Raw genomic sequence first — 56,579 nt, forward strand, 5'->3', positions numbered from 1 at the left:
TCGAGTTTCGTCTTCAGATCGGTCTCGTAGAAGAATTTCGCATCCGACAGGCGCGGACGGATCACGCGCTCGTTGCCTGATACGATGACCTTGCCGCCGTCAGTCGCCTCGATATTGGCGGTGAGGACGAACTTGTTGGTCAGCTTTCCGGTCTTGGGATCCTTGACCACAAAGCACTTCTGGTTGTTGCGGATGGTGGCGCGGATCACCTCGTCGGGGATCGCCAGATATTCCGCCTCGAACGATCCCATCATGACAACGGGCCATTCGACGAGGCCCGAGACCTCGTCCAAAAGCACCTGATCCTCGACGAGCTCGAAGCCTTGCGCGAAGGTCAGTTCCTTGGCGTCGGCAAAGATGATGTCCTTGCGCGCCTGCGGATCGAGGATGACCTTTGCGGCCTTCAGCTTGGCTTCGTAGTCCTCGAAGCGGCGCACGCTGATCGCGGCAGGCGCCATGAAGCGATGGCCGTAGGTGGTCTGGCCGGTCTCGATGCCGTCGACCGAGAATTTCACGACATCGGGCTCTTCCGTCTCGGGCCCGAAGGTCGCGGTGATCGCGTGCAGCGGACGCACCCAGCTCAGCGAGCCCGGCTTGCCGGAGCGCGCGCCCCAGCGCATCGATTTCGGCCACGGGAAGGTGCGGATGATCACGGGCAGGATTTCCGCGAGCACGTCGATCGCGTCGCGGCCCGGTTTCTCGATCAGCCCGATGTAGAAGTCACCCTTCGGGTCGCGCTGGATCTTGGCCTCGTCCAGCGACTTCAGACCTGTCGCTTTCAGAAAGCCCTGCACGGCCGCATCGGGCGCGCCGACTTTCGGGCCGCGGCGTTCGGTCTTGAGATCAGGCTGGCGCGCAGGAATGCCGTGCACGGTGAGCGCAAGGCGGCGCGGCGTCGCGAACGCTTTCGCGCCCTCATAGACGAGGCCTTCGGCGACGAGCTTGTCGGTGACGAGGCGGCGCAGATCGTCGGCCGCCTTGGCCTGCATGCGCGCGGGAATCTCTTCCGAGAACAGTTCAAGCAAAAGTTCGGGCATCAGGCCGCTCCGCCCGCTTCAGTGTGAATCCAGGCCTCGCCGCAGGCTTTTGCCAATTCGCGGACACGCAAAATGTAGCTCTGCCGCTCCGTCACCGAGATCACGCCGCGCGCGTCCAACAGGTTAAAGACGTGACTGGCCTTGATGCACTGGTCATAGGCCGGCAGCGCCATCAGATGCGCCTCGCGCTTGCCGTCTTTCCATCCGGCGTCGAGATATTTTCGGCACGCCGCTTCCGCCATCTTGAACTGCTCGAACAGCATGGCGGTGTCGGCGACTTCAAAGTTGTGCTTCGAATATTCCCGCTCGGCCTGCAGGAACACGTCGCCATAGGTGACCTTGGCATCGCCCTCGCGGCCGTTGAAGTTGAGGTCATAGACGCGGTCGACGCCCTGGACATACATCGCGAGGCGCTCGAGCCCGTAGGTGAGCTCGCCCGCGACCGGCGCGCATTCGAAGCCGGCGACCTGCTGGAAATAGGTGAACTGGCTGACCTCCATGCCGTCGCACCAGCATTCCCAGCCAAGGCCCCAGGCGCCCAGCGTCGGGCTCTCCCAGTCGTCCTCGACGAAGCGGATGTCGTGCACGGCGGAATCGATGCCGATCGCGGCAAGCGACTTCAGGTACAGTTCCTGAAGGTTCGGCGGCGACGGCTTCATGATCACCTGGAACTGGTAGTAGTGCTGCATCCGGTTCGGATTCTCGCCGTAGCGGCCATCCTTGGGCCGGCGCGAGGGCTGCACATAGGCGGCGTTCCAGGGTTTTGGCCCGAGCGCGCGCAGCGTCGTCGCCGGATGGAAGGTACCCGCGCCCATCTCCATGTCGTAGGGCTGCAGGATCACGCAGCCCTGCTCGGCCCAGAATCGCTGGAGCGCGAGGATAAAGCCCTGGAACGAGCGTTCCGGGCGCATATGGGCGGGCAATGAGGCGTCCATCGTCAGATCAGGCTCTCGCGGGGGTTTTGAATCGCGCGGGACCGTATCGACGGCGGGGGTGGGAATCAAGGCAAAGGGGACGGATTCGGGCCGATCGGTGGATCGTCCGCGGACGGTGCCTTGGGGTGGGCAAAGCGACGCGTGCCCACCGCCGACATCATCGTCCTGGAAAGATGGTGGGCACGGCGTAAGAGCGCCTTTGCCCACCCTACGGCACCTCTCGTGTTGAGAGCGCTAGCCCGGGCGATAAGCTCCGGTCACCGGGTCACGCTTCAACGTCTGGATATTCCCCATGCGGGCGGCCTCGGCGACGCGCGACAGGCGCATCTCCTCCAGCTCCTGATTGATCCGGACAGCGGTCTTGTAGGCCCAGCGGACCACGGCAAGCCCGCCCAGAACGCCCGCGAAAGCGACGAACGGCGGCATCGGTCGATCCTTGTCTAGTGCTCAGCCCCCACACGCATATTCGCGCACTCCGGGCTGCGCCGCAATTGGCTCAGTCCGGACCAAATGGCGCGGGATGCGCTTCGCCTAGAACCCGAATTTCGCCCAAATCGCCCGCGTCTCGACCGCCGAGATCAGATCGTCCGGCAGGCCGGCCATTGATTCCATGGCCGAAAGCTGCCCCGCGCCGGGCGCTTTCCGGCCCAACAGGCCGGAGAGCAGACCGGTCGGCTGGGCGATCACAGGGGTGAGAACCTTCTCGCCATAGCGGGCACGAAGAGTTGAGCGGAGATCGCCGATGCTGTCGGCGAGCCCCAGCGCGATCGAGCTTTCGCCGGCCCAATATTCTCCCGTGAACAGCGTGTCGTCGCTGCCCTTCAATCGCGCGCCGCGGCTCTCCTTCACCAGCGAAATGAAGATCTGGTGGATCTCACGCTGGATCGTCTTGAGCTTGGCCACATCGTCCGGATTTTCCGGGAGGAACGGGTCGAGCATCGCCTTGTGAGTGCCGGCGGTGTAGAGGCGCCGCTCGATGCCGAGCCGCTTGATCGCCTCCTGGAAACCGAAGCTGCCGCCGACGACACCGATCGAGCCGAGGATCGAAGAGGGATCGCAGATGATCTCGTCGCCGGCGCAGGCGATCATGTAGCCACCGGAGGCCGCGACGTCCTCGACGAACACCAGCACCGGCAGCTTCTTCTCCGCCGCGAGCTGCTTGATGCGTAGATAGATCTGGCGCGACTGCACCGGCGAGCCGCCGGGCGAGTTGATCACCAGCGCCACCGCCTTGGCGTTCCGATACGAAAACGCCCGCTCCAGCACCCGTGCGACACCGGCCAGCGACATGCCCGGGCGCAGCGGCGTCACCGCGCCGATCACACCCGACAGCCGGACCACCGGCACCACCGCCGCACCGGGACGGAAGCGCGCCGGCAGATAGCCCATGAGCTTGTCGGCCAGGCCGGAACTCTCTCGATCATTCAATTGTGCGGCCATGCCGTTACCTCTGGTTAACCATTTCTTATCACGCGAGTGTCATTGAAAGTGCCTGGAACGTGTTTTGCAGTCTGCCCGTTGGGAAGCTGCAATAAGGCAGCGGAGGAAACGCGATGAAGATCTACCTGCTGATGCTGCTGATGTGCGCGCTTTTCACGGCGATTCGCTTCACACCCGCGCAAGAGCAGCAGTCGGAATCGCTTCCGCAGTAAGCCATCACGGCTCAGCCAGCGGCAACACCGCCCTCCCCTCCAGAATCTCTCTCACCTCTTTTTTAGGCACACGTGACTCCTCGTTGAGCATGAGGCCCGGCAGTAATCGAGTCGGCGCCCGGCCGCCCTTGACCGCGCGCACCAGCACGCGGATCGCGGGCCGTCCCGTTTCTCCATGAACCGGCAGGATGACAAGGCTGCCGAAGCCGCGTGACAGCGCTGCCAGAACGTCCGTGATTCCATCTGCACGCCAGATCAAGGTCAGCGCGCCATTCGATCGGAGGATGCGCCGCGCTGCATGCACCCAGGCATGCAGAGTCTCTTCCGTCGCCACATGCGCGGTGTGGCGGGACTGATCCGGCGAGCCGCGATGGCGGGCGGGGTCGTTGAAGGGCGGGTTCGTTAGCACCACGTCGACGCTGTCAGCCATAAGTCCACAGGCCGCGAACGCCTGCGCATCGGCGGTGACGTCGAGCACGATCGCCTCGGCCGCGATTCCATTCGCCGCCGCGTTGGCGCGCGCGAGCTCCGCCAGTTCCGGATCGATCTCGACCAGGCTCAGCCCGATACCGGCGACGCGGCGGGCAAGCGCGAGCCCGGCCGTGCCGATGCCGGCACCGAGATCGACCACCCGATCGCCCGCCTGCGCGTGCGTCGCCGCCGCCAGCAAAATGGCATCATGCCCGGCGCGATGGCCGGTGCGCCGCTGCTTCAGCCGCAATTGTCCGCCGAGAAAGGCGTCCTCGGTGAGGTCGGCCTCAATCATCGCCGCGCAGTTCGTGGCTGAGGCCGGCCTCGGTGAGGAGCGCCCGCGCCTCCTGGGCATCGTCCTCATGGACCAGGATTCGCCGCGGCAGGATCCCCAGCGAGCCCTCGATGATGCTCATGTTCTGGTCCAGCACCAGATGATGGATGTTGGCGCCGTCGAGCAACGCGCCGATCGCCGACACCAGCACCATATCGTTGGTCCGAACCAGTTCACGCAAAACGCAGATCTCCTGCCTGAAGGGGGCTAAAGCGGCAAATGTCAATGGTTCCGCGGGCCTTGCCGCATGCGCCGCCAGTTTCTATTGTATTTCCATCAGAATAGCCCTTCCGGGGCAAATATTGGAGACCGGCGTGGCCGTCATCGTACCTTTCGAAACTCCCGGCGCGTCGATCGAAGAGCTGGTTGCCCTTGTCGCCCCTGACATGGAGCGCGTCAACGCCACGATCTTGTCACGGACCGGCTCCGACGTGACCATGATCCCTGAAGTCGCCAACCATCTGATCTCCTCCGGCGGCAAGCGCCTGCGGCCGATGCTGACGCTGGCGATGGCCAACCTCGCCGGCTACGCCGGCGACGGCCACATCAAGCTCGCCGCGTCCGTCGAGTTCATGCACACCGCCACGCTGCTTCACGACGACGTCGTCGACGAGAGCGAGATGCGCCGCGGAAAACTGTCGGCGCGCATGCTCTGGGGCAACGAGGCAAGCGTACTGGTCGGCGACTTCCTGCTCGGCCAGGCGTTCCGCATGATGGTCGAGGTCGGCTCGCTGCGCGCGCTCGACATCCTGTCTGCTGCCGCCGCCACCATCGCCGAGGGCGAGGTGATGCAGCTGGCCGCCGCCAAGAACACTGCGACCACCGAGGACGAATATCTCGCCGTGATCCGCGGCAAGACCGCCGAGCTGTTCGCCGCGGCCTGCGAGGTCGGCCCCGTGATCGCCAACCGCCCCAAGGCCGAGCAGACCGCCTGCCGCTCGGTCGGCATGAATCTCGGCATCGCCTTCCAGCTCGTCGACGACGTGCTCGATTACGGCGGCAAGAGCGCCAAGCTCGGCAAGAACACCGGCGACGATTTCCGCGAGGGCAAGATCACCCTGCCCGTCGTGCTCGCCTTCCGCCGCGGCAACGACACCGAGCGCGCGTTCTGGATCAAGGCGCTGGAGCGCGGCGAGATCGGCGACACCGATCTCGACCATGCCATCGGGCTGATGAACAAGCACCGCGCGCTGGAAGACACGCTCAGCCGCGCCCAGCACTACGGCGCCATGGCGGTGGATGCGCTGGCGCTGTTCCCGCCCTCGCCGATGAAGAGCGCACTGGAGCAGGTGGTGGCGTTCTGTCTGGCACGGTCGCACTGAGCTCGGCCGCCTGACGTCACTTTCGATTTCTGGACTGCCATTAGTCCCGTCATCCTGAGGCGCGAGGCATGGGACGCAACGCGTCCCATGGGGAGCCTCGAAGGATGTACGGCCGAGCTGCAGCCAGGCCGTTCGCCCTTCGAGGCTCGCTGCGCTCGCACCTCCAGCGACAACGGCTTCGCCGTTGCGCGGGGGTGACGGCGATAGATTGTGTGTTCTGCTGCCACACCGTCATTGCGAGCGCAGCGAAGCGACGAAGCAATCCAGGCTGCCTACGCGGAGGGCTTCTGGATTGCTTCGCTTCGCTCGCAATGACGGAGCAGGGTGCGCGAGCACTGTCCACCAACTCACATTAACGCTCGTAGCCACAATTCCTGCCGTCGCCTGACACGCTCCACGTCCGAAGTACCACCCAGTCACTTGCATTTTGCAAGCCACTCCCCTACCTTCCGCCGCATGCAGCCCAAATCCCCCTCCATCCTGGAATGCCCGGTCGGCCGCGCCGTGGAGACGGTCGGGGAATGGTGGAGCATTTTGATCCTGCGGGATGCGTTTCAGGGCGCAACCAAGTTCGACGAGTTCCAGCAAAGCCTCGGCATTGCGCCGAACATCCTGTCGCGGCGGCTTGCCCATCTGACCGAGAGCGGCATGTTCGTCCGTCGCCGCTATCATGAGCGGCCGCCGCGCTACGAATATGTGCTGACGGACAAGGCGCGCGATTTCTTTCCCGTAGTTGCGGCGCTGCTGGCCTGGGGCAACAAGCATCTCGCCCCCAAAGGCGAATCCATCATTCTGGCGAACCGCAAAGATAGTCGTCCGTTCGACCCGATCGTCGTCGATGCCGCCGATATGCAACCGATCACGCTCGCCAATGCGGTCGTCATCGCAGGCCCCCGCGCCAGCCGCGGCATGCGCGCGCGGCTCACCTCGCTCAAAGCCATGAACCCGGCCGTCGCGCCGGCTGGAGACTGACATGCGTCGTATCGTCGTGACAGGCATGGGCGCGGTGTCGCCGCTCGGCTGCGGTGTCGAATTGTCGTGGCGCCGGCTGCTTGCCGGCCAGAGCGGGCTGCGCCCCCTGCCTGAATGGGCGCAGGCGCTTCCGGCGCGCATCGCCGGCCTCGTGCCCGACAAGGCCGATGACGCCGAAGGCGGCTTCGATCCCGCACACGCCGCAGCGCCAAAAGACCAGCGTAAGATGGATCGCTTCATCCTGTTCGCGCTGCTCGCCACCGCCGAAGCGGTCGCGCAGGCCAAATGGATGCCGCAGGACGCTGCGGCATTGGAGCGAACAGCAACGATCATCGCGTCCGGCGTCGGCGGCTTCCCGGCGATGGCGGAAGCGGTGCGCATCACCGAGCAGCGCGGCGCGCGCCGGCTCTCGCCATTCACGATTCCCTCGTTCCTCGCTAATCTCGCCGCCGGCCATGTCTCGATCAAATATGGCTACAAGGGCGCGCTCGGCACGCCGGTCACGGCCTGCGCCGCCGGCGTGCAGGCGATCGGCGATGCCGCACGCATGATCCGCGGCGGCGAGGCCGATGTCGCAATCTGCGGCGGCGCGGAAGCCTGCATCGACATCGTCAGCCTCGGCGGCTTTGCCGCGGCGCGCGCACTGTCGAGCTCCTTCAACGACGAACCCACACGCGCCTCGCGCCCGTTCGATCGCGACCGCGAGGGATTTGTCATGGGCGAAGGCGCCGGCATCCTCGTGATCGAGGATCTCGAGCATGCGCTGGCGCGCGGCGCGACGCCGATCGCGGAGATCATCGGCTACGGCACGACCGCGGACGCTTATCACATGACGTCGGGTCCGCCCGACGGCGACGGCGCCCGCCGCGCCATGGAGATCGCGCTCCGGCAGGCCAATCTTGCGCCCGCGGATCTGCAGCACCTGAACGCGCATGCGACCTCGACGCCGGCCGGCGACGAGAGCGAGCTCGGCGCCCTCGCCGCGCTGTTCGGCCGCAATCGCGGCATTGCTGTCAGCGCGACCAAATCGGCCACCGGCCATCTGCTCGGCGCCGCCGGCGGGCTGGAGGCGATCTTCACCATCCTCGCCTTGCGCGACCAGATCGCGCCGCCGACGCTCAATCTCGAAAACCCCGATCCGGGCGCCGACGGCATCGACATCGTCGCAGGTCGCGCGCGGCCGATGCCGATGCTCAACGCCATCTCCAACGGCTTTGGCTTCGGCGGGGTGAATGCCAGCGCGATCTTCCGCCGCATGGGCTGAACGACGGGCCTTGCAATCGCGGCACGCTGCGCTACGAAAACAGCATGATCGACACGAATTTCTGGCTGTTCCTGGCAGCCGCCTGTCTCATCGCCGCCGTTCCCGGCCCCGGTATTTTCTACGTCGCGGCACGCACCTTGTCGGAGGGGCGCACCAGCGGCTTCGCCTCGACCGCCGGCACGGCGCTGGGCGGGCTGGTTCACGTCGTTGCGGGCAGCCTCGGCATCTCCGCGATCATCCTGGCCAGCGCGGAGCTGTTCGCTTCCGTGAAATTCGTCGGCGCGCTCTATCTGGTCTGGCTCGGTATCAAGACCTTCCGCAGCGCCGGCCGCGCGCTGTCGCTGGAAAGCGAAGCAATCGGCGACAAGCGCGCGTTTCGTGACGGCGTGCTGGTCGAGGCGCTGAACCCGAAAACGGCGGCGTTCTTCCTCGCTTTCATTCCGCAGTTCCTCGATCCCGCGGGATCGAACCCGACGCTGCAGTTCATCATGCTGGGCGCGATCTCGGTGACGCTGAACACGCTCGCCGATGTCGTCGTGGTGCTGATGGCCTCCGCGACGCGCACGCAACTGATCGGACGGCCGCATCTGATGCGGCGTCTCACGCAGGGCTCCGGCGTCTTCATCGCCGGCCTCGGCCTCTCGCTCGCACTGGCGCGGCGGCCGGCCAATGGCTAGCCCCCCGCAAGACCGCTTCTACGAATCGCACGGCCTGCGGCTGCATTACGCCGATTGGGGCAACGAGAGCGCGCCGCCTCTCATCCTGGTTCATGGCGGCCGCGATCATTGCCGGAGCTGGGATTTCATCGCGCGGTCGCTGCAGTCGCATTTCCACGTGGTCGCGCCCGATCTGCGCGGCCACGGCGATTCCGACTGGACCAAGGGCGGCAGCTACGCGCTGACCGAATATGTCTACGATCTCGTCCAGCTTGTCCGCAGTCTCGGCGCGCCAGAGATCACGCTCATCGGCCATTCCATGGGCGGCATGGTGAGCCTGATCTTCACGGGATCGTTCCCCGAGCTCGTCACGAAGCTGGTCGTGCTCGACGGCGTGACCATGCTGCCGGATTCACCGAAGCCGCCGGTGCATGAGCGCATCGGCAAATGGGTCGGCCAGCTCGACAAACTGCAGGACCGCACCCCGCGCCGCTATGCGACCCTCGATGCTGCGGCCGCGCAGATGGTGCTGCACAACAAGCGCCTGTCCCGCGACCTCGCACTGCATCTCGCCACCCACGGCGCACGGCAGAACGAGGACGGCACCTATAGCTGGAAGTTCGATCCCTATCAGCGCACCAGTGCACCGCACCGGCTCTGGCCGGACGATCACCTCGCGCTGTGGTCGCGCATCGCCTGCCCGATGCTGCTGCTCAATGCCGGCGAAAGTTTTCTGGCCGGCGCGAGGGGGGCAAGCCTGGAGCGCTATTTCCCGCAGGCGCGCATCGAGACCATCGCCGGGGCCGGACACTGGCTGCAGCATGACAAGCCGCAAGAGGTGTTGGGTGAGATCCGATCGTTTCTCGGGTTGGCCGAAGAAAGCAACGGCTAGCTCAACTGCCGTAGCCCGCATGAGCGTAGCGATATGCGGGACGGCGCGAGGAAGAATCCCGGATATCGCTTCGCTCATCCGGGCTACGGATCGTCGCTAACGTCGCTGCGCGCTTCCGCCAGAAATGGCGCCAACGCCGGATTGAGATTGCCCGGCCGCCAGGCGACCACGTGCTCGATGATTGGCGCGTCTTCGAGGTCGCAGAACGCCAGGTTCGCAATTCCGAGCTTTGCCATCGACTGCGGCACCAGAGCGATCCCGAGATTCTCCGTCACGAGGCTGACGATGGTCTGCTGCAGCTCGACCTCGAGCCTGAACGTCGGCTCGAACCCGCCCGAACGGCAATAGCTCACGATCGACTGACGTAGTTTCGGTGCCACTTCGGCTGGTGCTGCAATGAAGGCTTCGCCATTGAGCTGTTCCGCCGCGATCGTCGTCTTCGAGGCGAGCGGATGGCTGGCGTAGACGGCAAGGCTGAGCGGTTCGCGAAAGATGACATGGGTCGCCAGACCGCGCACGGGACCGGGATCGAACAGAATCGCCGCATCGAAGCGCCCGGTCAGTACCGCGTCGCCCAGGATTGCGGGGATCACCTCGCGCAGCTCGACGCGCACGCCCGGATGGTTCGCCATGTAGCGCCGCATCAGGCCCGGCAGGACCGTATAGGCCGCGTGCATCATGAAGCCGACGGAGAGTTCGCCGAGCTCGCCGCGCTCGGCCATGCGCGCGTTCTGGCACGCCTGGTCGAAACTGATCAGCACCGCCCGTGCGTCCTCCAGGAAGCGCCGGCCGGCGGGGGTCAGCGTCGTGCGCCGCGATTGACGGTCGAACAGGCGGACCCCGAGGTCCTTCTCCAGGGTCGCGATCTGCCGGCTGAGAGGGGGCTGGCTGATGTGGAGGCGCTCGGCGGCGCGGCCGAAATGCAGCGTCTCGGCCACAGCCACGAAATAGCGCATCTGTCTGATGTCGATCATATTTATACCGAAAAGGTATGAAGCAGCGCAACAATCAGTATTGGATGATATCAATCCGGTTGGATAGGCCTAATTGGACCTTCCAAAACCAGGCATCCCCAATGCTCTCCACCCTCGCGGCCGTTCTCCCTATTTTCGCGCTCATCTTCGCCGGCTGGCTCGCCCGGCGGATCGGCGTCCTCGGTCCGCACGCGTCCGGCGAGCTGAACCGCTTCGTCGTGTATCTCGCGCTTCCGGCCCTGCTGTTCGATATCGTCGCGCATGCGCGATGGGCCGAGGTCTGGCATCCGCGCTTCATCGCCGCCTTCGGCATCGGCGCGGCGCTGGTGTTCTGTCTGACCATCACCGTTCGCCTGCGCCGCCCGCGACATCTCGCCGACGCCGCGATCGACGCCCTGAATGCAGGCTATGCCAATACCGGCTTCGTCGGCTTCCCCCTGGCGCTCGCCGCACTCGGTCGCGAGGCTCTGGCGCCGACGCTGATCGCTACGATCATCACGGTCTGTGTGCTGTTCGCGATCGCCATCGTCCTGATCGAGACCGGGCTGCAAACCGAGAAGCGGCGCCGGCATCTCTTCGCCAAGGTCGGCGGCTCGCTGATCCGCAATCCGCTGCTCGTCGCTCCCGCTGTAGCTGCGATCGTACCGGTCGCCGGTCTCAGCGTGCCCGATGCCGCCGAGAGTTTTCTCAAGCTCCTCGGTGGCGCAGCTTCACCATGCGCGTTGGTCGCGCTCGGCCTGTTCCTCGCGACCAGGCGCGACAGCTCCGAAACGAATGTCGGGTCGGCGGCGCTGCTCGTGAGCTTCAAGCTCGTGCTCCAGCCAACTGTCACCTGGGTGATGGCAACCGCCGTGTTCGGCCTCTCACCGCTGCTCACGCACACGGCGGTGCTGCTGGCGGCGCTTCCGACCGGCACGGGTCCGTTCATGCTGGCGGAGTTTTACAAGCGCGAGGCGGCGATGACGTCGAATGTCATTCTGGCGTCAACGGTCACGTCGATCCTGACCATTAGCGGATATCTCGCGCTGGTAAAGTGATCAAAAACCGTAGGGTGGGTAAAGCGAAGCGTGCCCACCACTTTGCATGACGTCGACACATGGTGGGCACGGCGCTATCGCGCCTTTGCCCACCCTACGGCAGCCACGCTTAGCTCAACGTCCCCGAATGCACCCACCAGCCGGGGTGGTCGCGCCGGATCTTTTCGGCGGCGGCATGGGCTTCGGTCGGCGCGCCGTAGATCGCAAAGCAGGTCGCGCCGGAGCCGGACATGCGCGCGAGCTTGACGCCGGCGGAGTCGCGAAGAGCGTCCAGCACCTCGCCGATCACGGGCTCGATGCGCAGCGCAGGCGCTTCGAGATCATTGGCGACGGTTTCGAGAACGTCGACCCAGTCGGCAATCGAGCCGCCCTCCTCCGGCCAGGCCGGCGCGTCGAGGACGGCGGTGGCGCCGACCAGAAGCTCGCCGTTGCGTAGGCCGAGTTCCTGGAACACGTCCTTGGTGGCGACAGGCACGCGCGGATTGACCATCACGCAGGGCATGCTCGGCAGTGCGAGCGGCAGCAATTGCTCGCCGACACCGGTCATGTCGCAGGCGCGCGAGAACAGGCACACCGGCACGTCGGCGCCGGTCGCGAGCGCAACCTTCTGGAGCCTGGGATCATCGAGCGAGAGATTGTTGAGACGCGCCAGCAGCCGCAGCGCCGCCGCGGCATCCGCCGAACCGCCGCCGATGCCGGCGGCAACCGGAAGCACCTTGTCGAGCGCGAAGGCGCCCAGCTTCAGATTCGGCACGGCTTCGGCCAGAAGCTTGGCCGCCTTGAACACGAGATTGTCGGACGTCTCGCCGCAGGCCGCGGCGAGCGGCCCCGTGGTGGCGAGCTTCAGCTCGCCGCCCGGCTCCAGCGTGAGCCGGTCGGCGCAGTCGGCAAACGCGACCACGCTCTCGAGATCATGATAGCCGTCGGCACGACGGCCAACCACGCGAAGGCTCAGATTGACCTTCGCGCGCCCTTCCTCAATCAACGTCGGCATTGGCGATCTACCCCCAAACGCACTCTCAACCGCCCTTGCCGTCGTCCTTCTTCTTGTCCGCCTGCGCGGCCGAAGAGTTCGAATTGTCGTCGGTCATGCCGTTGGCGATCTTGCCCTCGATCTTCGGAAGCTCCTCCGGCTCGGGCTTGAGATCGCGCGCATGCGCCCACTGGAATTTGGCTTCCAGCGTGCGGCCGACGCGCCAATAGGCATCGCCGAGATGGTCGTTGATGGTGGGATCCTCGGGCTTGAGGTCGATCGCGCGCTCGAGATTCTTCACCGCTTCTTCGTAATTGCCGATGCGGTAATAGGCCCAGCCGAGGGAATCGACGATGTAGCCGTCGTCGGGACGCTGCTCGACGGCGCGCTTGATCATCTTCATGCCTTCGTCGAGGTTCACGCCCTGGTCGATCCAGGAATAGCCGAGATAGTTGAGGACATGCGGCTGGTCGGGCTGAAGCTCGAGCGCTTTCTTCATGTCGGCTTCGGCCTTGCCCCACTGCTTGGAGCGCTCCTCGCAGATGCCGCGATAGTAGTACCAGACGCTGTTGGCCTTGTCGTTGCCGGCCGGCAGCACCTCGATGCCCTGCGAATAGGTCGCGCCGCAGTCGCCGAACCGCTTGCGGCCGCGCTCGATATTGCCGAGCGCCATGATGGCTTCGAGATCCTTGGAATCCTCGGTGGTCACGCCCTTGAGGATCTTGATCGCCTCGTCGGTGCGGTCGGCGGAGTCGAGGTCGATTGCGAGCTGGATCTGCGCGTTGCGCTTCAGCGGCGAGGTCGCCGGCACGCGCTCGTAGATCTTGATCGCCATCTGCGGGCGCTTCACCGATTCATAGAGATCGGCGAGCGAGAGCAGCGCCAGCGGGTGGGTCGGCTGCAAATAGAGCGAGAGCTGCAGATAGACCAGCGCCAGATCCTCGCCGCCGCGGCGGGTCAGCGTGGCGCCGATGCCGTAGAGCGCTTCGGCCGCGCCGGCTTGCGCGGAATCGACCAGCGGCGGCAGCTTCTTGCCGGCCTTGGTGTCGCGCAGGCCTTCCACGATCAACGGATGACGGGCGAGCTTCTTGTCGAACGCCTGGTAGACGGTGGTCGCCGCCGCCGCATCCTTGTTGCGCGACAGCCAGCGCGCATAGGCCTCGGTGACGCGCAGCATGGAATCGTCGAGCTTGTAGGCGCGTTCGAAGCGGGTGCCGGCGTCCTTCTCCTTGCCGGAGAGCTCGAGGATCATGCCGGCATGGAGATCCTTGAACAGCGGATACCATTCCGGACCTGCCAGTTTGTCGATGGTGGCGACGCCGCCCTTGGCATCGCCGGCGCCATAGGCGGCCCAGCCCGACAGCAGCGTGGCGACGAGATCGGTGATCGGACCGCGGATCGACTGGTTGATGTTGGTCTGCGCGGTCGCGTACTTCTTCATCTTGAGATCGTGCACGCCGACGACGAGGCGCGCGACGCGGTTGGTCTTGTCGATGGTGAGAATGCGCTCGGCGAGCTTGACCGCCTCGTCGATGTCACCGTCGGCGACCGAGGAGATGAAGGCGCGGTCGAGCAGCTCGTTGTTCTTGGGGTCGGTGCGCAGGGCCGAGCGGTAGAATGCGGCGGCCGAGGCCGCGTCGCGCTCGACGCTGGCGTGGCGGGCGGCGAGATAGCTGCCGGCGGTGGTGAGCGACTTCAGATCGTTTCGGGTCGGAAACTGCGCCGCCGTGTCGGACGGATGGTCCGGCGTCTGCGCCAGGACCGCGCCGGGGACCGTCGCGATCGCGGTGCCCATCAGGGCGATGGCGGCAACAGTCCAGCGGTTGAAACGATTTGAGAACATCAGGGCTCGCCTTGAGTTGGTAGTGCCTGGGTTTGCTGCAGAAAGCCGTCTCGCATGCGAACGCGACCGGTGGCATCGGGACCCGGAACCGTCGGGCCGACAATGCCGGTTTTGGCGCTTCACCGCAAGGATTCGGGCACGCGATCCCCTCCGCACGCCCCAAATCGGCCGACAACGCCCCAAGACGCTGCCAGTATGGCCTTATCGTGGCCGGGGCCCCTCACCGCAGCCGGGTTCTCACGCGAACGTGCGTCACAATGCCGGGGCACGTCACATTCGCCCCGGATCGATCGCCCTGATCCAACTTCCGGCTTACATCGCCTCGTAGTTCGGGCCGCCGCCGCCTTCCGGGGGAACCCAGGTGATGTTGCCGTTGGGGTCCTTCACGTCGCAGGTTTTGCAATGGACGCAGTTCTGGGCGTTGATCTGGTAGCGCGGGGTCGTGCCCTCCTCGACCCACTCATAGACGCCGGCCGGGCAATAGCGATTCGAGGGACCGGCGAACACGTCGTGCTCGGAGGTCTTCTGCAGGTTCATGTCGGCCACCTTCAGATGGACCGGCTGGTCCTCTTCGTGGTTGGTGTTGGACAGGAACACCGAGGACAGCTTGTCGAAGGAAATTTTTCCGTCCGGCTTCGGATAGTTCTTCGGCGCGTGGCTCTTGGCCGCATCGAGCGTCGACCGGTCGGGCTTGGCGTGCGACAGCGTGCCGAACAGCGAAACGCCGAACAGCTGGTTGGTCCACATGTCGATTGCGCCGAGGGGCACGCCGAGCAAGGTGCCGAACTTCGACCACAGCGGCTTGACGTTGCGGATCCTGAAGAGGTCCTTGCCGACCGCGGAATCGCGCCAGGCGTTCTCGTAGGCGACGACCTCGTCATTGGCGCGGCCTTCAGCGAGCGCGGCGGCGACATGCTCGGCGGCGAGCATGCCGGTGCCCATCGCGTTGTGCACGCCCTTGATGCGGGGCACGTTGACGAAGCCCGCAGCGCAGCCGACCAGCGCGCCGCCCGGGAAGGTCAGACGCGGCACCGACTGGTAGCCGCCTTCGGTGATGGCGCGTGCGCCATAGGCGAGCCGCTTGCCACCTTCGAACACGTCGCGGATCGAGGGATGGGTCTTGAAGCGCTGGAATTCATCGAACGGGGACAGATAGGGATCGTTGTAGTTCAGATGCACGACGAAGCCGACCGCGACGCGGTTGTCGTCGTAGTGATAGAGGAACGAGCCGCCGCCGGTGGAATTATTGAGCGGCCAGCCGAAGGAGTGCTGGATCAGACCCTTCTTGTGCTTGGCCGGATCGATCTGCCAGACTTCCTTCAGGCCGATGCCGAACTTCGGCGGTTCGCTGTTGGCGTCCAGTGCGAACTTCGCGATCAACTGCTTCGACAGCGAGCCGCGCGCGCCTTCGGCAAACAGCGTGTACTTGCCGAGCAGCTCCATGCCGCGGGTGTAGGAATCCTTGTGCGTGCCGTCCTTGGCGATGCCCATGTCGCCGGTCGCGATGCCCCGCACCGCGCCATTCTCGTCATAGAGCACTTCGGTCGCCGCGAAGCCCGGATAGATCTCGACGCCAAGCGCCTCCGCCTTCGGCGCAAGCCAGCGGCAGACATTGCCGAGCGAGCCGATGTAGCAGTGATGATTGTCCATCAACGGCGGCATCGCGAAATTCGGCAGCTTGATGCGGTTGTCGCCGAACATCCAGTAGAAGTGATCGTCCTTGACCTGAGTCTTCAGCGGACAGTCGGGATCCTCGCGCCAATCCGGGATCAGCTTGTCGAGCGAGATCGGATCGATCACCGCACCGGAGAGGATGTGCGCACCGACCTCGGAGCCCTTCTCCACGACGACGATGTTGAGATCGGCGTTGATCTGCTTCAGCCGGATCGCCGCGGCCAGGCCCGAGGGGCCGGCGCCGACGATGACGACGTCGAATTCCATGGATTCGCGCGGGGGAAGTTCTTCGGTGCTCATCTGATCTCAGCCCTTGAGACGGTTCCTTGTCATTTGCGCTCCCTTGTTTCCGATTTTTCCGGGTAGGACAACCACGGAAATGCGTTCCGGTGGGATGCAAGGCGCCTTAAGATGAACTAATAGTCTGACTTTCCAAATGATCCCAGAGCCCGCACCCACCGTCCGAGAGCTTCTCGCCTTCTATCTGGAGGCCGGCGTCGACTGCGCGCTCGCGGAGGAACCGATCGACCGCCTGGCGGAATTGGACACGCCGCCGCCGGCCCCGCGCGCGGCTCCGCCGGTCGAGGCACCGCGGCCGGTCGCCGCCCCCGCCGTGATGCGCGGCGAGGCCGCACCGGCACCCGACATCGCCATCGCCTCCGCGCGCGAGGCGGCGCGCACCGCGCCGACGCTCGAGGCGCTGCGCGAGCTGATGCATAGCTTTGAAGGCTGCGCGCTGAAGCACACCGCGACGCGGCTGGTGTTCGCCGACGGCAATCCGCAGGCGCGCATCATGTTCGTCGGCGAAGCGCCGGGGCGCGACGAGGACATCGAAGGGCTGCCGTTCGTCGGCCGCAGCGGCAAGCTGCTCGACCTCATGATCGGCGCGATCGGGCTCAACCGCACCACGGCTTACATCGCCAACGTCATTCCGTGGCGCCCGCCCGGCAACCGCACGCCGACGCCGCAGGAAACGCAGATCTGCCTGCCCTTCATCCAGCGCCAGATTGAGCTGGTGAATCCCGACGTGCTGGTGACGCTCGGCAATCCCTCGACGCAGACGCTGCTCTCGACCCGCGAAGGCATCATGCGCACGCGCGGCCGCTGGTTCGAGTACGAGACCGGCCAGCGCACCATCCGCGCGCTGCCGACGTTCCATCCGGCCTACCTGTTGCGCTCGCCGTCGTACAAGCGCCTGGCCTGGCAGGATCTGCGCGCGATCGCGAAGGTGCTGGCGGGCGCGTGAGGCGCTGGACGCTCCCTCCCCGTCATTGCGAGGAGCGAAGTGACGAAGCAATCCAGAACTGTTTCCGCGGACGGATTCTGGATTGCTTCGCGGAGCCTGTCATCGGGCCGCGCTTCGCGCGGACCCGTTGGCTCGCAATGACGACGGAGAGAGCGTGCACGCGGCTCAACTCCCCTTCGGCCGCACGATGGCCCAGCCGATGCGCAGGAGTTGCTGACGTCCCGTCACCAGCCATTCGAAGGCGCGCGGCACTTCGGGCACGATGCCGGGGAAGCGCGCGAGGATTTCCGGCGGCGGCGTGCCGGCGGTATCGGACGCGCGCCAGACCACGACGCCGCCAGTCTCGCTGAACCTGGCCTGGCTCATCCATGGGGTGCGCGCGGGCTGGGCATCGATGAAGAGATGCGGCCGGCCGGAATGCAGCGTGATCAGGCTCGCAAGCTGGGTCTCGCCGGCGACCGCGCGCAGGCGATGATTGGTGCGGCGGGCAAAGCTCTCGTCGAAGAAATCCGAGATCGCACGCGCCGGCATCGAGGTCGCGATCTCGTTGGCGCCGGTCCAGGGCAGGAACAGCACGGCAAGCACGACACCGGCGGCTGGTGCCACCACGGCCGCCGCCCACACCGTCCGCAGCATGCGCGCGCGGCGCATCGCGATGAGGTCGCCGGCCGTCACCACCACGGCAAGTCCGGACAACACCAGCACGACACCGGCACCGCCAACGACGGCATCGAGCCCGAGCACGCCCGCGATCAGCACCGCACCGAGCGCCGGCGCCAGCGCAAAGAAATAGACGAAGTTGCGCGCCAGCGGCTCGACCGGCGGGCGGTAGATGATCGGCGCCTCCTCGCCCTTGGCGACGAACACCCCGGTGTTGAGGAAGGTCAGCGCGGGAATCGCGGCTGCGCCGAGCACGAGCCCGCCGAGCAGCCAGGCCGCATGGATGGCGCGGGCGTTCAGCTCCTCGACCTGCGGCAAGGTCGGCAGCACCAGCGTCTCGGCGCGCATCAGCCAGACCGCATAGGGCATCGCCAGCACTGCGACGACGATCAGCGCGAACAGCGGATCGAGCGCGAGCAGCGTGCGGCGGCCGCCGGCGGTGGAGACCGCGAAGATGACGAGCAGGAGCAGCAGGAAGATCGCCGCCGGCGTGGTGAGCAGCAAGAGACCCGCCTCGATCGACCAGGCGAACCAGGCATTGCCGCGGCGCTGGCCGATGATCTGCCAGGAGTGCAGCAGCAGCAGCGCCCAGAGCGGGCGCGCCAGCACCAGCGGGCCGAAGTCGAGCGCGGGCGAAGAGAACGCCAGCACCGTCATGGTCAGGAGCACGGCGAGCACCGCCTGCTGCGAGCCGACCACGGCGCGGGAGAGATGGTAGAGCGCGATGAAGGTCGCGATCTCGCAGAGCTGGGCGAGCACATAGACGCCGAACATATGGCCGCCGGCGGCGCGGTAGGCGATGTCGGCGAGCCAGATCGGCAAGGGCGGGCCGAGATCAGTCCCGACCTGGTATTCCCGGCCGAAGGCCAGCAGGGTCGCCAGCGTGCCGGGCGGGCTGCGGTAGAACACCAGCGCCACGAACAGCCACATCGCCGCCTGCAGCAGCACGACGATCCACACGATCAGCCGCGGCCGGGCGCGAATGAGCTCGATGACCAGGGAGGTAAACCGCATGCAACGCCCGAAAGATGCAGCCAACCCGTCCAGCCGGCCCTATTCGCTCAAGACTGTTTTGATAAAGGGCGCTGCGCGTCGTGGCAACGACCGTCTACGCTAGAGGCCTGCTGAAGCATCGATTTCGACGGCCGCGTCCACCTGCACCTCGACCTCGGCAACTTCGAACAGATCCTGCACCGGCTCGACTGTCCAGGGCATGTGCTTGGCGCGCGCAGCCGCAACGGGGGCGAAGAAGCTGCGGTGATGGATCGTGGGGCCGAGGCGGTCGAGCGCGGCGAGATGCTCGGGGACGGCGTAGCCCTTGTGCTGCTCGAAGCCGTAGCCGGGGCAGTCCTGCGCCAGCGCGCACATCAGGCGGTCGCGCGTCACCTTGGCGACGATGGAGGCAGCCGCAATCGACAGCACGATACCGTCGCCGCCGATCACCGCCTCGCAGTCGCACGCCGTGTCGAGCCGGTCGCGGCCGTCGACGAAGACGTGGCGGGGCGCCTCGGGCAGCGCCACCACCGCGCGCTTCAGCGCCCAGAGCGAGGCCCGCAGGATGTTGTCGCGGTCGATTCGCGCCGTGGATGCGACGGCAACCGAGACCTGTGCGGTGGCGCAGATCCTGTCGAACAGCTTTTCGCGCTCCTCGGCGGTCAGCCGCTTGGAATCGTCGATGCCGCGCGGGATGCGGTCGGGATCGAGAATCACTGCGGCCGCGACCACGGGACCGGCCAGCGGTCCTCGGCCGGCCTCGTCACAGCCCGCAACCGGCCAGACGCCGCGCTTGATCAGCGCGCGCTCGCGGCGGAAACTTGGCGATGTAACCGCGATGATGGCTTTCTTGCCGACCGCGGCCTTGGCAGGCGCAGCCTTCTTCTCGGCAGCCTTCGCATCCTCGGTAGGCTTTGGGGCGGACTTGTCTCGAATCATGGCCGGGATCGTGCGCAAGCAGCCTCACTCGCGCAACCGGGAACCCCTGACAATTCCCGTTATTCAGGCCGCCCTATTCCGCCAGGTGCACCCGCCGGTCGTCGCCGACCTCGATACCGGGCGCGACCACGACCTCCCAGGGATGGCCGTCGGGATCGGCGAAATAGCCGGAATAGCCGCCGTAATCGGTCTCGTGCGCGGCCTTCAGCAACTTCGCGCCCTTGCCGAGCACGAAGGCCAGCACCGCATCGACCTCCTCGCGGGTCCGGCAGTTCCAGGCGAGCGTGATGCCGCGGAAGGCCGATGGCCGGGGATCGTCGGGCAACTTGGCGTCGGCTGCGAGCAGATCCCAGGGATACAGTGCGAGCACCGGACCGCCGGTGTCATAAAACGCAACCGCCTCCCCGGTCGCCTTCAGCCGGCGCGAGAAGCCGAGCGCGTCGTAAAAGGCGATGCTGGCCCGGATGTCGCTGACGCCGAGCGTGATAACGGTGAGCCTTGGCATAAGCTCTGGCACCGGAGCCGGCAATTCCTTACTCATGTGACGCCTCTTCCACTTCGTCTCTCAGAACAGGCTTAGCTGCTCGCCGTTCTGCTTCGGCCGCGCAAAGTGATCCGTGGTCAGCTTCGAGCGCCGTTTGTTGAGGCCGAGCCTGTCGCAGGCGATCTCGAAGCGGCGGCCGATGGTCCAGGCCATCGGGCCCGTGCCCTTCATGCGCTCGCCCCATTTGGCGTCGTAGTCGCGGCCGCCGCGCATGTCGCGGATCAGCGTGAAGACGTGGCGATAGCGGTCCGGATAGTTCGCCATCAGCCACTCGCGGAAGAGATCGCGCACCTCCAGCGGCAGCCGCAGCAGCACGTAGGAGGCTTCCTTGACGCCGGCATGGGCGGCGGCATCCAGAATGCGCTCGATCTCGGAATCGTTCAGCGCCGGAATGACGGGCGCGACCATCACGGTGGTCGGAATACCGGCCTCCGAGAGCTGCTTCAACGCCTCGAGCCGCTTCGGCGGTGTCGAGGCCCGCGGCTCCATGGTGCGCGCGAGTTTTGAGTCGAGCGAGGTCACGGAGATCGCGACCTTGGCAAGGTTCCGCTTGGCCATGCGCGCGAGAATGTCGATGTCGCGCACCACCAGCGCCGACTTGGTGACGATGCCGACGGGATGGCCGGTACGCTCCAGCACCTCCAGAATGCCGCGCATGATTTTGCGCTCGCGCTCGATCGGCTGATAGGGATCGGTGTTGGTGCCGATCGCGATCATCCGCGGCTCGTAGCCGGCGGCCGCGAGCTCCTTCTCGAGCAGCGCAGGCGCCTCGGGCTTCACGAACAGCTTCGACTCGAAATCGAGCCCCGGCGACAGACCGAGATAGGCATGGGTCGGCCGCGCGAAGCAGTAGACGCAACCGTGCTCGCAGCCGCGATAGGGATTGATCGAGCGGTCGAAGCCGATGTCGGGGGAATCGTTGCGTGTGATCACCTTGCGCGAGGTGTCGACCGCGACCGTCGTCTTGAACGGCGGCAGCTCTTCCAGGCTCTGCCAGCCATCGTCGAAGGCGACGCGCGCCTCGGCCTCATAGCGGCCGCTGGCGTTGGACTGCGCGCCCCGGCCGCGCCTGCGGGCGCGGTCGATGGCGACGCCAAGCTCGGGAAAGTCAGAGTCCGCACCCGCCGGCTCGGAGGGCGCCTTGACCGGCGGGTGCTTGAGAGCATGAGAGGATGCTGCTGGACTCATGCAGCCAAGATAGCACGCAAAAGGAACAAATCAAGAACGCAAACAAAAAACGTGAAAACAACCCCATGCACAGTAGAGCTGCCCAAACTTCGCGCGCTGACTTTTGACCTCACGCAACACTGCGTGAGCCTGATCCCGTTTGATGCGGGCAAGTATCAATCTTGGGATCGATCTCGCCGGAACTCGGTTGATGACGATCCCGGGTGAAGGTCGGCAGGAACATGACAAATCAACAACAATCGCGCGCGGCGAGCAACGACCTCGATCTCCTCGATCGCTACTGGCGCGCCGCGAACTATCTCTCCGTCGGGCAGATTTATCTCCTGGACAATCCGCTGCTGCGCGAGCCGTTGCGGCCGGAGCACATCAAGCCGCGCTTGCTCGGTCATTGGGGCACGACGCCCGGCCTGAACTTCATTTATGCCCACCTCAACCGCGTCATCCGCGCGCTGGACGTCAGTGTGCTCTATGTCTGCGGTCCCGGCCATGGCGGCCCCGGCATGGTCGCCAACACCTATCTGGAAGGCAGCTACAGCGAGATCTATCCGGACATCGCGCGCGATGCGGACGGATTGCGAAAGCTTTTCAGACAGTTCTCCTTTCCCGGCGGCATTCCGAGCCATGCGGCGCCGGAAACGCCGGGCTCGATCCACGAGGGCGGCGAGCTCGGCTACGCGCTGGTGCACGCCTATGGCGCAGCGTTCGACAATCCCGATCTGATCGTTGCCTGCGTCGTCGGCGACGGCGAGGCCGAGACCGGCCCGCTGGCAGCGTCCTGGCACTCCAACAAGTTCATCAATCCCGCCCATGACGGCGCGGTTCTGCCGATCCTGCATCTCAACGGCTACAAGATCGCCAACCCGACCGTGCTCGGGCGAATGCCCGACAGCGAGATCCGCGATCTCTTCCGTGGGTTCGGCCACGAGCCGCTGTTTGTGGAAGGCGACGATCCCAAATTGATGCACCAGGCCATGGCCGATGCGTTCGATGTCGCGTTCGCCAGCATCCGCTCGATCCAGCAGCACGCCCGGGACGGCAAGAAGAGCGTCGAGCGGCCGCGCTGGCCGATGATCGTGCTGCGCAGCCCGAAGGGCTGGACCGGCCCGAAGGAGGTCGACGGCAAGAAGGTCGAAGGCTTCTGGCGCGCGCATCAGGTTCCCGTTGCGAGCTGCCGCGAGAACCCGGCGCACTTGAAGATCCTCGAAGACTGGATGCGCAGCTACGAGCCGGAAAAACTGTTCGACACGAGCGGCGCGCTCATTCCCGAGCTTCAGGCGCTCGCACCCGACGGCATCCGCCGTATGGGCGCCAATCCGCATGCCAATGGCGGCCTGCTGAAGAAGGAGCTGAAGCTGCCGGACTTCCGCAGCTTTGCACTCGACGTGCCACAGCCCGGCAGCGTCACGGGAGAGGCAACACGCGAGCTCGGCAAATTCCTGCGCGACGTCATCCGCCTCAACGCCGGGGAGCGCAACTTCCGTATCATGGGCCCGGACGAGACCGCCTCAAACCGGCTGGACGCCGTATTCGAGGCGACCGAACGGGCCTGGATGGAGCCGATCGAAGCCTACGACGTGCATCTCGCGCAGGACGGCCGCGTGATGGAGGTCTTGAGCGAGCATCTCTGCCAGGGCTGGCTGGAGGGTTATCTGCTCACCGGACGGCACGGCTTCTTCTCCTGCTACGAGGCCTTCATCCACATTGTCGATTCCATGTTCAACCAGCACGCCAAATGGCTGAAGGTGACGCGACATCTGCCATGGCGGCGTCCGATCGCCTCGCTCAATTATCTCCTGACCTCGCATGTCTGGCGTCAGGACCATAATGGCTTCAGCCATCAGGATCCGGGCTTCGTCGATCTCGTCGCCAACAAGAAGGCCGACATCGTCCGCATCTATTTCCCGCCGGATGCCAACACCCTGCTGTGGATCGCCGACCACTGCCTGCGAACCTACAACCGCATCAACGTCATCGTTGCCGGCAAGCAGCCCGCGCCGCAATGGCTATCGATGCAGGAGGCGGCGACACATTGCGATGCCGGCATCGGCATCTGGACCTGGGCCGGCAACGAGGACGCGAATGGGGAGCCCGACGTGGTGATGGCCTGCGCCGGCGACGTGCCGACACTGGAGACCCTCGCCGCCGTCGACCTGCTGCGCAAGGCGCTGCCGGACCTCAAGATCCGCGTCGTCAACGTCGTCGACCTCATGACGCTGCAACCGAGCGAGCAGCATCCGCACGGCCTGTCCGACCGCGACTTCGACAGCCTGTTCACATCGGACAAGCCCGTGATCTTCGCCTACCACGGCTATCCCTACCTTATCCACCGCCTCACCTATAACCGAACCAACCATGCCGGCATGCATGTGCGCGGCTTTGCCGAGGAAGGCACCACCACGACGCCGTTCGACATGGTCGTGCTCAACGAGCTCGATCGCTATCACCTCGCGATCGAGGCGATCGAGCGCGTGCCGGGGCTTGCGACCAGGGCCGCGCAGGTCAAGCAGCAGTTCCGCGACAGGCTGATCGAGCATGCGCGTTACGTGCGCGAGCACGGCGAGGACATGCCGGAGATTCGCGACTGGGTCTGGCCGGGCAAGACGGGTTGACGTCGTGGCGGCGTCGGTCCTCGTCCTCAATGCAGGCTCGTCGAGCATCAAGTTCGGCCTGTTCGATATCGCAGGAGCCGAGCCTGCCTTGCTCTGCAAGGGCCTGCTCGACGAGCACGAGGCAAAACCCCGGCTCGTCGTGAAGGGCCCCGCGGGCCAAGATCTGTTCGAGACGCAGAGGGACACTGACAGCGGCCATCTGTTCGCCGACGTGCTCGGCTTTATTGACGATCATTTCGAAGGCCGCTTGCGCGCGGTCGGCCATCGCGTGGTCTATGGCGGTCGGGACTATTCCGGCCCGATCGAACTGACGGATGATGTCTACGCAAAGCTGGAGGCGCTGACGCCGCTCGCGCCGCTGCATCAGCCCCGCTGCCTTGAACCCGTTCGCACCATCGGCGCAATCAGGCCCGAGCTGACGCAGATCGCCTGTTTCGATACCGCCTTCCATCACGGCATCACGCCGCCCGCGAGCCGCTTCGCGATCCCGCGGCATTTTGAGGAACGCGGCATCCGGCGCTACGGCTTTCACGGCCTCTCGTTCGAATATGTCGCGGGTCGTCTGGCGGAAATCGCACCTGAGCTCGCCACGAAGCGCACTGTCGTCGCGCATCTCGGCAACGGCGCGAGCCTGTGCGCCCTGCGCGACGGACGCAGCGTCGACACCACGATGGGACTGACGCCGCTCGATGGCCTCGTGATGGGGACGCGAAGCGGCACGATCGATCCCGGCGTGCTGCTCTATCTGCAGCAGCACGAGAAGATGAGTGTCGAAGACGTCCAGCACCTGCTCTATCACCAGTCAGGCTTGCTCGGCGTTTCCGGCATCTCCGCCGACATGCGCACACTGCTTGCGAGCCGCGAGAGTGCTGCACGCGACGCCGTCGATCTCTTCACCTTCCGCGCGGCGCAGGAGATCGCGATGATGGCCAATACGCTCGGTGGTATCGACTCCCTGGTCTTCACCGGCGGCATCGGCGAGCATGCCGGGGAAATCCGCCGCGCGATCGGCGAACGCCTCGCCTGGCTCGGCGTGCGCATCGATGCGGCTGCGAATGATGCCGCGCGCGAGCGGATCGGCAGTGACGACAGTGCCGTCGATGTGTTCGTCATTCCGACCAAGGAGGAACTGACGATCGCACGGCATTGCGCGGTGATGCTACGAGCGAGCTGAGAGACCCGGTCGGCCACTGCCGAAATGATCATGGTGCGCAGAGCAGGTGACTTCGCCATCGCTTCGCGCACCATGTGTCAACCGAGTCGGGCCGCTCAGTACGGAGAGTATCCGCCCGGGCAAACATAGTTTCCGTAAGCGTCATAGCCGCAGCCGCTGCGGTAGTAGGAACCCGCCGCAGCCGCGCCGACCGCAGCGGCCCCAACAGCCGCCGCACCGGCCCCGTAGCGGTACCCGCGATACCCCGCATAAGCACCCCGATAGCCGTAGCGCCCACCGCGCACGGCAACAGCACCGCCCCGGTATCCGCGGGCAGCGACCGCGCCCCCGCGGTAGCCTCCCGCCCGCACGGCACCGCCGTGGAAACCTCCAGCGCGCACGCCGCCGCCGCGACCGCCGCGAGCAGATGCATCATCGGGAGTGAGAGTGACCAGCAGCATGGCTGCGGCCGCCGAAGCGATGAGAACTCGACGCAACATCAGCGTACTCCTTCTTCGAACGAGGAATCCGCGGAACCTGCACATCGCGTTGACCGCGGGTCCGATCGAAGTCTCGTGCGCTGGAGCTTCGCGCCGTTGATTTGGATCAAGCCAAAATGTTCATCTACGTGAACGACTGTTCCTTTTTCACGCCGCCCGCACGAGCGCGCGCAACCGGAACTAGTGCGTCCCGGCAAAGATCTGGACGCACCCAATCACCACCTCGATCAAGATCAGCACCACCACCGCGATTTCGAGCCGGAGGGAGCGCTGGGTGTCGATGATGTCGGTCAGCGCATCCGCCGTCTCCGCAACGACCGTGAGCTTGCGCTCGAGCGTGTCGAGACGCTCCTTCAGCTCGTACTCGTCTTCGAGGCGCGCATAGAGGCGGTCGAGCTGCGGCTTTTCCCAGAGCGCATCGGGCTTCTCGGCGACCGCGACGCGGCCGGCGACGCGCTGCTGGACGAGCAGCGCGTTGCCGATGAGTTGCAGGATGCCCTTGCGCCGCCGCGACGTGCGGCCTTTCTCGGCGAGCTCGCGGGCAAAGGGCTCGATGACATCGAAGACCGCAGCGACGCGTCGCTCATCGCGCGCCAGCGACGTGCTCTTGGCGAGCGTGTCCGCGATCAGCAGCAGCCGTTCGTCGGAAAACTTGGAGAGAGTGATCGGCCCGCCGGGCTGGATCGCCTCGGTGGTCTCGTCCTTGCAGAGCTGTGCCTGCGCGATCTCCTCCTCGAAGGGGCTGAGCTCGCCGGTGACGCGGGACTTCAGGCTATCGAGCAGCACCTTCTCCTCGGAGGGAAGAAGGCCAATCAGCACCACGACGCCGTAGCGGAAGATCACGGCGAGGCCGGCATGGACGCGAAAGGCAGCGGGCGTCGAGGAGACCGCCGGACCGAGTTCGAGCCCCGACGGATTGATGCGTTCGCCCAGCATCACGGCGCGGATCCGCAAGGTCGGCGCGGCGTCCGGCTTCGGCGATGCAGATGTCGCAGACATGGGAAGCTGATCGGCGGTCATTGGACATATCTCGCTTTGCGCAACGGCGGCTGCATGTTCTTCCCGTCCGCACGGGAACAGCGCCGTCACTCCGACGATATCGGCAGAGAAACACCCCGTTTGAAGCTCACCAAACGGAAAATCGCCGAAACATTCGGCAATCTGGCCACCCCGCGGACGACATATTCGACTGCTGCGGGTGGGCGCCGGTTTACCATCGCATGCCGCGCAGCCTGCGAAAAGTTGCACTCGGCACCGCAGCGTGTTTATGACAACATCATAACGAGTTACGCTTCTCCCGAATTGCGGACATCGAAGTCTCAATCATGCTGAGCGTCATCATTCCGACCGAAGGCGTCGAGCAGACCGCGGTCGCAACTCTGGCCGCGCTGGTCCCCGGTGCTGCGGCGGGCGTCATCAAGGAAGTCCTGCTGGTCGACGGCACCCGTAACGGCGTCATCGAGCGCGTTGCCGACGTCGCCGGCTGCCGCTTCGTCGATTGCGAGGGGTCGTCGCAAGGCGCGGCGCTGGCCGCCGGCGCGCGCGAGGCCCGTTCGCCCTGGCTGATGTTCCTCCCCGCCGGCGCGGTGCTCGACACGGGCTGGATCGACGAGACCACCCAGTTCATCCAGGCCGTCGCGGCCAGCGGCCGCGATCGTGCGGCCGTGTTCCGCTATGCCCGTTCACCCTACTCTGATACCGGATTCCGCGACGTCCTGTGGTCCGTGGCGCGCAAGCTGGTCGGCCCCCTCAGCGATCAGGGGCTTTTGATCGCGCGCGATCATTACGACCGGATCGGCGGTTACCTGCCCCAGGCCCGCCGTTCCGAGGCGCGGCTGCTCAGGCGGCTCGGCCGCTCCTCCCGGACCATGCTGCGCAGCCGGATCGTCATGGTTGCGTGAGGCATCAGATACTTGCCAAAGTCAAATAATTATTTGACAATGGCAAGTACTGAGGTGTCCGATGTCAATCGATGGTACCGACGACCAGATCGCAGCGGTTCGCTCCTTCAACCGCTTCTACACCCGCAAGCTCGGTGTGCTCGACCAGCACTTGGGCGAGAGCCCGTTCTCGCTCAGCGAGGCCCGCGTGCTCTATGAGCTCGCGCATCGCGACGACCTCTCGGCGAAAGAGATCGGCAGCGACCTCGGTCTCGACCCCGGCTATCTCAGCCGCATCGTCCAAAGCTTCGACGAGAAGGGGCTGATCACACGAACGCCCCTGCCCGCGGATCGCCGGCAATACCAGCTCAGCCTCACCGCCAAGGGCCGCCAGACCTTTGCCAAGCTGAACCTGGGCTCGCAAAACGAGGTCGCCGCAATGCTGGCCCGGCTTTCGGCCGGCGATGCCACGCGGCTCACGCAGGCGATGGCGACCATTGAGACCGTGCTGGAGCCACGTCAGAACCAGCGCGCTTCCGTCGTGCTACGCAGCCATCGCATCGGCGACATGGGCTGGGTCATCTCCAAGCAAGCGGCCGCCTATGCTGCGGACTACAATTGGGACATCAGCTACGAGGCGCTGATCGCCGAGATCTGCGCCCAATTCATCAAGAACTATGATCCTGCGCGCGAGCACTGTTGGATCGCGGAAGTCGGCGGCGAGCCGGTCGGCTCGGTCTTCCTGGTCAAGGCCACGGACGAGCTCGCCAAGCTGCGGCTGTTGCAGGTGGAGAAGAAAGCGCGGGGGTTAGGTGTCGGCCGCGCGCTGGTCGAGCAATGCATCCAGGGCGCGCGCGAGCGAGGCTACAAGAGGATGACGCTGTGGACGCAGAGCATCCTGGTCGCCGCACGCGGTATCTACAAGAGCGCCGGCTTCGAGCTCGTGAAGGAGGAGAAGCACCACAGCTTCGGTGCGGATCTGGTCGGCGAGACCTGGGAGCGGAATCTGTAGCCGCGCGACGCGCGATGCGGATTGCGGAGTGATGCGCATGAATGTGCCCTCTCCCCTTGCGGGAGAGGGCAGCTCCGCCAGTAGAGGCAGACTCACTGGGGTGAGGGGTATGTCTCCTCGCATTCCGTGCGGATGGATACCCCTCATCCGGCGCCATAGCCGAAGCTTCGCTTCGGCGTTCTTCAAAACGGCGGCCGAAGGCCGCCTATGCCACCTTCTCCCGCAAGGGGAGAAGGGAAAAAAGGAAATTACACCGTCGCGCCCTGCGCCTTCGGCCTTCGCAGATGCTCGTCCAGCCGCGGCATGATCTCGACGAAATTGCAGGGGCGCGTGCGGTAGTCGAGTTGCGCCGCTAAAATGCCGTCCCAGCCGTCGCGGCAGGCACCGGGCGAGCCGGGCAGGCAGAAGATGTAGGTGGCGCCCGCAACGCCGGCCGTGGCGCGGCTCTGGATCGTCGAGGTGCCGATCTTGGCGTGGCTCATCATATGGAACGCGATCGAGAAGCCGTCCATGCGCTTCTCGAACAGCGGCTCGATCGCCTCCGGCGTGACGTCGCGTCCGGTGAAACCGGTGCCACCGGTGGTGATGACGACGTCGACGCCGGCATCCGCGATCCAGCGGCGGATCACAGCGCGGATCGCCTCGACGTCGTCGGTGACGATCTCGCGCGCGGCGAGATGATGGCCCGCCGCAGTGAGGCGATCGGCGAGCGTCTGGCCGGATTTGTCATCGGCAAGCGCGCGCGTGTCGGAGACGGTGAGCACCGCGATGTCGAGCGGGACGAACTGTTTTGACTCGTCGATGGAAGCCATTTGCAACCGCACCTTCTATCCCGACCACCGACGTCAGCCTGAGGTGCGCGCGCAAGCGCGCCTCGAAGGATGAGCCGGGGCCCCGCCATCCTTCGAGGCTCGCCGAAGAGGCGAGCACCTCAGGATGACGCCATTACTACTGGACTCACCGAGGCGCAATTGCGCAACATAGCTCACGCTACGCGCCTCCCGGAGCGGCGACTACTACGCCCCGCCACCGAACGTATTGCACGCCTGCACCGTGCCCTGCTGGTAGCCGGTCATGAACCATTGCTTGCGTTGCGCGGCCGAGCCGTGGGTGAAGGAGTCGGGCACGACGCGGCCCGTGGCCTGGCGCTGCAGCGTATCGTCGCCGATCGCGCTCGCCGTGGTCAGCGCGGCGTCGATGTCTCCGGGCTCGAGGAAGTTCGGACGCTTCTTCGCCTCGCGATTGACCCAGACGCCGGACAGGCAATCGGCCTGCAACTCGACCTTCACCTGGAGCGCGTTGGCCTCGGCCTTGCTGCCGGCCTGCTGCTGCAGCCGCGTCACGCGCGGAATGATGCCGAGCAGGTTCTGGATGTGATGGCCGGCCTCGTGCGCGATGATGTAGGCGGTGGTGAAGTTACACGCGGACTTGCCGGAGCAGCCGCGGAAGCGCGTCTCGACTTCGCGGAAGAAGCTGGTGTCGAGGAAGATGGTGCGGTCCGGCGGGCAATAGAACGGACCCATCGCCGACTGCGCCATGCCGCAGCGGCCGCCATTGGTGGCGTTGCGGAACAGGACGACCTTCGGACCGGTATAGCTCTGACCGCTGGCCTGGAAGATCTCGCTCCAGCGATCGTCGATCTCACCGAGGATGCCGGAGATCATGCTGCCGACCTCGTCGGTCGGCGCGCCGCGCTTGGCCGAGGCCGAGGACGACTGGCGATCGGTCTGATAGCTCGGCGCCTGGCCGCCGCCGGTGAGGATCTCGGCACCGCCGATCAGGATGCGCGGGTCGATGCCAAAGGCATAGCCGATCAGGCCGAGCACGATGATGGTACCGATGCCAAGGCCGCCGCCGCCCATCGGCAGGCCGAACCCGCCGCCGCCTCCACCGCCGCCGAATCCGCCACCACCTTCGTCGCGACGATCCTCGACGTCGTCGCTGCGGCGGAAATCATCGTAGCGCATGGCGGTCTTTCCTCAGGTCGTCGGTTGGCGTCATTTGGGCGCAGAAGCGGGAAAGCTCAACGCGCCACATACGTAAAATTTCCGTTGCCTTTATCAATATCGTGGTCGGCAAAAATTGCCTAGTGCGACAGCATGCGACCGCCAGCAATTTTTTCCGAGGGCCAAGCAATTTTTTCCGAGAGAATTTTGGACTCTTTTGGGCTGCATTGCTGCTCCCGCAACGCGAAGAAGCACGAAATACACTGCAAAACACGGCAAATGCAGATGGTGAGTCACGCGCGTCGCAAGATGAACAATCTGCTCACGAAAGCGGCGGGTTAAGTCGATTTTTACTTTGCCGCTGCAATGTAGCGGTCAGTCGGTTGTTTGGTCCCGCGTCGCCGACAGCGTCGCCTGAGTCAGAGTTCTTGAGTCATGGTAGAGTCGCGTCGCGGGGCGTCTGCAAGGGCGCCCCGCACAAACTTTGAGTCTCCGTCGCATCGCATCATTCTCGGCGATTGCGTCGCCGAGATGTCGAAGCTTCAGGCTGGTAGCGTCGATCTGGTGTTCGCAGATCCGCCCTACAATCTCCAGCTCAAGGGCGATCTCAAGCGCCCTGACGAATCCCATGTCGATGCCGTCAACGACGACTGGGACAAGTTCGATTCATTCTCCGCCTATGACGATTTCACCCGCGCCTGGCTGCTTGCGGCCCGCCGCGCGATGAAGCCGTCGGCGACAATCTGGGTGATCGGCTCCTATCACAACATCTTCCGCGTCGGCGCGATCATGCAGGACCTCGGCTTCTGGCTCCTGAACGACATCGTGTGGCGCAAGTCGAACCCGATGCCGAATTTCCGCGGCCGCCGCTTCACCAACGCGCACGAGACCATGATCTGGGCCGCGCGCGACGAAAAGGCCAAGGGCTACACGTTCAACTACGAGGTGCTGAAGGCGGCGAACGAGGACGTGCAGGCACGGTCCGACTGGCTGATCCCGCTCTGCACCGGCGAAGAACGCCTCAAGGGCGCCGACGGCAAGAAGGTGCATCCGACGCAAAAGCCGGAAGGCCTGCTCGCGCGCGTGCTGCTGTCGTCGTCCAAGCCCGGCGATCTCGTCATCGATCCCTTCAACGGCACCGGCACCACCGGCGCCGTCGCCAAACGCCTCGGCCGCTCTTATATCGGTTTCGAGCGCGACAAGACTTATGCAAAGGCCGCCGAAGCGCGCATCGCCAAGGTCGAGCCGCTGCCGGACGAAAGCCTCGCTCCGTTCATGACCGCGCGCGAAGCGCCGCGCGTCGCGTTCTCCGAGTTGATCGAGCGCGGCATGATCATGCCCGGCACGAAGCTGTTCGACGCCAAGAAGAAGCTCGGCGCGCTGGTCCGTGCCGACGGCGCCATCATGTTCGGCGACAAGGTCGGCTCGATCCACCGCATCGGGGCCGTGGCGCAAGGCGCGCAGGCCTGCAACGGCTGGACCTTCTGGCACGTCGAGACCAAGAAGGGTCTCAAGCTGATCGATGAGCTCCGCGCCGAGATCCGCGCGGGGATGGGGGCGGAGTAGATCCTCGCCGTCGTCATTCCCGGGGCGCGCGCAAGGCGCGCGAGCTATGATGCGCAATTGCGCATCTGAGAATCCATCGAACCACAGCCTATGCCGCCCAATGGATTCCGGGCTCGCGCCAAGAGGCGCGCCCCGGAATGACAGCGGCGGCAGTTGAAACCCGCCCCCGCCAGGACTAGATTCGCCCGATCAGCCGTCCTGACCGGTTTGCTCCCATGCGACGACAGTCCGAGACATTGCTGCTGGTGCCGCTGCTGCCGATCTTCCTGCTCGGCATGTTTCCGATGTTCCTGATCGCCCTGCTCGGATTTTTCGGCCTCGCGCTGTTCGGCGTGCTGGTGATTTGCGTCGGGCTCGCCAGCAGCAACGAAGCGCACGACAATTTCAATCACGACGTCATCGTGCACGGCTATGCGCGCGGATCGGAGCGCGCGGCGCGGGCGTCCGACATGCATCTCGCGGCGCGCCTCGGCTTGCGACTGGAGGCGGTCGGCGCCGCGATGGTTGTTACGGCCGCGATCGGGCTTTGTTACGCCGGCTGATCTGCGTGGCGCGCAGATACCGCACGGCAAACTCGCCGGTTGCTCTCCCGCGACGGGTTCGGGCAAGAGAAGGGCGCCAGCGGCACTTACGCCGCGTTCGCTCTCGGCCAACCAACCCTTGCCAACCCTCGGGGAGATGATCGATGCTCAAATTCTATTTCAACGGCTCGCCGAACCCGACCAAGGTCGCGCTCTATCTCGAGGAGTCCGGCCTGCCCTACGAGCCGGTGAAGATCGACACCCGCACGGGCGAGCAATTCACGCCGGAATTCCTGAAGATCAATCCGAACGGCAAGGTGCCGGCGATCGACGATGGCGGCACGATCGTCTTCGACAGCAACGCCATCCTGCTCTATCTCGCCGAGAAGACCGGCAAGTTCCTGCCTGCCGCCAATGTGCGCGGCGAGATGCTGTCCTGGCTGATGTTCATCGCCACCGGCGTCGGGCCGTATTCGGGCCAGGCCGTGCACTTCAAGCATTTCGCGCCGAAGGACCAGAACCACGACTACGCCCATAACCGCTACCAGTACGAGACCGACCGCCACTACAAGATCCTCGACGGTCACCTCCAAGGCCGCCGCTACATGGTCGGCGACAGCTATTCGATCGTCGACATGGCGCTGTGGGGCTGGGCGCGGATGGTGCCGTTCAAGCTCGGCGACAACGCCTTCGCGCGCTACCCGAACGTCAAGCGTCTGGTGGATGAGATCTCGGCACGCCCCGCGGCGGCGCGCGCGATCGCGCTGAAGGACAAGTTCACCTTCAAGGCGGAGATGGACGACGAGGCGCGCGGCAACATGTTCAAGCACATGACGACCAGGGTCGCCTGACCGTCCACGCTTTCAACGCAGGTCCACGCACATGCGCGTGGACCTTTGCTTTTTGGGAGATCCGCGCCGATCAGGCGGCGTGGACCGAGTTCAGGAACTTGCTGACTTCGAGCTTGAGGCGGTTGCTGTCCGAAGACAGCGAGCGCGCCGCCGAGAGCACCTGCGAGGAGGCCGAGCCGGTCTCGGAGGCGCCGCGCTGCACGTCGCCGATATTGGACGACACCCGCTGCGTACCATGGGCCGCCTGCTGGACGTTGCGGGAAATCTCCTGCGTCGCCGCACCCTGCTCTTCCACGGCAGCGGCAACCGCCGACGAGATTTCCGACAGACGTTCGATGGTGCCGCTGATCTCCCTGATGGCACCGACCGACTGCTCGGTGGCGACCTGGATGCTCGAAATCTGCTGGCCGATCTCGCCGGTCGCTTTCGCGGTCTGCTCGGCCAGCGCCTTCACCTCGGAGGCGACCACGGCAAAGCCGCGGCCCGCTTCGCCCGCGCGCGCGGCCTCGATGGTCGCATTCAGCGCCAGGAGGTTGGTTTGGCCTGCGATCGTGTTGATCAGCTCGACCACATCGCCGATGCGGGCGGCCGCCTTGGAGAGCTCGCCGACGCGTTCGTTGGTCCGGCTCGCCTGGCCGACGGCCTCGCCGGCGATGCGCGCCGATTCCTGCACCTGGCGCGCGATCTCGCTGACCGAGGAGGACAGTTCCTCGGTCGCCGAGGCAACCGCCTGCACGTTGGCCGAGGCCTCCTGCGAGGCACTGGCCACCTCGGTGGACAGATCCTGGGCGCGCGAGGCGGTCGTGGTCAGTGTTCCGGCGGATGCTTCGAGCTCGTTCGACGCCGACGACACCGTGTTCACGATCTCGCCGACGGCGCGCTCGAACTGGTTGGCGAGGTTTCTCATATCCGCCTTGCGGCTCTCGGCCTGCCGGGCCTCGACCTCGACCTGCTCGTGGCGCAGGCGCTCGGTCTCCACCATGCTCTCCTTGAACACCTGGATCGCCTTGGCCATGTCACCGATCTCATCGCGATTGCCGCGGCCGGGGATCTCGACCTTGAGATCGCCGCTCGCGAGCCTGCCCATCGCGCGGGTCATAACGGTCAACGGTCCGGCGATGCTGCGGCCGATCAGGAAGGCGACGAGGGCGCCGAAGAGAACGGCGAGACCGCCCGCCATCTGTTGAATCCACGTCGTGCTGGCGATGACGCCGTCTGCGGCCGCGCGCGATTTCTGGTAGTCGGCCTTCAATCCGGTTTCCGCCACCTTGAGCTTGTCGACGCTGTCGCTGATCAGCGGCGCGATCTCGTTGCGGTAGATTTCATCGGCCTGGAGGATTGCGGCGGAGGTCGTCTCGAAGGCGCCCTTGTAGGCCGCAAGTGAACTCTTCACCGGCCCGAACGCGGCCTTGACCTCGTCCGGCAGACCGGCCTCCCCGAGTGACTTAAGCGCTTGCTGCGCCCGGTCAACATTGGTCCTGAAGGTCGCCGGCCCCTTTGCATCCCGAACGGCGAGAAAGCGCCAGTTTGCGACACGAACCAGCAGGATCTTGGATTCGAGATCGGCGACGGGAGCGAGCACGCTGGTATCGCCGGTTTCGCGGGCGGCGTCGACCAGCTTGCCGGTGTTGGCGGTCAGTTGGTCGCCGCCAGTCAAGAGAACGGCCTTGCCTTTCGTCGTCTCGTTGACCGCGGCGCCCATGCGTTCGCGCTGGGCCTTCATCTTTCCGATGTCGCCGACCATGCCGTTGTAGATCTTGAGCCGCTCCTCCGAGATCGTCGACTGGGCTGCGGCCCTCAGCAGCTCGACCGTGGCGGCCTCCCGCTCCGCAGCTTCCTTGAAGGCGGGCTCGTTGGCATCATAGATGTAGCGCAGGTTCGCGCGCCTGAGCGCCTGGAGGTTGATCGAGATTTCCTGGACGCGCGCCGTATTGTCCGAGAGCGTGGACAGTCGCGTCATCTGGGCCTGGACGGCCCACAGATTCCAGACTGCGACCACGGCCATGATCAAGCCCATGGCCACCAGAAGCGAAAACCCGGCGTAAAGACGACCCCGGATCTTCAAACGCAAGCTCGGCATCTTCGTTGTCCATCCATTGAAAGAGAAACGGAGCAACCGAACGCTTCTCCAGACTGCACGAACACATCGATGCAATCAAATCAGGCTTCGTGCTGCGTCGTCACACAATGGGGAACAATCGTTAATTGACGTTGTATTTTACCGGCGTTGAATACGGATAAGTCACCGCAAGATCGATGAGAGCGACGATCCGCCGGCAAGTTTGCAATCAACCGCACAGGAATTGCGCAGCCTCCACTCGCTGCATACAGCAGACCACCGTTGCGGCCTGATTGCGCTACATCATCAACGGATCCACGCGCATGCGCGTGTATCCTTGCTTTCGAATCGCTTGTTCTTGAAGTGACCCCGAAGGTCAGGCGGCGTGGACCGATTCCAGGAATTTTGCGACTTCCTGCTTCAGGCGGCTGCTATCTGAAGACAGCGAACGTGCCGCCGACAGCACCTGCGAAGAGGCCGAGCCGGTCTCGGAGGCGCCGCGCTGGACGTCGCCGATATTGGTCGAGACACGCTGGGTGCCGTGCGCCGCCTGCTGGACGTTGCGCGAGATCTCCTGCGTCGCCGCGCCCTGCTGCTCCACCGCAGCGGCAACCGTCGAGGAGATTTCCGACAGCCGCTCGATGGTGCCGCTGATCTCCCTGATGGCGCCGACCGATTGCTCGGTGGCGGCCTGGATGCTGGAGATCTGCTGGCCGATCTCACCGGTTGCTTTCGCGGTCTGCTCGGCAAGCGCCTTCACCTCGGAAGCGACCACCGCAAAGCCGCGGCCGGCATCGCCCGCGCGCGCGGCCTCGATGGTGGCGTTGAGCGCGAGCAGGTTGGTCTGGCCGGCGATGGTGTTGATCAGCTCGACCACGTCGCCGATGCGGGCGGCCGCCTTGGACAGCTCGCCGACGCGCTCGTTGGTCCGGCTCGCCTGGCCGACGGCCTCGCCGGCGATGCGCGCCGATTCCTGCACCTGGCGGGCGATCTCGCTGACCGAGGAGGAGAGCTGCTCGGTCGCCGAGGCAACCGCCTGCACGTTGGCCGAGGCCTCCTGCGAGGCGCTGGCAACTTCGGTCGACAGATCCTGGGCCCGCGAGGCAGTCGTGGTCAGCGTGCCGGCCGACGCTTCGAGCTCGTTCGATGCCGACGACACGGTGTCGACGATCTCGCCGACCGCCTGCTCGAACTGGTCGGCGAGACGGACCATATCCTTCTTGCGGCTCTCGGCCTGCCGCGCCTCGATCTCGGTCTGCTCGTGGCGCAGGCGCTCGGTCTCGACCATGTTGTCCTTGAACACCTCGATCGCCTTGGCCATGTCGCCGATCTCGTCTTGCTTGCCGCGGCCGGGAATCTCGACCGCGAGATCGCCGCCGGCGAGCAGCCCCATCGCGCGCGTCATCGAGGTCAGCGGGCCGACGATACTGCGGGCGATCAGGAAGGCGACGATCAATCCGAACAGCGTGGCAAGGCCGCCCGCGATCTCCTGCACGGTCGTGGTGCCGTCGATCACGGCCTCGGCCTGGCTGCGCGAATCCTTGTAGTCCTTTTTGAGGGCGGCTTCGGCGACCTTGAGCTTGCCGATGCTCTCGACGATGAGGGGTGCGAGATTCTTGTGGTAGATCTCGTCGGCCTGGAGCATCGCCGCCGACGTGGTTTCGAACGCGGATTTGTAGATTCCAAGCGAGGTCTTCACCGGCGCGAGCGTGGTGCGCAATTCGGTTGCCTGCGGGCTCTTCTCGAGCGCCGCGAGCCGCTGCGAGGCCCGGTCCACATTGGTCCTGAAATTGGCGGGACCCTTGGTGTCGCGCAGGGCCAGGAAGCGCCAGTTCGCGATCTGGACGAGCAGCAGCCTGGATTCGAGGTCCGCGACCAGGGACGCGGTGTCCTCGTCGACGGCTGCGCGCGCCATGTCGCTCAGCTTGTTCATCTTGACGGTCAGTTCGTCGCCGCTCGGCAGCAGCGTCGCCTTGCCCGTCCGCGCCTCGTTGACGGCATCGCCGAGATTGTCGCGCAGGCTTTTCATCTTGGCGATGTCGGCGATCAGATCGTTGTAGAGCCTGCGCCGCTCCTCGGAGACCGTTCCCTTGGCGCCGACCTGCAGCAGCTCTGTCGCCGCCGCCTCGCGCTCGGAGGCCTCCTTCATCGCAGCTTCATTGGCGTCGTAGATGTAGCGCAAATTGGCGCGCTGGATTGCCTGAAGGTGGGTCGAGATCTCCAGAACCCGCGCGGTGCTGTCCGAAAACGCCGAGGCTTTTGCGACCTGGTCCTGCACGGACCGCAAATTCCAGATGGCGATCACCGCCATCACAAGACCAACCGCCACCAAGGCCATGAAGCCGGCATAGAGACGGCCCCTGATCCGCAAACGAAAGCTCGGCATTCCCACTATCCACCCAGATGCATGTGACTTCGGATGGACGCACAACTCCGGCGATCGTCACGGCCACCCCGGCAGCCGCGCGTCACGCCAGGCACGACTCACGCTGCACCGCGACACAATGCGGGACACTTGTTAATTGAACCTTCTAATTTTACGCGCATGTCTGCATAGCCCAGCACAAAGTCTGCTGATTTTATCGGCAGCTGCGCAAGGCTTCGGCGCGAGGCCCGCAGACGCATGCGGAGTGCTGCATGTGACGTCCAGATGAATGTTTATTGAGCGGCCGCCTGCGTCAATTTGCCAGCCGCGTTCTCGACCACCTCCAGCGCGTCGGGCTTCTGGATCACCGGCGCCGAGGCCAGCCAGCATGAAATTCCCAACGGAGGCGAGGCAACGCGCCCCGCCTCCGCCTTTCTCTATCTTCGCCGCCGGGGCTTAAGCAGCTCGTACTCGATCTCCGCCCGGGTCATCCCGCAGTCCTGCAGCTCTCGTTCGGTCATGGCGGCGAGGTGGCGGCGGTGCCGGAACCGCTCGCGCCTGAAACGAACGATCTCCACCAGCGCCCGGCAGGTCCGCACGACCATAGCCGGCCGTGATGGATGGCAGCGTCCAGCGGAGGCAATCCTGCTCGACCCGCTCAGCTCGCGGCCCTCACCGGCGTTTGCGGAAACGGACCGAGCGCCTTCTCGGTCAACACCGAGTCGCAATACTCGCGGATCTCCTTGATCTTGCCGTTCTCGAACTGGAACACGAGGCAATAGTCATTGTCGTAGCGCACGCCCTCGGGCGTGACGTTGTCGCCCTTGGCTTCGACCACGACGATATCGCCGTCGGCGATGAAGCGCTCGGCGACCGTGCGCGTCCGGTCGCGCAGGCGGGTGCGCACATAGCCGTGCAGATCGTTGAGGATGGCTTCCTTGCCGGTGAAGGTGCGCGACCAGGAATACTGGCCGGTCACGATCCATCTGGCGTCGTCGGCAAGGCTTGCGGTGAACAGGGAGCGGTCGCGCACCGCCGGGTCGGGGCTGGCGGCAGCGGCGAAAATATCCTGCATCAGTTTCTTGTTGGCGCTCGCACTCATGGCGGCATCTCCGTTTGGTGGCAACGCGGAGAACATCGCCGCGAGAGGAGAATTCTTCAAATCGATAGCCAATATGATATCTATTCACCTCATGAATTTGAATTCGCTCGACCTCAATCTACTGACCGCGCTCGACGCGCTGCTGCGCGAGGCCAATGTCAGCCGCGCGGCCATGAGGATCGGCCTGTCGCAACCCGCGACGAGCCACGCACTACAGCGTCTGCGCGACATCTTTGGCGATCCGCTGCTGGTGCGCACCGGCGCGCGGATGGAATTGACGCCGCGGGCACAGGCGCTGCGCGCGCCGCTGGCGCAGGCGCTCGACCAGGTGCGCGGACTGTTCGTGCCTGATGAGTTCGATGCCGCACGCAGCGAGCGGTCATTCCGCCTGATGATGCCGGATCTCGCGGTCGAGCTGTTGATGCCGCCACTGATGGAGAAGGTGACGCGCCTTGCGCCCAACGTCCGCATCGACGTGGTGCCGTGGCGGGGACCTGCGATCTTCCACGCCGAGTTCGCGCGCACCATCGACCTCGTGATCTCGATCGGCAACGCCTTCAAGGGCTTTCACCGCCAGTTGCTCTACACCGACAGCGATGCGCTGGCGGTGCGGCGCGGCCATCCCGCAGGCGCCAAGCTGAAGCGGCGCGAGGCGTTCCTCGCCGCGCGCCATGTCGGGGTCATCATCCGCGGCAACAGCGAGGATCTGATCGACACCTGGTTGCGCACCAAGGGCATCGAACGGCACATTTCGCTGGTGGTGTCGGGCTATCTCGAAGCCCTGCACGTCGCCGCCCGCACCGACCTCGTCGCCTTCGTGCCGCGCCGGCTGATCGCAGCGCTGTCAAGGCAGCTCGGCCTCGTCACGGTGGCGCCGCCGCTCGACCCCGGGATGGACGAGCAGTTCATGTTCCATCCGACGCGGGCGCAGATGGACCCGGGCTCGATCTGGCTCAGGCGGTTGATGCTGGAGACGGGACGAGAGCTAGAGCAAGCCAAGCGCTGAGTAGGATGCGCCCTCAGCAAGTACGGTGTCGTCCCGGACAAGCACAGCGAAGCGGAGCGCCGATCCGGGACCCATAACCACAGGGCGTGGTTTGGCGATGATTCGTGGTTGTCAGCTCGTACCGCAACTTCTCCCTGTGGTTATGGGTCCCGGGTCTGCGCTTACGCTTGCCCGGGACGACACCGAGTTTGTTACGCCTTCTGCGCGTCCATCACCTTGCGCACCGCCGGGCGGTCCGACATGCGCTTGAAATGGTCCGCGATCTTCGGCGTGGCATTGATGTCGACGCTATCGCCCTCGAGCCAGGTCGAGAGCGTGTAGAGATAGGGATCGCAGATCGTGAACTGATCGCCCATCACCCACGGCCCCTTGAACATCTTCTGCTCGATCAGCTTGAAGCAGGCGCCCATGGTCTTCGGAACCATCGCCTTCATGTCGGCGAACGAGCTCTCATCCGCCGCCCAGCGCGCGCCGCGCATCTTGTGGGCGTGATTGATGTGCACGGTCGAGCAGAGATAGGAGTTGAACGACTGCACTTGCGCGAAGTCGAAGGGATCGTCGAGCGGCGCGAGCTTCGCCTTGGGGAGGGTCTGCGCGATATAAGCCAGCATCGCCGGCGTCTCGGTCAGCACGCCGCGGTCGGTCACCAGGGCCGGCACGCGGCCCTTCGGATTGATGGCGAGGTAGTCCGGGCTATTCTGCTGGTTGTCCTTGAAGCTGATCCGTTCGGCCGCGTAGTCGGCGCCGGCCTCTTCCAGGGTGATATAGGTGGCAAGCGCGCAGGTGCCGGTGGCGTAGTAGAGCTTGAGCATGTCGGACCTCATGGGAAAGCTGGAAATTAACGGCTGTCGGCCGCAAGGTCCATAGCACGACTTTCTCTTCGCAGTTGCCCACCGCCGCCCGCCTGTGCCAAGACGCCCGCAACTGGAGGGGTTTTGTCATGACGGTACTCATCGCCGGTGGCGGCATCGGCGGGCTGACGCTTGCGCTCAGCCTGCATGGAATCGGCGTTCCCGTAAAAGTGTTCGAGAGCGTCGCCGAGCTGAGGCCGCTCGGGGTCGGCATTAACGTGCTGCCGCATGCGGTGCGCGAGCTGATCGAGCTCGGGCTGATGGACAAGCTCGATGCCAGCGGCGTGCGGACGCGCGAGCTCGCCTATTTCTCCAAGCACGGCAAGCCGATCTGGAGCGAGCCGCGCGGGCTCGAGGCCGGCTACAAATGGCCGCAGTTCTCGATCCATCGCGGCATGCTGCAGCAGCTCCTGCTCGACACCGCGGTCGAGCGGCTTGGCCGCGACAACATCCTCACCAGCCATCATCTGACCGGCTGGACCGAGACGGCCAGCGGCGTCCGCGCCGACTTCATCGACAAGGCGACCGGCAAGCCTGCCGGGACTCATGAAGGCGCGATCATGGTCGCCGCCGACGGCATCCATTCCGCCGCGCGAGAAAAACTCTATCCCAACGAGGGTCCACCGATCTGGAACGGCCGCATTCTCTGGCGCGGCGTCACACCGTCAAAGGCCTTCCTCAACGGCCGCACCATGATCATGGCCGGCCACGAGATCCTGAAATTCGTCTGCTATCCGATCTCGAAGGAGCCGGATGCCGCAGGCAACCATCTGATCAACTGGGTCGCCGAGCGCCATATGCCGCCGACCTACCAGTGGCGGCGCGAGGACTATAACCGCACCGCGCGGCTGGAAGAATTTCTGCCCTGGTTCGAGAGCTGGCAGTTCGACTGGCTCGACGTGCCCGGCCTGATCAAGAACTGCCCGCACGCCTATGAATATCCGCTGGTCGACCGCGATCCGGTGTCGCAATGGACCTTTGGCAAGGTCTCGCTGATGGGCGACGCCGCGCACCCGATGTACCCGATCGGCTCCAACGGCGCCTCGCAGGCGATCCTCGATGCCCGCACCATCACCCGCGAAATCCTGGCGCACGGCCCGACGCAGGCCGCACTGCTCGCCTATGAGGCCGAGCGGCGGCCTGCGACCACCGACCTCGTTCTGCTCAACCGCAAGAACGGCCCCGAGCAGGTGATGCAGCTCGTCGAGGAGCGCGCGCCCGACGGCTACAACGTGGTCACCGACGTGCTGTCGCAAAAGGAGCTGGAAGACATCGCCGCAAACTACAAGCGCGTTGCGGGTTTCCAGGTGGAGGCGTTGAACGCGAAGCCGCCGATTGTGAGCAAGGACGCCCGCGCGAGTTAGCTGATCAGCGAGCCGCGGCCTCCTTCTTCACCTCGCCCCGCTTGCGGGGAGAGGCATAGGCCGCTTCATGCGGCCGTCCTAAGAACGCCGAAGCTAAGCTTCGGCTATGTTGCATCGAAGATGCAATCCGGGTGAGGGGGTACAGGTCTCACAGCAATCTCATATGCGGAGAGAGGCCCCTCACCCCACCCTCTCCCCGAAAGAACGGGGCGAGGGAGTGAGAGAGCGGCGCCCGCCTCACTTCACCACCCTCGCCGCCTCCAGCAATCGCTCACTCGCGCTTGCCGTCGCCAGCACCGTGCCGTCCTCCGCCATCAGCTTCGCCTCGACAAACGCAATCGTTTTGCCGAGCTGCGTCACCTTCGCCTCGCCGATGATCGGGCCAGGCTTTGCGGGCGCCAGGAAATTCACGGTCATGCTGATCGTCGTCGTGTAGAGCCGGCCCTCGCTCATCACCAGCACGGCGGGACCCATGGTGTCGTCAAGCATGGCGGAGAGCAGGCCGCCCTGGATGAAGCCCGCCGGGTTGCAGAACTCCGGCTTGCCCTCGAAGCCGAGCCTGATCCAACCCTCCTCGGGGCGGGCATCGAGCAGGCGCCATCCCAATAGCTCGGCGCAGGGCGGCCTCTTGAAGTTGTCGAGCGCAGTCTTGACCATGCGAACCTCCGTTTCCGCCGAGACATAGCCGAGGCCTGCTGACAGCCTCATGTCAGCAAGCGATCTGGCAGCAGGAGATCTGGCAGCAGGCGATCCGCCGCAGCGCGACGAGACGGCAGAGGACGAGCGCGCCGCGCGCGGCCCGAGCCTCAGTCGAGCGCGTGCGCGATGACCTTGCGCATGACGTTGGGCAGCGCCTCATCGGCAAGGGTCGCGATCGGCACCCAGCGCATGCCCGCGGGCGCGCGCGTGCGCGCCTCCGCCTTCGCCGTGTAGACCACCAGCTCCAGCGGAAAATGCGTGAAGACGTGGGTGACGACGCCCACCTTGCGCTGCCAGCGCGACAGCCCCTTCAACTCAGGCGCCTGCTGCTTTGCTATCGTGTCCTCTTGCCCGGCGAGCCAGTCCGAGCCCGGCACCTCGGTCATGCCGCCGAGCAGGCCCTTTTCAGCGCGGGAGCGAACCAGCAGCTCGTCGCCGCGTGTGACGACGAAGGCCGCGCCGCGCCGCAGCGTCCCGCTCTTCTTCGGCGCCTTGCGCGGGAACGTCTCTTGCGCGCCTAACGCACGCGCCGTGCAATCCTCGGTGAACGGACACAGCGAGCAGGCCGGCTTCTTCGGCGTGCAGATCGAGGCGCCCAGATCCATCAATGCCTGCGCGCTGTCGCCGGCGCGGGAGTTCGCCAGCAGCGTCGTTGCCAGTTGCTGGATCAGCGGCTTTGCCTGCGGCAGTTCCTCTTCGACGGCAAAGAGCCGCGACACCACCCGCTCGATATTGCCGTCAACCGGCATGGTGTGGCGGTCGAAGGCGATCGCGGCAATTGCCGCCGCCGTGTAGGGCCCGATCCCCGGCAGCGCGCGCAGGGCTTCCTCAGTGTCCGGGAACACACCGCCATGCTCGCGCGTCACCGCGACCGCGCACGCATAGAGATTGCGCGCGCGCGAATAATAGCCGAGCCCGGCCCACATCCGCAGCACGTCATCCTGCGAGGCGCTCCCTAGCGCAGTGACGTCCGGCCAGCGCGCGACGAATTTTTCGAAATAGGGTCCGACCGCCTTGACCGTGGTCTGCTGGAGCATGATCTCCGACAGCCAGACCCGGTAAGGATCCGAGGTCTCGCCCGGCGCCGCGCGCCAAGGCAGCCGCCGGCGGTGACGGTCGTACCAGGCAAGCAGCAAGGTTGGGCGCGAGCCGGCCTCCGCCTGTCTTGGTTCCGATTTCGCCTTCAGCGCGGATTTGGGGCTCATGCCCTCACTGTAACGAGGTCACGCCGATCTCTCCACGTCCTGCCGGCGACGCGCGCGGGCATCCACGTCTTTCTTCACGGATCGCTCGCAGATGGTGAGGCCGGCCGAACACGGTGCTATAAGGCCCCCATGTCCAAATTCGGCCCCGTCTTCAAACCCGGTCCCCTCAGCGCCAAGCCGCTGTCGCTGCTGCTCAACGACGTCTTTGCCGAGGCCTATGCCAAGCAGGGGTTTGCCGCGCGCGAGTTGGTGACGCGGTGGGCGCAGATTGCCGGGCCGGAGATCGCGGCCCATGCCGAGCCGCTGAAGATGCAATGGCCGCGGCCGGTCGAGGGCCAGCCGCAGGAGCCGGCGACCCTGGTGCTGCGCGTCGAGGGGCCGATGGCGCTGGAGATCCAGCACTCGGCCGACGTGATCCTGGAGCGGGTCAACCGCTTCTTCGGCTGGAGCGCGGTCGGCAAGCTCGCCTTCCGCCAGGCCCCCCTGTCGCGGCCCCGGGCCCGGAAGCGGCCCGGCCCGCCGGATCCCAAGAGCGTCGCCAAGGTGGCGGAAAGCCTGGGGGATATCGAAGACGAAGAATTGAAGACGGCGCTGGCCCGGCTCGGAGCCGCCATCAAGCGAAATTGAGCCTCATTTCGCGGCCAATCTCGACCTGCCCCTGTTGCCCGCCATTGCCTCAAACCACGTTTCAAGCTAGCGACAGGCCGCCCGGGAACCTTGATGCCGTCCTCAGGGCGAGACCACGCCAATTCGGGAGCCGACCTTGATCATCACCCGCCGCGCCTTCAATACGATGCTGTCGCTGACCGGGCTTGCCGCGCTCGCCGGGCTCTCGCCGCTGCGGTTCATTTCCGAGGCCATGATCCCCGAAGCAATGGCTCAGACCGCCGCCGAGGTCGCCAAGCCCGTGTCGCTGCCCGACATGGCCCTCGGCCCGGCAGATGCCGCTGTGACCATCACCGAATTCGCCTCGATGACCTGCCCGCACTGCGCGGCGTTCAACGAGCAGGTGTTCCCGAAGATCAAGAAGGACTACATCGACACCGGCAAGATCCGTTACATCTTCCGTGAGTTCCCGCTCGACATCAAAGCCGCCGCAGGCTCGATGCTGTCGCGCTGCATCGCCAATGGCGACGCGCCGAAATACTTCGCCGTCACCGACATGCTGTTCCGTCAGCAGAACGACTGGGTGATGAAGAACACGACCGAGACTCTGACGCGGATCGGCAAGCAGGCCGGCCTGACCCAGCAGCAGGTCGAGGCCTGCCTGAAGGACCAGGCCCTGCTCGACAAGATCGCCGCCGACCAGAAATACGCCAGCGACATTCTCAAGGTCGATTCCACGCCGACCTTCTTCATCAATGGCGAGAAGATCAAGGGCGAGACCTCGTACGAGGAGTTCGCCAAGAAGATCAATTCGCTGCTGAAGAGCTGATTCTTCGCCCATCACGCCTGATTCGCATCTCGAAAGCCGTATCTTTCCCGTCATAAATCCCTTGGGAAAAGCGGCTTTCGCCGGTTGCCCTCGCGGCGCACCGCGGCCATTGTCCGCCGCATGAGGCGCCCCGCGCGACTCGCCCGGATAGCGGCATTGCCTTCCATGGTATTGTCCCGGCAGGGGATTCGCGCCTGCCAATAGAGATGCGTGCTTATGAAAATCACCCGCCTGCGCCTTCACGGCTTCAAGTCCTTCGTTGAGCCCACGGACTTCGTCATCGAGCCCGGCCTGACCGGCGTGGTCGGCCCCAACGGCTGCGGCAAGTCGAATCTCGTCGAAGCGCTGCGCTGGGCGATGGGTGAAACCTCGTACAAATCGCTGCGCGCTGCCGACATGGACGCGGTGATCTTCGCCGGCTCCGGCAACCGCCCCGCGCGCAACCACGCCGAAGTGACGATGACGATCGACAATGCCGATCGCACTGCGCCTGCGGCGATGAACGACAGTCAGCTTCTCGAAATCTCCCGCCGCATCGAGCGCGAAGCGGGCTCGGTCTATCGCATCAACGGCCGCGACGTGCGCGCGCGTGACGTGCAGATCCTGTTCGCCGACGCCGCCACCGGCGCGCGCTCGCCCGCGCTCGTCCACCAGGGCAAGATCGGCGAGATCATTCAGGCCAAGCCCGAGCAGCGCCGCCGCGTGCTGGAAGACGCCGCCGGCGTCGCCGGTCTGCATGCCCGCCGCCACGAGGCCGAGCTGCGCCTGAAGGCGGCTGAAACCAACCTCACCCGCGTCGAGGACGTGATCGGCCAGCTCTCCGGCCAGATGGAAGGCCTGAAGAAGCAGGCCCGCCAGGCGGTGCGCTATCGCGAAGTCGCGGCCAAGGTCCGCAAAGCCGAGGCCACGCTGTTCCATCTGCGCTGGATCGGCGCGCATGCCGACGTCAACGAATCCGGCCAGACCCACGATCTCGCCGTGCGCGAGATGGCCGAGCGCACCCAGCACCAGGCCGAAGCTGCCCGCATCCAGGCGATCCGTGCCGCCGAAATGCCGGCGCTGCGCGATGCTGAAGCGCGCGCCGCCGCCGGCCTGCAGCGCCTGACCAATGCCCGCGAATTGCTCGACCGCGAGGAAGAGCGCGCCAAGGAGCGCGTCGCCGAGCTCGAGCGCCGCCTCGCCCAGTTCGAAGGCGACATCTCGCGCGCCCAGCAGCAGACCATGGACGCCGACGTCGCGCTGCAGCGGCTCGACACCGAAGACGCCGAGCTGAAGGAAGAGATCAAGTCGCGCGTCGAGAAGCGCTCCGGCGTCGACGAGCGCGTCGGCGAAGCCGAGGCGGTGCTGACCGAAACCGAGCAGCAGTTCGCCGAGCTCACCACCGCGCTCGCCGACCTCACCGCCAAGCGCAACCAGCTCGAAGCCAACGTCCGCACCCACCGCGACAAGCTGGCCCGGCTCGACCAGGAGATCGCGAACGTCACCGCGGAAGAGCAGAAGCTCGCAGCCGAGACCGGCGGCTTCGGCGATCTCGACGAGCTGACCGCGATGGTGGAGACCGCCGAGCAGACGCTGGCCGCCTCCGAAGCCGCCGCGCAGGCGAGCGAAGCCGCCCATGTCGCCGCCCGCCAGACGCTGGAATCCTCGCGCTCGCCGCTGGTCGAAGCCGACAAGCGCGTGCAGCGGCTCGACACCGAGGCGCGCACGATCTCCAAGATCGTCAACGGCGAGACCAAGAATCTGTGGCCGCCGATCATCGACGGCATCACCGTCGACAAGGGTTTTGAAAAGGCGATCGGCGCCGCGCTCGGCGACGATCTCGACGCGCCCGTCGATCCCTCGGCGCCGATGCGCTGGACCAATGCCGGCGCGGTCACCGACGGCGATCCGGAACTGCCCGAAGGCGCCGTGCCGCTCTCCAACCACGTGCAGGCCCCGGCCGAGCTGACGCGCCGCCTGGCGCAGATCGGCGTGGTGCCGCGCGAACGCGGTGCCGAGCTGGTTTCGCAGCTCAAGACCGGCCAGCGGCTGGTCTCGCCCGAAGGCGACGTCTGGCGCTGGGACGGCTTTGTCGCCGCGGCCCACGCCCCGACCGGCGCCGCACGGCGCCTCGCCGAGCGCGCCCGTCTCGTCGACATCGAGAACGAGCTGGAGCAGGCCCGCATCGACGCGCAGATCAAGCGTCAGGCGCTTGAGAATGCCGAATCCGAGCTGCAGATGGCCGCCAGCACCGAAGGCGCCAGCCGCGAAGCCTGGCGCGCCGCGCAGCGCGAGCTCAACACCGCGCGCGAGCGCCATGCCACCGCCGAGCGCGAGATCAGCCGCCACGCCGCACGCAAAGCGACGCTGTCGGAAGCGCACAGCCGTCTCGCCGCCGACCGCGCCGAGGCCGAGGCCGCCTACGAATACGCCGAGGCCGGCATCAGCGAGCTGCCGTCGAGCGAGGACACCGAGACCCGTCTCGCCGCGGTCCGCAGCGACATCGAAAACCATCGCCGCATGGCCGCGCAGGTCCGCGCCGAGGCACAGGCACTGGCGCGCGAGGCCGAGCTTGCCGACCGCCGCGTGCAGGCGATCCTCGCCGAGCGCACCGAGTGGCAGAACCGCAAGGAAAGCGCGGCCTCCCACATCGACACCATCCAGACCCGCATCACCGAGGTCTCGATCGAGCGCAGCGATCTCGAGAACGCGCCCGCCGTGTTCGCCGAGAAGCGCAGCGCGCTGATCACCGAGATCGAGTACGCCGAGAACGACCGCCGCATGGCCGCCGACGCGCTCGCCACCGCTGAGACCGCGATGGCCGAGACCGATCGCGTCGCCAAGCTGACGCTCGAAGCCCTCTCCAGCTCGCGCGAGGCCACGGCCCGCGCCGAAGAGCGCATGGAAAGCGCGCGGCGCCGGCTCGAGGACATCGAGCGCGAGATCCGCGACATGCTCGAAGTCGAGCCGCAGGCGGTTGCCGGGCTCGCCGAGATCGAGCCCGGCGCCGAGTTGCCGCCGCTGCACGACATCGAGGAAGACCTCGAAAAGATGCGCCGCGACCGCGAGCGCCTGGGCGCAGTGAACCTGCGCGCCGAGGAAGAGCTGCGCGAGGTCGAGACCCAGCACACGGGTCTCGTCACCGAGCGCGACGACCTGGTCGAGGCCATCAAACGGCTGCGCCAGGGCATCCAGAGCCTCAACAAGGAAGCGCGCGAGCGTCTCCTGACCTCGTTCGAGATCGTCAACAACCACTTCAAGCGCCTGTTCGTCGAGCTGTTCGGCGGCGGCGAAGCCGCGCTGCACCTGATCGAGAGCGACGATCCGCTCGAAGCCGGTCTCGAAATCATCGCCAAGCCGCCGGGCAAGAAGCCGCAGACCTTGTCGCTGCTCTCGGGCGGTGAGCAGGCGCTGACCGCGATGGCGCTGATCTTCGCGGTGTTCTTGACCAACCCCTCGCCGATCTGCGTGCTGGACGAAGTCGACGCGCCGCTCGACGACCACAACGTCGAACGGTACTGCAACCTCTTGCACGAAATGACCGGCTCGACCGATACGCGCTTCATCATCATCACGCACAATCCGATCACGATGGCGCGGATGAACCGGCTGTTCGGCGTCACCATGGCCGAGCGCGGCGTCTCCCAGCTCGTGTCCGTGAGCCTGGCCGAGGCCGTGGACATTCTCGACCAGAACGTGGCGTGACCCGGCTGGGCCAGGAATGACGGTGGGCGGACATGATCTCGCCCACGCTCCCTCCTGAACTCAAGGCCGCCCTCGACGGCAAGCTGCAGGGCTTTTCGCGCACTGACGCTGCACAGCGCTCGCAGAAAATCTCGACCACCTATCGCGCCGGCGGCGGCTCCGGCACGATCAAGTCGGAGGCCGATGCGCTCGCCTACGCGCTGGCGCGCATGCCGGCGACCTACGCGGCCGTGGCTGCAAGCCTGAATGCGCTGACAGAGATCGCACCAGGCCTTGCCCCGGCGACATTGCTCGACGTCGGCGCAGGTCCCGGCACCGCGAGCTGGGCCGCCGCAGAAGCCTTCCCATCCCTGCAGGATTTCACGCTGCTCGATGCCAACGCCACGCTCAGCCGGCTCGCGCTCGAACTGGCGCGCGACAGCACGCGTCTGGCGGAGTGCCGCTATCTGCCGGGCGATGCCGGCGGCAATCTCGCCGAGGTCCCGCAGGCCGATCTCGTCATCGCCAGCTACATCATCGGCGAGATCAGTGAGGCCGATCAGCGCAAGCTCACGGAGGCGATGTGGGCGAAAGCGCGCCACGCGCTGGTCGTGATCGAGCCCGGCACGCCGGCCGGCTATGCCCGCATCCTCGCGCTGCGCCAGCAGCTGATCGCGGCCGGCGCGTTCGTCGCCGCGCCCTGCCCGCACGAAAAGCCCTGCCCGCTCGCCGCGCCCGACTGGTGCCACTTCTCCCAGCGCCTGCCGCGCTCGCAGGCGCACCGCCAGATCAAGGGCGCCGACGTGCCGTTCGAGGACGAGCGCTTCATCTACGTCGCCCTGACCCGCACGCCGCCCGCAAGCCGCGCCGCGCGCGTGCTGGCGCCGCCGGATGTCGGCAAGGCCGAGATCACAGCCAAGCTCTGCACTGTGGGCGGCGTGGTGGTCGCCAAGGTCCCGCGACGCGACAAGCCCGCCTACGCAAGCGCCCGTCGCTGGCGCTGGGGCGATGCCGTGATTGCCGAAAGTTAACCTCGTTCAGGGCTTTCGCCTTGAACTTGGATGGTTCCCGATCCGACCAAGTCTTACCTTCCCTCTGCGCCGGAGCTCTCGCCCTGCGCCAATTTGGTCTAGGCTGCGCCCGCCTTCTTTCCCCTTCAGGAGTTCTCCATGTCGACCGGCTGGATCGTTCTCGGCGTCATCGTCGTCCTCGTGTTCCTGGCGTTCAGCGCCTACAACCGGCTCGTCGCACTGGGCCAGCGCGTCGGCCAGGCCTTTGCCGACATCGACGTGCAGCTCAAGCAGCGCCACGATCTGGTCCCGAACCTGGTCGAGACGGTGAAGGGCTATGCCTCGCACGAGCGCGGCACGCTCGACGACGTCATCAAGGCGCGCAATTCGGCGATCTCGGCGCAGGGACCGGCGCAGATGTCCGCGGCCGAGAATCAGCTCTCCGGCGCGCTCGGCCGGCTGATCGCACTGTCGGAGGCCTATCCCGACCTCAAGGCCAACGCCAATTTCCAGCAGCTCGCATCCGAGCTCTCCGACCTCGAGAACAAGATCGCCGCGAGCCGCCGCTTCTTCAACAACGCGGTCCAGGAATACAACACCGGCATCCAGCAGATGCCCGCCGCGCTGTTCGCCGGCATGTTCGGCTTCACCAAGAAGGACTTCTTCGATCTCGGCGCCAGCCGCACCGAGATCGAGGCCGCGCCTCAGGTGAAGTTCTGATTTGAGCCGATAGGCCGGCAGGGCAACGCGTCATGGCCGCGTATGGTCTCTACACGCATATCGCCTCGAACAAGTTTCGTTCGATGCTGCTGCTCGGCGGCCTGTTCGCGCTGGTCTATGTGCTGGTCTATGCCGGCGCGCTGGTCGCCGAAGTTCTGATCGACAGCAACCGGACCGCCGCCTTCTACCTGAACCACGCCTTCCAGGATCTGAAAGTCGCAGCGCCCGTTGCGACGGTCGTGGTGGCGGTCTGGATCGTGATCGCCTATTTCTTCCACCAGTCGATGATCGACGCCGTGACCGGCGGCCACGACGTCACCCGGCAGGAAGAGCCGCGGCTCTACAATCTGCTCGAAAACCTCTGCATCTCGCGCGGCATCACCATGCCGAAGCTGAAGATCATGGAGAGCCCGGCGCTGAACGCGTTCGCGACCGGCCTCAATCCGCGGCAATATTCGGTCACCGTCACCACCGGTCTCCTCAATGCGCTGAACGACAAGGAGATCGAGGCGGTGCTGGGCCACGAGCTGACCCACATCAAGAACGGCGACGTGCAGCTCATGGTGGTCGCCGTGATCATCGCCGGCGTGGTCGGCTTCTTCGGCGAGCTGTTCTTCCGCCTGTTCACGAATTTCAGCTGGAGCTCCGGTGGGGGATCATGGTCCTCCGGCTCCTCCTCGTCGTCGCGGTCGTCCTCATCGAGCGACAGCAAAAGCTCCGGCGGCGGCGCGGTGATCGTCATCATCATCGCGATCGTGCTGATCGTGGTGGCCTGGTTGATGTCGCAGGTGGTGAAGCTGGCGCTGTCGCGCTCGCGCGAATACCTCGCCGACGCCGGCTCGGTCGAGCTGACCAAAGACCCCGACGCCATGATCTCGGCCCTGCGCAAGATCGAAGGCCGCGGCGAGCTGCCGGGTGCGACCTCGGCGGTGATGGAGCTCTGCGTCGACAATCCCCGCGAGGGTTTTGCCGATTTGTTCGCGACCCACCCCTCGGTGCAGTCCCGGGTGGACGCGCTGGTCAAGTTCGCCGGCGGCCATGATCCCGGCCCGCTGCCGGATCCTTCCGACGAGGCGGAACAACCCGAGGCGCAGGCCGCTCCGGAAGCCGCGCGACCGCCGGTGCCGCATGGCCCGTGGGGCGATGCAGGCAGCCCGGGCAGTCCGCCGCCCGTGCCTGCGCCAAGCCCCTCAGGAACCCCGGCAAGCAATCCGATAGGAAACCCCATGGGTCCTTGGGGCCGTCACTGAGTCTCGCGATTGGGCACCGGTTTGCGGCGAGTTTCACAGCGATCGGGAAAAACCTCGGGAATTGCCGCAACAGGGTGCCAGAGATTTGAATTCTCCCTTGTTTCTGCCATGTTCGCGCCCAACAGCAGACCGGGGACATCCTTCGGACATCGATTTGGGGCCCGGCCGATTGCGACCTCGCGATCGGGGGCGCGCGTTAGGGGACAGCAATGGCAAAGCCGGCAGTGGTTGTGGTGGGCGCGGACAAGGGCGGGGTCGGCAAGACCACGGTATCGCGCACCCTGCTCGATTATTTCTCAGCCAACAACGTGCCGACCCGCGCCTTCGATACAGAGTCGCCGCGCGGAACGCTGAAGCGCTTCCACCCCGACATCACCGAGATCGTCGACATGACGACGACGGCCGACCAGATGAAGATTTTCGACACGCTCAACGCGGTCAGCCCTTCGGTCACCGTCATCGACGTCCGCGCCGGCCTGCTCTCGCCCGCGCTGGCTTCGCTCCGCGACATCGGCTTCCTCGACGCCGCCAAGGCCGGCCAGATCACCTTCGCGGTGTTCCACATCCTCGGCCCCTCGATCGCCTCGCTGGAGGAGATCGCCGAGACCGCCGGCTTTATGACCGGCGCGAAATATTTCCTGGTGAAGAACTTCATCAACGACACCCAGTTCTTCCAGTGGGACCAGGCGACCTACAATTCCTATTTCCACCGAATCAAGGACGCGACTGAGCTGACCATCCCCAAGCTCAACGAGATGGCCTATGAGCAGGTCGAGGTGTCGTCCGTCCCGTTCCTGAAATTCGTCGCCAACAAGGGTATCAACGACGATGCCGCGAACTATTCGTTCGTGCTGCGGGGCTATGTCCGGCACTGGCTGGCCAATGTCTGGAGCGAATTCGACCGCATCCGCCTGACCGACATCGTCGGGTCGAAACCCGTAACCCGCAACAGCGAAAAATAGTTGCACAGCCCGGGCTGATACGGCTGGATTGGGGCGGTGAGTTCGCTCAGATATAGCCCGCAATGTCCGCGACACCCGTCTACATCATCTGCTCGCCCCGCCCGCAGGTCGGCAAGACCCTGCTGGCGCGGCTTTTGAGCGAATTCCTGCTGCTCAAGAACGGCAACGTCGCGGCCTTCGACGTCAATCTGAAGGAGCCGTCGCTGCTCGACTATCTGCCTGGCATCACGGAAACCGCCGACGTGATCGACACCTACGGCAAGATGCAGCTGATGGACCGGGTCATCGTCGATGACGGGCTTGCCAAGGTGATCGACCTCGGCTTCCACGCCTTCGACGAGTTCTTCAAGATGACCGAAGAGATCGGCCTGCTCAAGGAAGCGGCGCGCCGGCATGTCGCGCCGCAGATCCTGTTCGTCGCCGACACCGACCGGCTCTCGGCCCGCGCCCACGAGATGCTGCGCGCCCAGATCCCGCGGATGAGCCTGATCACCGTGGACAATGAATATGTCGTGCGCGGCGAGCTGCCGCCCGCGATGGAAGGCGGCCGGCTGTTCCGCCTGCCCGCCCTGCCCGGCTTCCTGAAGACCTATATCGACCGGCTGAACTTCTCCTTTACCGGCTATCTGCGCCAGGAGAAGGACGCCTCGACCGAGCTGCACCAGTGGACCCGGCGGAACTATCTCGCCTTCCGGGAGCTGGAGCTCAGCCTGATCCTGCAGCGATCATAGGCAGGAATTTACCCGGATAATACTTCCTGGGCAGGTGATGGAGCAACGATGATGAGCGATCTCCTGCCGGAGTTGGTCGATCGGATGCGCGCGTCTCAACGCCCAGAGCAGCTAAAGCTCTTGGCGGCGGCGATCAATGAAATGACCATTCTCGGTCGCTCGTACTATGATCACGAAGATTCAGCGGGCCATCTTCGTCAGACCAATGAAGCGATCCACCGCCTCACCGGCCGCTTATACGATTTACTCGACCCGGACGAAGCTTTCACCGAAAGTCGCGCCGTTGCAGTAGGCTACTTTCTTGCGCTCCTTGGCCCATTCTCCATCGCTCGCATCCACGGCCTCAAGGCCTAAGATCGCACGGCGCGTCTGCCCGTCCCCGCTCAGTGCCCCTCGAACGACATCAGCGTGCGCACCGGCACGTCCATGGCGCGCAGCTTGGCGGCGCCGCCGAGCTCGGGCAGGTCGATGATGAAGCAGGCGGCGACGATGTTGGCGCCGATCTGGCGCAGCAGTTTGACGGCGCCTTCCGCGGTGCCGCCGGTGGCGATCAAGTCGTCGACCAGGATGACGCGCTCGCCGGGCTGGATGGCGTCGACATGCATCTCCATCTCATCGATGCCGTATTCGAGCGAATAGGCGATGCGCACCGTGGTGTGGGGCAGCTTGCCTTTCTTGCGGATCGGCACGAAGCCGGCCGAGAGCTGATGCGCCACCGCGCCGCCGATGATGAAGCCACGCGCCTCCATGCCGGCGACCTTGTCGATCTTGTTGCCGGCCCAAGGATGGACGAGCTCGTCCACCGCGCGGCGGAACGCGCGCGCATCCGCAAGCAAGGTCGTGATGTCGCGGAATATGATCCCCGGCTTGGGATAGTCGTGGATGGCGCGGACGCTCGCCTTGATGTCGTGTTCAAAGGTCATTGGTCTCTCGTTCTGGTTTTTCCACCGTCATTGCGAGCGAAGCGAAGCAATCCAGATCTTCTCCGCGGCAGCACTCTGGATTGCTTCGTCGCTCCGCTCCTCGCAATGACGGCACTCAATTTGCTTCAGTATTCAGCCGAAACGCGTTTTCGACAATCTTCAAGCCCACCTCGTTGCCGAGCGACATCAGCGATTCCGGATGGAATTGCACCCCGGCAACCGGCAGGGTCTTGTGCTCCAGCGCCATGGCGACACCGTCCTCGGTGCTGGCGGTGACGGCCAACACCTCCGGCATGCTGTCGCGCTCGACGAAGAGCGAATGATAGCGGCCGATGACGATCTCGTTCGGCAGATTGCGCATCAGCCGTCCGCCCCGCACCTGCACCCGCGAGGGCCGGCCGTGGGCGGGATGGGTGAGCTGGCCGAGCTCGCCGCCAAAATACTCGCCGATCGCCTGCACGCCGAGGCAGACGCCGAACACCGGCAGCTTCTTCTCCAGCGCCGCATCGATCGTGTTCTTGATCCCGAAATCCGCCGGGCGTCCGGGGCCGGGCGACAGAACCAGCAAATCCCACCTCTTCCGCTTGAGCATGTCGAGCGCATGCACATAGCGGACCACGGTGACGTCGGCGCCGACCTGGCGGAAATAGTCGGCGAGCATGTGCACGAAGCTGTCGTCGTGGTCGATCAGCAGCACCTGCTTGCCCGAACCGGTCGCATCGGGCGCAAAGGTCGAGAGCGGCTTCGGCGGATCGCCGCGCAGCGCCTGGAACAGTGCGGCGGCCTTGACCTGGCATTCGCGGTCTTCCGCGGCGGGATCGGAATCGAACAGGCAGGTGGCGCCGACGCGCACTTCGGCGAGACCGTCCTTCATGCGGATGGTGCGGATGGTGAGGCCGGTGTTGATGCTGCCGTCAAAGTTCACCGCGCCGATCGCACCGGCGTACCAGCGCCGCGGCGAACGCTCGTGATCTTCGACGAACTGCATCGCCCAGAGTTTTGGCGCACCTGTCACGGTGACGGCCCAGGCGTGGGTGAGGAAGGCATCGAGCGCGTCGAAGCCGGGGCGCAGCATGCCCTCGACATGGTCGACGGTGTGGAACAGCTTTGAGTAGGTCTCGATCTGACGGCGCGCCAAGACCTTGATCGTGCCGGGGACGCAGACACGCGCCTTGTCGTTGCGGTCGACGTCGGTGCACATGTTGAGCTCGAACTCATCCTTCTCCGAGTTCAGGAGCTGGCGGATCTGCTCGGCGTCGCCGATCGCATCGCTGCCGCGCGCGATCGTGCCCGAGATCGGGCAGGTCTCGACGCGGCGCCCGTCCGAACGCACGAACATTTCCGGCGAGGCCGAGACGAGGAACTCGCCTTCGCCGAGGTTCATCAGCGCGCCATAGGGCGACGGGTTGATGACGCAGAGGCGCTGGAACACTTCCGCCGGCGAGCGGTCGCAGGGCTCGGCGAAGAGCTGGCCGGGCACGGCTTCGAACAGATCGCCTCGCGCGAAGGCCGCGCGGGCGGTCTCGACGGTGGCCTGATATTCGCCGGGGGCGTGATCGGCAAAGCCCTGGCGCGGCGTCTTCAGGTAGG

The 56,579-nt window shown here is 65.5% G+C and carries 51 protein-coding genes (2 of these 51 only partly in view); 25 read left to right on the forward strand and 26 right to left on the reverse strand.

Features of this window, described 5'->3' with window-relative positions:
• The 6 genes from glyS to RAD16_RS19495 form a co-directional block, all read right to left on the reverse strand.
• Positions 1-1,037, reverse strand: the start of a protein-coding gene (glyS, locus tag RAD16_RS19470; RefSeq protein ID WP_458159516.1) for a glycine--tRNA ligase subunit beta. Its footprint begins 1,153 nt before the window's first position; 1,037 of the gene's 2,190 nt are visible here — the first part of the coding sequence; its start codon is at positions 1,035-1,037; its stop codon lies off the left edge, out of view.
• Positions 1,037-1,972 (reverse strand): glycine--tRNA ligase subunit alpha, encoded by a 936-nt coding sequence (locus RAD16_RS19475; RefSeq protein ID WP_028158187.1) that lies wholly within the window; start codon positions 1,970-1,972, stop codon positions 1,037-1,039. The genes glyS and RAD16_RS19475 overlap by 1 nt, the downstream gene beginning before the upstream one ends.
• 234 nt (positions 1,973-2,206) lie before the next feature.
• Positions 2,207-2,398, reverse strand: a complete 192-nt coding sequence (locus RAD16_RS19480; protein WP_456748185.1) for a hypothetical protein — start codon at positions 2,396-2,398, stop codon at positions 2,207-2,209.
• Between the two features lie 105 nt (positions 2,399-2,503).
• A complete protein-coding gene (locus tag RAD16_RS19485; RefSeq protein WP_458159517.1) occupies positions 2,504-3,412 on the reverse strand; it encodes a S49 family peptidase in 909 nt (302 codons plus the stop codon).
• A gap of 216 nt (positions 3,413-3,628) precedes the next feature.
• Entirely contained in the window at positions 3,629-4,390 is a 762-nt protein-coding gene (locus RAD16_RS19490; RefSeq protein ID WP_458159518.1) for a tRNA1(Val) (adenine(37)-N6)-methyltransferase, read from the reverse strand.
• Positions 4,383-4,610, reverse strand: coding sequence for a putative signal transducing protein (locus tag RAD16_RS19495; RefSeq protein WP_008131471.1), 228 nt, complete (start codon positions 4,608-4,610; stop codon positions 4,383-4,385). Before RAD16_RS19495 ends, RAD16_RS19490 begins: the two co-directional genes overlap by 8 nt.
• A 133-nt stretch (positions 4,611-4,743) precedes the next feature.
• On the opposite strand from RAD16_RS19495, the gene RAD16_RS19500 reads away from it, so the two are divergent.
• From RAD16_RS19500 to RAD16_RS19520, 5 genes are all read left to right on the forward strand, one after another.
• Positions 4,744-5,751, forward strand: a complete 1,008-nt coding sequence (locus RAD16_RS19500) for a polyprenyl synthetase family protein (RefSeq protein ID WP_458159519.1) — start codon at positions 4,744-4,746, stop codon at positions 5,749-5,751.
• Positions 5,752-6,207: 456 nt separating this feature from the next.
• Positions 6,208-6,723, forward strand: coding sequence for a winged helix-turn-helix transcriptional regulator (locus RAD16_RS19505; protein WP_458159520.1), 516 nt, complete (start codon positions 6,208-6,210; stop codon positions 6,721-6,723).
• A gap of 1 nt (position 6,724) precedes the next feature.
• A complete protein-coding gene (gene fabF / locus RAD16_RS19510) occupies positions 6,725-7,987 on the forward strand; it encodes a beta-ketoacyl-ACP synthase II (protein ID WP_458159521.1) in 1,263 nt (420 codons plus the stop codon).
• A 44-nt stretch (positions 7,988-8,031) separates the two neighbouring features.
• Positions 8,032-8,664 carry a LysE family translocator gene (locus tag RAD16_RS19515; RefSeq protein WP_458159522.1) on the forward strand — a complete coding sequence of 211 codons (633 nt, stop codon included), beginning with the start codon at positions 8,032-8,034 and terminating at the stop codon, positions 8,662-8,664.
• Complete coding sequence (locus RAD16_RS19520) at positions 8,657-9,535, forward strand: alpha/beta fold hydrolase (RefSeq protein WP_458159523.1); 879 nt, start codon at positions 8,657-8,659, stop codon at positions 9,533-9,535. Before RAD16_RS19515 ends, RAD16_RS19520 begins: the two co-directional genes overlap by 8 nt.
• A gap of 83 nt (positions 9,536-9,618) precedes the next feature.
• On the opposite strand, the gene RAD16_RS19525 is transcribed toward RAD16_RS19520, so the two are convergent.
• Positions 9,619-10,509: a LysR family transcriptional regulator gene (locus RAD16_RS19525; protein WP_458159524.1), complete on the reverse strand. Its 891-nt coding sequence runs from the start codon at positions 10,507-10,509 to the stop codon at positions 9,619-9,621.
• 101 nt (positions 10,510-10,610) lie between these two features.
• Here RAD16_RS19525 and RAD16_RS19530 point away from each other — a divergent pair, with 101 nt between their 5' ends.
• Complete coding sequence (locus RAD16_RS19530; RefSeq protein WP_458159525.1) at positions 10,611-11,546, forward strand: AEC family transporter; 936 nt, start codon at positions 10,611-10,613, stop codon at positions 11,544-11,546.
• 109 nt (positions 11,547-11,655) lie between these two features.
• Here the strand turns inward: RAD16_RS19530 and RAD16_RS19535 are convergent, their stop codons facing one another.
• The 3 genes from RAD16_RS19535 to RAD16_RS19545 all read right to left on the reverse strand — a co-directional run bounded on the left by RAD16_RS19535 (position 11,656) and on the right by RAD16_RS19545 (position 16,336).
• The gene (locus RAD16_RS19535; protein WP_458159526.1) at positions 11,656-12,540 is read right to left on the reverse strand and encodes a 4-(cytidine 5'-diphospho)-2-C-methyl-D-erythritol kinase; all 885 of its coding nucleotides are present in this window, start codon (positions 12,538-12,540) and stop codon (positions 11,656-11,658) included.
• A gap of 25 nt (positions 12,541-12,565) precedes the next feature.
• The gene (locus RAD16_RS19540) at positions 12,566-14,362 is read right to left on the reverse strand and encodes a tetratricopeptide repeat protein (RefSeq protein WP_458159527.1); all 1,797 of its coding nucleotides are present in this window, start codon (positions 14,360-14,362) and stop codon (positions 12,566-12,568) included.
• Positions 14,363-14,674: 312 nt separating this feature from the next.
• Positions 14,675-16,336 carry an electron transfer flavoprotein-ubiquinone oxidoreductase gene (locus tag RAD16_RS19545; RefSeq protein WP_458159528.1) on the reverse strand — a complete coding sequence of 554 codons (1,662 nt, stop codon included), beginning with the start codon at positions 16,334-16,336 and terminating at the stop codon, positions 14,675-14,677.
• A 136-nt stretch (positions 16,337-16,472) separates the two neighbouring features.
• Between RAD16_RS19545 and RAD16_RS19550 the strand changes: the two genes are divergently transcribed.
• Positions 16,473-17,282, forward strand: coding sequence for a uracil-DNA glycosylase (locus RAD16_RS19550; RefSeq protein ID WP_458159529.1), 810 nt, complete (start codon positions 16,473-16,475; stop codon positions 17,280-17,282).
• Between the two features lie 165 nt (positions 17,283-17,447).
• Here RAD16_RS19550 and RAD16_RS19555 read toward each other — a convergent pair whose 3' ends face one another.
• The 4 genes from RAD16_RS19555 to RAD16_RS19570 form a co-directional block, all read right to left on the reverse strand.
• The gene (locus tag RAD16_RS19555; protein WP_458159530.1) at positions 17,448-18,956 is read right to left on the reverse strand and encodes a glycosyltransferase family 39 protein; all 1,509 of its coding nucleotides are present in this window, start codon (positions 18,954-18,956) and stop codon (positions 17,448-17,450) included.
• A 99-nt stretch (positions 18,957-19,055) separates the two neighbouring features.
• Positions 19,056-19,874 carry a ribonuclease HII gene (locus RAD16_RS19560; protein ID WP_458159531.1) on the reverse strand — a complete coding sequence of 273 codons (819 nt, stop codon included), beginning with the start codon at positions 19,872-19,874 and terminating at the stop codon, positions 19,056-19,058.
• A gap of 73 nt (positions 19,875-19,947) precedes the next feature.
• A complete protein-coding gene (locus RAD16_RS19565; protein WP_458159532.1) occupies positions 19,948-20,415 on the reverse strand; it encodes a VOC family protein in 468 nt (155 codons plus the stop codon).
• 24 nt (positions 20,416-20,439) lie between these two features.
• Positions 20,440-21,606, reverse strand: a complete 1,167-nt coding sequence (locus RAD16_RS19570) for a PA0069 family radical SAM protein (protein WP_458159533.1) — start codon at positions 21,604-21,606, stop codon at positions 20,440-20,442.
• 221 nt (positions 21,607-21,827) lie between these two features.
• Here RAD16_RS19570 and RAD16_RS19575 point away from each other — a divergent pair, with 221 nt between their 5' ends.
• Both RAD16_RS19575 and RAD16_RS19580 read left to right on the forward strand, forming a co-directional pair.
• On the forward strand, positions 21,828-24,215 hold the full coding sequence (locus RAD16_RS19575; RefSeq protein ID WP_458159534.1) for a phosphoketolase family protein: 2,388 nt from the start codon (positions 21,828-21,830) through the stop codon (positions 24,213-24,215).
• Between the two features lie 4 nt (positions 24,216-24,219).
• Positions 24,220-25,389 carry an acetate/propionate family kinase gene (locus tag RAD16_RS19580; RefSeq protein WP_458159535.1) on the forward strand — a complete coding sequence of 390 codons (1,170 nt, stop codon included), beginning with the start codon at positions 24,220-24,222 and terminating at the stop codon, positions 25,387-25,389.
• A gap of 659 nt (positions 25,390-26,048) precedes the next feature.
• Here the strand turns inward: RAD16_RS19580 and RAD16_RS19585 are convergent.
• Entirely contained in the window at positions 26,049-26,888 is an 840-nt protein-coding gene (locus RAD16_RS19585) for an RMD1 family protein (protein WP_458159536.1), read from the reverse strand.
• Positions 26,889-27,193: 305 nt separating this feature from the next.
• Here RAD16_RS19585 and RAD16_RS19590 point away from each other — a divergent pair, with 305 nt between their 5' ends.
• A complete protein-coding gene (locus tag RAD16_RS19590; RefSeq protein WP_458159537.1) occupies positions 27,194-27,769 on the forward strand; it encodes a glycosyl transferase in 576 nt (191 codons plus the stop codon).
• Positions 27,770-27,830: 61 nt separating this feature from the next.
• Positions 27,831-28,760, forward strand: coding sequence for a bifunctional helix-turn-helix transcriptional regulator/GNAT family N-acetyltransferase (locus tag RAD16_RS19595; RefSeq protein WP_458159538.1), 930 nt, complete (start codon positions 27,831-27,833; stop codon positions 28,758-28,760).
• Between the two features lie 248 nt (positions 28,761-29,008).
• Here the strand turns inward: RAD16_RS19595 and moaB are convergent, their stop codons facing one another.
• Together moaB and ypfJ are read right to left on the reverse strand one after the other, a co-directional pair.
• The gene (gene moaB, locus RAD16_RS19600) at positions 29,009-29,572 is read right to left on the reverse strand and encodes a molybdenum cofactor biosynthesis protein B (protein WP_458159539.1); all 564 of its coding nucleotides are present in this window, start codon (positions 29,570-29,572) and stop codon (positions 29,009-29,011) included.
• 204 nt (positions 29,573-29,776) lie between these two features.
• Positions 29,777-30,727, reverse strand: a complete 951-nt coding sequence (gene ypfJ / locus RAD16_RS19605) for a KPN_02809 family neutral zinc metallopeptidase (protein ID WP_458159540.1) — start codon at positions 30,725-30,727, stop codon at positions 29,777-29,779.
• A 414-nt stretch (positions 30,728-31,141) separates the two neighbouring features.
• Between ypfJ and RAD16_RS19610 the strand changes: the two genes are divergently transcribed.
• The 3 genes from RAD16_RS19610 to RAD16_RS19620 all read left to right on the forward strand — a co-directional run bounded on the left by RAD16_RS19610 (position 31,142) and on the right by RAD16_RS19620 (position 33,644).
• Positions 31,142-32,272: a DNA methyltransferase gene (locus RAD16_RS19610; protein ID WP_458159541.1), complete on the forward strand. Its 1,131-nt coding sequence runs from the start codon at positions 31,142-31,144 to the stop codon at positions 32,270-32,272.
• A 215-nt stretch (positions 32,273-32,487) separates the two neighbouring features.
• Positions 32,488-32,814 (forward strand): hypothetical protein, encoded by a 327-nt coding sequence (locus tag RAD16_RS19615; RefSeq protein ID WP_458159542.1) that lies wholly within the window; start codon positions 32,488-32,490, stop codon positions 32,812-32,814.
• Between the two features lie 143 nt (positions 32,815-32,957).
• Positions 32,958-33,644, forward strand: coding sequence for a glutathione S-transferase family protein (locus tag RAD16_RS19620; RefSeq protein ID WP_458159543.1), 687 nt, complete (start codon positions 32,958-32,960; stop codon positions 33,642-33,644).
• 70 nt (positions 33,645-33,714) lie between these two features.
• On the opposite strand, the gene RAD16_RS19625 is transcribed toward RAD16_RS19620, so the two are convergent.
• The 4 genes from RAD16_RS19625 to RAD16_RS19640 all read right to left on the reverse strand — a co-directional run bounded on the left by RAD16_RS19625 (position 33,715) and on the right by RAD16_RS19640 (position 39,170).
• Positions 33,715-35,724: a HAMP domain-containing methyl-accepting chemotaxis protein gene (locus RAD16_RS19625; RefSeq protein WP_458159544.1), complete on the reverse strand. Its 2,010-nt coding sequence runs from the start codon at positions 35,722-35,724 to the stop codon at positions 33,715-33,717.
• 355 nt (positions 35,725-36,079) lie between these two features.
• Positions 36,080-38,089: a HAMP domain-containing methyl-accepting chemotaxis protein gene (locus tag RAD16_RS19630; RefSeq protein ID WP_458159545.1), complete on the reverse strand. Its 2,010-nt coding sequence runs from the start codon at positions 38,087-38,089 to the stop codon at positions 36,080-36,082.
• A 416-nt stretch (positions 38,090-38,505) separates the two neighbouring features.
• On the reverse strand, positions 38,506-38,673 hold the full coding sequence (locus tag RAD16_RS19635) for a DUF1127 domain-containing protein (protein WP_458159546.1): 168 nt from the start codon (positions 38,671-38,673) through the stop codon (positions 38,506-38,508).
• Between the two features lie 53 nt (positions 38,674-38,726).
• The gene (locus RAD16_RS19640; RefSeq protein WP_458159547.1) at positions 38,727-39,170 is read right to left on the reverse strand and encodes a nuclear transport factor 2 family protein; all 444 of its coding nucleotides are present in this window, start codon (positions 39,168-39,170) and stop codon (positions 38,727-38,729) included.
• Between the two features lie 91 nt (positions 39,171-39,261).
• Here RAD16_RS19640 and RAD16_RS19645 point away from each other — a divergent pair, with 91 nt between their 5' ends.
• Positions 39,262-40,176, forward strand: a complete 915-nt coding sequence (locus tag RAD16_RS19645) for a LysR family transcriptional regulator (protein ID WP_458159548.1) — start codon at positions 39,262-39,264, stop codon at positions 40,174-40,176.
• Positions 40,177-40,367: 191 nt separating this feature from the next.
• Here RAD16_RS19645 and RAD16_RS19650 read toward each other — a convergent pair whose 3' ends face one another.
• Positions 40,368-40,988, reverse strand: a complete 621-nt coding sequence (locus RAD16_RS19650; RefSeq protein ID WP_458159549.1) for a glutathione S-transferase family protein — start codon at positions 40,986-40,988, stop codon at positions 40,368-40,370.
• 128 nt (positions 40,989-41,116) lie between these two features.
• Between RAD16_RS19650 and RAD16_RS19655 the strand changes: the two genes are divergently transcribed.
• Positions 41,117-42,391: a flavin-dependent oxidoreductase gene (locus tag RAD16_RS19655; protein ID WP_458159550.1), complete on the forward strand. Its 1,275-nt coding sequence runs from the start codon at positions 41,117-41,119 to the stop codon at positions 42,389-42,391.
• A 237-nt stretch (positions 42,392-42,628) separates the two neighbouring features.
• Here RAD16_RS19655 and RAD16_RS19660 read toward each other — a convergent pair whose 3' ends face one another.
• The gene (locus tag RAD16_RS19660) at positions 42,629-43,048 is read right to left on the reverse strand and encodes a PaaI family thioesterase (protein ID WP_458159551.1); all 420 of its coding nucleotides are present in this window, start codon (positions 43,046-43,048) and stop codon (positions 42,629-42,631) included.
• Between the two features lie 149 nt (positions 43,049-43,197).
• Positions 43,198-44,295 carry an A/G-specific adenine glycosylase gene (gene mutY / locus RAD16_RS19665; protein WP_458159552.1) on the reverse strand — a complete coding sequence of 366 codons (1,098 nt, stop codon included), beginning with the start codon at positions 44,293-44,295 and terminating at the stop codon, positions 43,198-43,200.
• Between the two features lie 129 nt (positions 44,296-44,424).
• Between mutY and RAD16_RS19670 the strand changes: the two genes are divergently transcribed.
• From RAD16_RS19670 to RAD16_RS19710, 9 genes are all read left to right on the forward strand, one after another.
• Entirely contained in the window at positions 44,425-44,922 is a 498-nt protein-coding gene (locus RAD16_RS19670) for a DUF721 domain-containing protein (RefSeq protein ID WP_458159553.1), read from the forward strand.
• 136 nt (positions 44,923-45,058) lie between these two features.
• The gene (locus tag RAD16_RS19675) at positions 45,059-45,730 is read left to right on the forward strand and encodes a DsbA family protein (RefSeq protein WP_458159554.1); all 672 of its coding nucleotides are present in this window, start codon (positions 45,059-45,061) and stop codon (positions 45,728-45,730) included.
• Positions 45,731-45,946: 216 nt separating this feature from the next.
• The gene (gene smc / locus RAD16_RS19680; protein ID WP_458159555.1) at positions 45,947-49,414 is read left to right on the forward strand and encodes a chromosome segregation protein SMC; all 3,468 of its coding nucleotides are present in this window, start codon (positions 45,947-45,949) and stop codon (positions 49,412-49,414) included.
• 32 nt (positions 49,415-49,446) lie between these two features.
• Complete coding sequence (locus RAD16_RS19685; protein WP_458159556.1) at positions 49,447-50,424, forward strand: small ribosomal subunit Rsm22 family protein; 978 nt, start codon at positions 49,447-49,449, stop codon at positions 50,422-50,424.
• Between the two features lie 138 nt (positions 50,425-50,562).
• Entirely contained in the window at positions 50,563-51,123 is a 561-nt protein-coding gene (locus RAD16_RS19690) for a LemA family protein (protein WP_458159557.1), read from the forward strand.
• Positions 51,124-51,155: 32 nt separating this feature from the next.
• Positions 51,156-52,373 carry a M48 family metallopeptidase gene (locus RAD16_RS19695; protein ID WP_458159558.1) on the forward strand — a complete coding sequence of 406 codons (1,218 nt, stop codon included), beginning with the start codon at positions 51,156-51,158 and terminating at the stop codon, positions 52,371-52,373.
• A gap of 209 nt (positions 52,374-52,582) precedes the next feature.
• Complete coding sequence (locus RAD16_RS19700; RefSeq protein ID WP_458159559.1) at positions 52,583-53,335, forward strand: hypothetical protein; 753 nt, start codon at positions 52,583-52,585, stop codon at positions 53,333-53,335.
• Positions 53,336-53,397: 62 nt separating this feature from the next.
• Positions 53,398-54,066, forward strand: coding sequence for a hypothetical protein (locus tag RAD16_RS19705; RefSeq protein WP_458159560.1), 669 nt, complete (start codon positions 53,398-53,400; stop codon positions 54,064-54,066).
• A gap of 48 nt (positions 54,067-54,114) precedes the next feature.
• Positions 54,115-54,420, forward strand: a complete 306-nt coding sequence (locus RAD16_RS19710) for a hypothetical protein (protein WP_458159561.1) — start codon at positions 54,115-54,117, stop codon at positions 54,418-54,420.
• A 29-nt stretch (positions 54,421-54,449) separates the two neighbouring features.
• Here RAD16_RS19710 and RAD16_RS19715 read toward each other — a convergent pair whose 3' ends face one another.
• Both RAD16_RS19715 and RAD16_RS19720 read right to left on the reverse strand, forming a co-directional pair.
• Positions 54,450-54,989 carry an adenine phosphoribosyltransferase gene (locus RAD16_RS19715; RefSeq protein WP_458159562.1) on the reverse strand — a complete coding sequence of 180 codons (540 nt, stop codon included), beginning with the start codon at positions 54,987-54,989 and terminating at the stop codon, positions 54,450-54,452.
• Between the two features lie 115 nt (positions 54,990-55,104).
• Positions 55,105-56,579, reverse strand: partial view of an anthranilate synthase component I gene (locus RAD16_RS19720; RefSeq protein ID WP_458159563.1) — the 3' portion only. Its footprint extends 691 nt past the window's final position; the window shows 1,475 of its 2,166 coding nt (coding positions 692-2,166); the start codon falls outside the window, past its right edge — the gene reads right to left on this strand; it ends in the stop codon at positions 55,105-55,107.

It is taken from the genome of Bradyrhizobium sp. 18BD, from assembly GCF_054185225.1.

Coding starts and splice junctions, on each gene's coding strand:
- fabF (WP_458159521.1), top strand. CDS start 6,725: ATGCGTCGTATCGTCGTGACAGGCATGGGCGCGGTGTCGCCGCTCGGC.
- RAD16_RS19620 (WP_458159543.1), top strand. CDS start 32,958: ATGCTCAAATTCTATTTCAACGGCTCGCCGAACCCGACCAAGGTCGCG.
- RAD16_RS19520 (WP_458159523.1), top strand. CDS start 8,657: ATGGCTAGCCCCCCGCAAGACCGCTTCTACGAATCGCACGGCCTGCGG.
- RAD16_RS19610 (WP_458159541.1), top strand. CDS start 31,142: ATGGTAGAGTCGCGTCGCGGGGCGTCTGCAAGGGCGCCCCGCACAAAC.
- RAD16_RS19590 (WP_458159537.1), top strand. CDS start 27,194: ATGCTGAGCGTCATCATTCCGACCGAAGGCGTCGAGCAGACCGCGGTC.
- RAD16_RS19630 (WP_458159545.1), bottom strand. CDS start 38,089: ATGCCGAGCTTTCGTTTGCGGATCAGGGGCCGTCTCTATGCCGGCTTC.
- RAD16_RS19690 (WP_458159557.1), top strand. CDS start 50,563: ATGTCGACCGGCTGGATCGTTCTCGGCGTCATCGTCGTCCTCGTGTTC.
- RAD16_RS19700 (WP_458159559.1), top strand. CDS start 52,583: ATGGCAAAGCCGGCAGTGGTTGTGGTGGGCGCGGACAAGGGCGGGGTC.
- RAD16_RS19615 (WP_458159542.1), top strand. CDS start 32,488: ATGCGACGACAGTCCGAGACATTGCTGCTGGTGCCGCTGCTGCCGATC.
- RAD16_RS19475 (WP_028158187.1), bottom strand. CDS start 1,972: ATGGACGCCTCATTGCCCGCCCATATGCGCCCGGAACGCTCGTTCCAG.
- RAD16_RS19480 (WP_456748185.1), bottom strand. CDS start 2,398: ATGCCGCCGTTCGTCGCTTTCGCGGGCGTTCTGGGCGGGCTTGCCGTG.
- RAD16_RS19570 (WP_458159533.1), bottom strand. CDS start 21,606: ATGAGTCCAGCAGCATCCTCTCATGCTCTCAAGCACCCGCCGGTCAAG.
- RAD16_RS19685 (WP_458159556.1), top strand. CDS start 49,447: ATGATCTCGCCCACGCTCCCTCCTGAACTCAAGGCCGCCCTCGACGGC.
- RAD16_RS19670 (WP_458159553.1), top strand. CDS start 44,425: ATGTCCAAATTCGGCCCCGTCTTCAAACCCGGTCCCCTCAGCGCCAAG.
- RAD16_RS19635 (WP_458159546.1), bottom strand. CDS start 38,673: ATGGTCGTGCGGACCTGCCGGGCGCTGGTGGAGATCGTTCGTTTCAGG.
- RAD16_RS19530 (WP_458159525.1), top strand. CDS start 10,611: ATGCTCTCCACCCTCGCGGCCGTTCTCCCTATTTTCGCGCTCATCTTC.
- RAD16_RS19535 (WP_458159526.1), bottom strand. CDS start 12,540: ATGCCGACGTTGATTGAGGAAGGGCGCGCGAAGGTCAATCTGAGCCTT.
- RAD16_RS19660 (WP_458159551.1), bottom strand. CDS start 43,048: ATGGTCAAGACTGCGCTCGACAACTTCAAGAGGCCGCCCTGCGCCGAG.
- RAD16_RS19555 (WP_458159530.1), bottom strand. CDS start 18,956: ATGCGGTTTACCTCCCTGGTCATCGAGCTCATTCGCGCCCGGCCGCGG.
- RAD16_RS19485 (WP_458159517.1), bottom strand. CDS start 3,412: ATGGCCGCACAATTGAATGATCGAGAGAGTTCCGGCCTGGCCGACAAG.
- RAD16_RS19560 (WP_458159531.1), bottom strand. CDS start 19,874: ATGATTCGAGACAAGTCCGCCCCAAAGCCTACCGAGGATGCGAAGGCT.
- RAD16_RS19575 (WP_458159534.1), top strand. CDS start 21,828: ATGACAAATCAACAACAATCGCGCGCGGCGAGCAACGACCTCGATCTC.
- RAD16_RS19695 (WP_458159558.1), top strand. CDS start 51,156: ATGGCCGCGTATGGTCTCTACACGCATATCGCCTCGAACAAGTTTCGT.
- ypfJ (WP_458159540.1), bottom strand. CDS start 30,727: ATGCGCTACGATGATTTCCGCCGCAGCGACGACGTCGAGGATCGTCGC.
- RAD16_RS19585 (WP_458159536.1), bottom strand. CDS start 26,888: ATGACCGCCGATCAGCTTCCCATGTCTGCGACATCTGCATCGCCGAAG.
- RAD16_RS19645 (WP_458159548.1), top strand. CDS start 39,262: ATGAATTTGAATTCGCTCGACCTCAATCTACTGACCGCGCTCGACGCG.
- smc (WP_458159555.1), top strand. CDS start 45,947: ATGAAAATCACCCGCCTGCGCCTTCACGGCTTCAAGTCCTTCGTTGAG.
- RAD16_RS19705 (WP_458159560.1), top strand. CDS start 53,398: ATGTCCGCGACACCCGTCTACATCATCTGCTCGCCCCGCCCGCAGGTC.
- RAD16_RS19545 (WP_458159528.1), bottom strand. CDS start 16,336: ATGAGCACCGAAGAACTTCCCCCGCGCGAATCCATGGAATTCGACGTC.
- RAD16_RS19625 (WP_458159544.1), bottom strand. CDS start 35,724: ATGCCGAGCTTGCGTTTGAAGATCCGGGGTCGTCTTTACGCCGGGTTT.
- RAD16_RS19640 (WP_458159547.1), bottom strand. CDS start 39,170: ATGAGTGCGAGCGCCAACAAGAAACTGATGCAGGATATTTTCGCCGCT.
- RAD16_RS19540 (WP_458159527.1), bottom strand. CDS start 14,362: ATGTTCTCAAATCGTTTCAACCGCTGGACTGTTGCCGCCATCGCCCTG.
- RAD16_RS19710 (WP_458159561.1), top strand. CDS start 54,115: ATGATGAGCGATCTCCTGCCGGAGTTGGTCGATCGGATGCGCGCGTCT.
- RAD16_RS19525 (WP_458159524.1), bottom strand. CDS start 10,509: ATGATCGACATCAGACAGATGCGCTATTTCGTGGCTGTGGCCGAGACG.
- RAD16_RS19565 (WP_458159532.1), bottom strand. CDS start 20,415: ATGAGTAAGGAATTGCCGGCTCCGGTGCCAGAGCTTATGCCAAGGCTC.
- moaB (WP_458159539.1), bottom strand. CDS start 29,572: ATGGCTTCCATCGACGAGTCAAAACAGTTCGTCCCGCTCGACATCGCG.
- mutY (WP_458159552.1), bottom strand. CDS start 44,295: ATGAGCCCCAAATCCGCGCTGAAGGCGAAATCGGAACCAAGACAGGCG.
- RAD16_RS19550 (WP_458159529.1), top strand. CDS start 16,473: ATGATCCCAGAGCCCGCACCCACCGTCCGAGAGCTTCTCGCCTTCTAT.
- RAD16_RS19515 (WP_458159522.1), top strand. CDS start 8,032: ATGATCGACACGAATTTCTGGCTGTTCCTGGCAGCCGCCTGTCTCATC.
- RAD16_RS19490 (WP_458159518.1), bottom strand. CDS start 4,390: ATGATTGAGGCCGACCTCACCGAGGACGCCTTTCTCGGCGGACAATTG.
- RAD16_RS19655 (WP_458159550.1), top strand. CDS start 41,117: ATGACGGTACTCATCGCCGGTGGCGGCATCGGCGGGCTGACGCTTGCG.
- RAD16_RS19715 (WP_458159562.1), bottom strand. CDS start 54,989: ATGACCTTTGAACACGACATCAAGGCGAGCGTCCGCGCCATCCACGAC.
- RAD16_RS19505 (WP_458159520.1), top strand. CDS start 6,208: ATGCAGCCCAAATCCCCCTCCATCCTGGAATGCCCGGTCGGCCGCGCC.
- RAD16_RS19595 (WP_458159538.1), top strand. CDS start 27,831: ATGTCAATCGATGGTACCGACGACCAGATCGCAGCGGTTCGCTCCTTC.
- RAD16_RS19650 (WP_458159549.1), bottom strand. CDS start 40,988: ATGCTCAAGCTCTACTACGCCACCGGCACCTGCGCGCTTGCCACCTAT.